We start from the raw sequence: 56,140 nt of genomic DNA on the forward strand, positions 1-56,140 counted from the left end.
AGCCTGCCGCTTGACCTTCGACGAACCGCAAAACATCATCCCCTCGACCCATGCGAATGACGCCAAGGGTGGCCGGCTTCAAATCGGAAGACCCGGCCGGCTTGAGATTGGAATGCATGGCCGGCTTCGTCGGTATCCGCAAACAGGTCTGGCATTCCTGCATGACGCGCGACGATATCAGTCGGCGGGTAGCCCCGGGTGCGATTGCGAAGGTCATGCCAAACACGGCTGTGGCCGTAGTTCGGAACATAATGGCCAAGGCTTCGGCTTGATCCTGCGTGAGATCGCGATCAGCAGCTTTGAGGGACCGCAAGTTTGGCACGGAATGATGCAAGACGGCGAGCGGAGGCACGTTGTAGAAGACGGCATGGCGTCTGATCAAAGACGACAAAAGCTCATCAAGGGCTGGTGGGAAGCAGACCGGCATCGGCGACGGCGTGGCCGGCATCAGGCAACCGCGGTCTCGCCCTGGAATGCGGGCTCCCAGCGCTGGACGGCCTCGTCGGTGATCCGCTCCTCGCCGCTCTCTATGGCTGCGATGGCGAGGTCGGTGATCAGTCGGAAGATGCCCGCTGTAATGCCATCTGTGATCTGGAGAATGCGGCGCAGTGCGTTTGGCGTCAGCACGGAAGGGTGGCGAAGTGGCATGTTGCGCAGGACCGAGCCGATCAAAGCTTCAAATTGCTCGTTCGCCGCCCACCGGCTCAAGGTCAGCTGCTCGAAACGCCGCGCCAACTGCACGTCGCCGCTGATCGCCTCGCGTGCTTCATTGACCCCGAAGCAGACGAGGGAGATTTGCAGTCGGTTGCTCAGGAAGCGAAGCGTGTTGAGCACGATGCGCTGCTCGCGGTAGCTGCCGGCCAGAAGGTTGTGGACCTCGTCGATGACGAGGACTTGGACGCCGATGGCTTCCATAATCCGCATGGCTGCCTGCTCCATCTGGGCGATGTCAGCACGCGGCCGCGATGGAGCCCCCAACAGCGTCAGCAGTTCCGCGTAAAACCGCCGTTCGCCCGGTCGGCTCGTCATCTCCATTGCAAGAACTGGCGTCGTCAGCACGCCGGTTGCGGTGTTGAAGCTTGGCGGGTGTTCGTCCCGGAATTGCTTCATGATCATGGTCTTGCCCATGCCGCTGTCACCATAGATGGCGATGGATGGCATTCGCGTGCCACGCGGCTGGTCAAGAAGTCCATGCAGGCGATCGAGCGCCTGCTTGGCGCGAGGATAAAGCACCCACCGACGCGACCGGATGGCGCGGATGCGCCGCTCATCATGCTCGGCAAGAAGCGCCGCCGCGCTCGATGTCAGGTGGCGGAATGTGAATGTCATGCTGCGTCAATCCATATCCTCGACCGAGGGCACAGGATTGCTGGAATCGACGCCACGAAGCGAGCCCCAGCCGCTATCATCCACTTTGGAGTTTCTGGCCGCTCGCCCCCGCTTGCGCTGAGAGGAAGTCTTGCGAACGGCGTCATCGATCAACTCTCGCTGTGCTATGACAGTCCGCAAGATTGCCTCGGCGCCCACTTCTCGCCGCCCCTTTGCAAGAAGGGACTTCCGGGCCGCGCTGACCTCGCGCAGCGTTGCGGACGGCAAGGTGATGTCGGCATAGCGGGCCTCGACGAAGCTTCCGGATGGGCGCTGGACGAAGACGCGAGCCAGATCGCGGGGGTCGTACTTGACGAGCAGCTTGCTCTTCACGCGGCCGACATCGGCGGATAGGGCAGGCGACCAATAGCGAAGGCCGAACAGATGGATTCCGGTCGGGCGCAAACTGCGGCGGTCTTCCGGCAGGAAGTTCAGCCAGAAGCGCTGACGATCTTGCGGCATGCGCAGAGGCGTCCGTTCTTCTAGCTCACGCCAGACGGCGAGAGGAGGCCGGCCCAGGCCATTATGAATGGATTGGTGATAGGCTCCGGCGATATCGAGCGCGATGTAGCGCTCTAGTTCGCGCAGCGTGAGCGCGGCATGCCGTCTGCTGTCATAGTCTCCGCGCTCATCCACATCGCCGAAGGTCGTGCCCGGAAGAAGATGCAGGCGGCCCATCTGCGTGCCGATGAGCCGCTCGATATGGCCGCCGAACCGAGGTTGTCCAGGCGGGCGCCAGATGACAGCGACGCCGGCGTCGTCGCAGCCCCGCTTGAAAGCCTTGCTCCTGAAATCCGCGCCGTTGTCGACATGCAGAGCGTCCGGCAAGCCAGCGATCGGCCAGGGCTCGGAAATCTCGCGCTCCTGGAGCCAAGCCGTTTTGTCGAATACGGCGTGCAGCAGACACAGGCTCGTCGAGAGCCGCGAAGGCGCATCCATCGTGAGATGAAAGCCCATGACCATGCGGCTGTGCACGTCGATCGCGAGCGTCAGCCATGGGCGACCGATCGGCAGTCGCGTCTCTTCGTCGACGACGAAGATATCTGCCCTTGTATGGTCGAGTTGGACCACCTCGAGCGGCCGTGTTGTGCGCAGCGCGCCGGGAACCGGAGTCGTCGCCTTCACGGTGGCCTCGTCGCCACGCCGCCTGGCACGGTGCTGCAGGTCGACATCCTTGATACGCGCCTCGATCGTGCGTCGATGCGGCGGCTTGAGACCCGCTTTCATGCAGCGCGCCTGAATCATCCGCACAAGCTCAGAGACGGGCGGGCGATTGGGCGTCAGGAAGATCGCCCGGATGGCGCTCTTGACGAGTTCGTCCCGCCCGGGGTCAAGAATGCGATGGCCAAGTGGTCGGCCACGCTTGCGTTCGACCAGAGCGCGCACGCTGCCGCCTTCGCGGAAGAGACCGATCAGCCGATAGGTGGTTGCCTGACTGAGCCCGAGTTCAGTCGCCAGTGCAGCGACATCAGCCGTCGTGCCCTGGTCGCGGCGATGACTGAGAAATGTGCGGATTGCGTCGGCTCGCCGTCGAGCTTCTTCCCAATGAGCATCATCAATCTGATCGGGAAGCGGATCTTGCATGAGCGGCCCCAGCGCCGAAAGTGAACCGCATTCCCATTCTCACATAAGGTGCCAGAAATAAAGCGTCATTCTCAAATTAACTGCCGATTATCAAATTACCTGCCGGCGTAACATGTTGAAAATGGTGAACTGCGGTTCCGGGATTTAAATGGAAAGTGACATCCGTCGCTGACCACGACGCGATCGCGAGGGGAGGTTTCCTTTTCGCTGCCGGGGGCGAAAGCATAAAGGGCGCAAACCGCTCCGCCAATCACCAGAAAATGGACCAAAGGTTCGCGGATGACGCGACTGACTAATGACGTGGTGGGCCTCGCTATCCCGCGACCTTAGGCCCGACCCATACGAGCGTGAGCACGATACCGGCGGTTGCGGCGGTCCACGATCCGGCGGCGCGGATTCCAATGCGTTGCCACGGGCGCGTGAAGCAGCACGTCAGGCCCCCAACACAGCTCAACAGCAGCACGCCGCCGACCGCAGTTCCAGCAAGGGCCAACGACATCTCGCGATGCGGTGCGCCGTCCGGTGTGGAGTCCAGGCCGATGCCAACGCCAACAACTGTCGCCAGCGCGACGATGAAGACGAGCCCGAAGGCCCACTCAAATGCGACCATCAATCCCGCGATCAGAGCCAAGGCGAGAAAAATCGCCTGGGGAACGCCCTGACCGACCCAATATCCCGCAACGAGGCCGAACCAAAATGCTGCGACGAAAGCAAACCAGCCGCAGCGACTGAGCTGCGGCGCATGTTGCCCAAGCAAGAGGCCAAGCGCTGTGACCGACAACAGCTGCGACGGGACGAACAAGATATGCAGCATGCCGTTATAGAACACGCCGATGCCCTCGATCGGCGCGTGAGCCAGCGCCGGCTCGACGGCCGCGATGAGCGATGCAAGTGCCAAGACGAAGTGGATCATGCCACTCCCTTCAAGAGGAAGCCCACACCAACTAGTGCGATGATGCCTCCCGCGGTTCGCACTGCCGGTGCCCCCCAACTCCAACGCGTCGTGAAGCCGAACGAAACCCCGATGAGATGGAGCAGACCGGTGGCGATTACGAAACCTGCGGCATAAGCAAGCGCGTTGGCGGCGGCGGGCAGTTCGGTGCCGTGGGCGTGGCCATGGAATATTGCAAAGAGTCCGACGATCGCGGCAGCGCCGACCAGCGGCGGCCGCGCGGCCAGGGCCACCATGACTCCGAGCAGGACGGCCGAAAACGCAATGCCGATCTCGACCGCCGGCAACGGGACCCCGATGATGCCCAGCGCTGCGCCAAAGGCCATGACCAGCGGAAACACGATCGGCAGGAGCCAGATCGCCGGCGCTCCGAGGAATGCCCCCCATAGACCGACGGCGACCATGGCCGCTACATGATCCCATCCGAACAACGGATGTGCGAAGCCGCTCATGAAGCCGCCGGCAACGCCGGCCGCTTCATGAGCGTCGGCAACAGGCGATCCGACCGACAAGGCCATGGCTGCCAACGCCGCCATTCCTGCCACCCGTCGGGTGTAAGCGCGGTTCCGCATTATTGCCCGTCCTCCTTCAATAGCGTTGCGTTGCGCAAGGCGTTCGTTGGGCTCGCAGCCTTCACTCAATCTGATCGAGCGTCTGTTCAACAAGCTCAAGAACTGGCGGTGCGCGCCAGACGTTGCAACAAGCGCAAGGAATATTACCTTGGATTCGTCGCTATCGGCGCAGTAAAACTCTGGTTACCCTTTGTCAACGAAGCCTGGAGCTAAACATCGGCGAGAATACACAGTTTTATTCGGATCGAGAAAGCGAGGTTTTCGGACGTTTTTACAACAATTCCAGAATCAGTAATCAAACGCGACATCAAGCCAAGCTGTTGATATAATTTGAACTAAATTTCAAATCAGTTCTAAGATGCAATAATCTCGTAAGCCAGGCGTCCAAATTTTGCCCAGTCTTCGCTGAAACGCAGATGATCTCGGCCACCGGATTCACGGCACGAATGTTGTTGCAACAAGCAGCCTCGTCGAAGCCGACATGCGGCGCAAGGTCCATCTTGTTGACGATCACGATCTTTACCGCGCGGAACATGTGAGGATACTTCAGGGGCTTATCCTCTCCCTCGGTGGTTGAGATCACGGCGATCTTCATCGCCTCGCCCAAATCGAACATCGCCGGGCAGACAAGGTTGCCGACATTCTCGATCAGCAGGAGGCTGCCCGGAGGGGGATTGAGCGCGCGAGCTGCTTCGGCCACCATGTCCGCCTCGAGGTGGCATCCCGCGCCGGTGTTGATCTGGATCGCGGCAGCACCGGCGGCGCGGATGCGCTCGGCGTCGTTGCTGGTCATCTGGTCGCCTTCGATTACCGTGATCGTAACCTGCCCCGCCAGCGCCCGGATCGTTGCCTCAAGGAGCGCCGTCTTGCCCGCGCCCGGCGAGGACACGAAGTTCAAGGCCAACACGCCGCGACCTTCGAACCAGCCCCGGTTGCGCTGCGCGATGGCGTCGTTCTTGGCCAGGATCGCGGTTTCCAGAGCGACGGAGCCGCCATGCAGCGCAGTCGCCTCGGCTTGGCTCTGATTCCCGTGGTCATGGCCATGGTCATGGGCGTGTGCGTGTGCGTGCCCGTGGTCATGATCATGCGGCAGGCCATGTGCATGGGCAAACGCATGCGCCTCAGCCACCGAAAGCCCTACCGGGACCTCTGTCGCCGGGCCGGTGCGCAGCAGGCTGGTCTTGCCGCTGGCCATATCGGTCATTGTCACTTGGTTCGTCGGATCGGCACAGCCGCATATTCCGCACATCACGCGTCCTCCCTGATTTCGTAGTCCTTGACTGTGAAAGTCTCACCCTCGGCCTCGACGAAGCCGAGGGTGGCGCCCGCAAGGGCGGTGCCTTCGGTCACTATGTCCCAGCAGAAGGCCAATGCCTGCCGCTCGATGCAGGCGTGCGGGCCAATAGCAACGCGCACGCCGCGCACCCGGCGGCCCCGTGCGTGTTCGCAGACGATCGCGGCGATGCTGCGGGCCATGCCAAGTTCATGCATTCTGAACTGCTTTCCGTCCTGTATGCGGACCGCGAACGCCCGGCCAGCCGCCTATTGCCGTCGGATCCGCCGCAGAACTGTCACCGAGGCTAGCGCCAGCGCCGCCATGGCGGCGAGTTCCCAATGGCTATGGGACGCCGGAGCGCCATGGCCGGGATGCGCCAGCGCCACCGCAGGCAAAAGGACAAACACGGCAGCCAGTCCGCCCGTCGAATATTTGGTCATGGTCGTTTCCTCTCTCGTTGGATTGGTCAGCAGATGCGCGGCAATTGTTCGCCGACAAGCATGTCGACGATCCGTCCGCCGCCAAAGACGGTCTTCATAACCACGGTTCCCGGATGGGCGGCCGTGGCCTGTCCGATGATGCAGGCCTCGACACCGGCCGCCATGCCTTGCATGGCGGCCAAAGCCGCCTCGGCCTGGTCAGGCGGCACGAACAGCACCAGCGTTCCCTCGTTGGCCAGATAGAGCGGATCGAGCCCGAGGATTTCGCAGACCCCCTTGACCTCGGGGCGCAGCGGCAGGTCGGTCTCGGCGATCACGACCCCCACCCCGGCAGCATCGGCGATCTCGTTCAGGGCCGAGGCAAGCCCGCCACGGGTGGCATCGCGAGCGCAGCGCAGATCGGGTGCGGCGGCCAGGACCGCGTCCATCAACAGGTTCAGAGGCCGGCAATCCGATATGACATCGGTGGTCAGCGCCATGTCGCCGCGTGCGGCCAGGATGGCAGCGCCATGATCGCCGAGTACGCCGTTGACGATTGCCACGTCGCCGGGCCGGACATTGCCCGCCATCAAATCGCGGCCGGGCGGGATCACGCCCACACCGGCGGTGGTGACAAAGACGCCGTCGCCCGACCCCCGGCCCACCACCTTGGTGTCGCCGGTGACGATGCGCACCCCGGCGGCCTCGGCGGCGGTCTGCATCGAGCGGGCGATGCGGCGGAGGGTGGCGATCTCGACGCCCTCCTCGATGATGAAGGCGGCTGACAGCCACAGCGGCCGCGCGCCGCCCACGGCCAAGTCGTTGACCGTGCCGCAGACCGCGATGGTGCCGATGTCGCCGCCGGGAAATTCCATCGGCGAGACGACGAAGCTGTCGGTGGTGAAGGCAAGTCGCGCGCCCGGGTCCAGCAGCGACGGATGCATCAGCCGTGCCTGATCCTCCATCCCCGGCGGCGCGAAGACCGAGGTGAACACATCCTCGATCAGATCACGCATCGCCTTGCCGCCGCCGCCATGGGCTAGCGTCACCCGGTCGGCGACGACGCGCCGAGGGGGACGCAGTCGCTCGTTCACAGCGCCTCCTCCAGCCGCAGCCCGCCATACTGGTAATAGGCAGCGCAGGCCCCCTCGGAACTGACCATCAGCGCGCCCAGCGGCATTTCGGGCGTGCAGCGCTTGCCGAACTGCGGGCAGGAATGCGGCTTGATCCGGCCGGTCATCACATCGCCGCAGCGGCAGCCATCGGGCTCGGCCACCAGGCGCGGCCCCTTGCCGTAGCCGACCCCGAACTTGACCTCGGCATCCCAGGCTGCATAGGCGGGGCGAATGCGCATGCCGCTGGCGTCGATCTCGCCCAGGCCGCGCCATTCGAAACTGGGCCGTGGCTCATAGACCTCTGCGCAGGCGGCGATCGAGACCGGGTTGCCGTCATCCGGCACGACGCGGGAATACTGGTTTTCCACCTCCGCGCGGCCGTCGCGGATCTGTTCCAGCACCATCAGCACCGATTGCAGCAGGTCCAGCGGCTCGAACCCCGCCACCACGATCGGCTTGCCATAGTCGCGGGCGATGAAGTCATAGGGCCGCACCCCGATCACCATCGAGACATGCCCCGGCCCGACAAAGCCGTCGAGGATCATGTGCGGATCGTCGAGCAGCGCCTTGATCGGCGGTGGCACGGTGATGTGGTTGCAGAAGACCGAGAAATTGGTCTGCCCGTCCGCTGCCGCCTGCAGGATGGTCAGCGCCGTCGAGGGCGTGGTGGTCTCGAACCCCAGGCCGAAGAACACCACCTCGCGGTCGGGGTGGCGCCGGGCCAGTTCCAACGCGTCGAGCGGAGAATAGACCATGCGGATGTCGGCTCCGTCGGCGTTGGCCTGGATCAGCGACTTGCGATGCCCCGGCACCCGCATCGCATCGCCGAAGGTGGTCATGATGACGCCCGGCCGTTCGGCGATCTCGACGCATTCGTCGATCCGGCTCATTGGCAGGACGCAGACCGGGCAGCCCGGCCCGTGGATGAACTCGAGCCCCGGCGGCGTCAGCTTGTCGAGACCGTAGCGAAAGATCGCATGGGTATGCCCGCCGCAGATCTCCATGATGTGGACGGGTTTTTCGCGGGTAGCACCGATCTCGTCGGTGACGCGGGCAATGGCGGCCAGCACGCCGCGCGCGGCGATAGGGTCGCGGAATTCGTCAGCGTAGTTCATGATGCCAGCATCCTTTCCGAGGCCTTCATCGCCTCGATCTCGGCCTGCGCCTCGCCAAGCTGGCGCAGGACGTCAAGCGTCAGCGCCGCCTCTTCTTCATTGATCCGGCTCATGGCAAAGCCGACATGGATCAGGGACCAGGTGCCGATCAGCGCTTCGATCGGCTCGTCTTTCAAGATGCAAGCGACGTTGACCTGACGGCGGACGCCCATCACCTCGACTGTGGCTAGCTTTCGGCGGGCATCCGTGATTTCTACGATCCGGCCCGGGATTCCAAGGCACATGGGGTGTCCTCCGTTTGGCTGACGGCCAGGGCCACAACGGCCTGGCCAACTGCTAGTCCCCCGTCGTTCGCGGGGGTTCGGGCGTGGCTGAGAACCGTCAGCCCGCGGGCTTCGAGTCCGTGATGGACCAGCGCGAACAATGTCGCGTTCTGGAACACGCCGCCCGACAGGGCGACGGTGTCGATGGCGGTATCTTCGGTGATGCGCTCGGCCATCCGCACGACGGCCTGCGCCAGCCCGCGGTGAAAGCGGGCCGCTATGACACCGATCGGGGTGGCTAGGATCAGATCGCCGAGCATTGCCCGCCAGACCGCCAGCGGCTCAATATAGGGAATGCCCTTGCCCCCCGTCAGCGGAATGCTGAACGGATAGGCCATGTCGTCAGGCTCTGCCATCGCGGCGGCGTCGATCGCGGCCTCGAAGCGCATGGCGGCCTCGCCCTCGTAATCCTGCGCCTCCCAGGCCAGGCCCGCGATGGCGGCGGCCGCATCGAAGAGTCGCCCGCAGGAGGTCGACACCGGCGCATTCGTGCCACGCGCGATCATCGCATCCAGAGTCGCGCGCGGCGCCGCGGAAAGCCTGCGGAAGATCTCGAGCCCGTCGAAATTCATCGCGAATTCGGCCCAGCCCATTTCCGCCATCAGATGCGCATAGGCGTTGCGCCAGGGCTCACGGATCGCTGCTGCCCCGCCGGGCAGTGCCACCGGCTTGCACGATCCGACCCGCGCATAGCGCCGATAATCGCAGACCAGAAACTCGCCGCCCCAGAGCGTGCCGTTATCGCCAAGGCCGCTGCCGTCAAGAGCGATGCCAAGGACCGGGCGCGCATCCAACGGGCGGCCGTTCTCGGCGAGACAGGCGGCGACATGGGCGTGATGGTGCTGCACCGCGATCACCGGACGACCGCCGGCCAGCGCCCGCCCGGCCTGGGTGGACAGGTATTGCGGATGCAGGTCGACCGCGATCACGCTCGGCGCATGGTCGAACAGCCGGGTGTAGAGTGCCAGGTTCCGCGCGGCGTCGGCATGGGTGGCGGCATCCTCGAGATCACCCATGTGCTGCGATAGGATCGCTTGGCCGTCCTTGACGAGGCAGAAGGTGTTCTTCAGCTCTCCGCCCATCGCCAGCACCTGCGCCGCGCGCGAAAAGCCGGGCGGCAGTGGCAGGCCAGTCGGAGCAAAGCCGCGTGCCCGGCGCAGCACGCGCATCCGGCCAAGGTCCACCCGCACCACAGAATCGTCGATGCGGTTGGCGATCTCGCGGTCGTGCAGGCAGGCAAAGTCGGCAATGGCGGACAGCCGGTCGCGGGTTTCCTGATTGCCAATACATTGAGGCTGGCCTGAAGGATTGCCGCTGGTCATCACCACGGGGCGGCCGATGCGGCGCAGGATCAGGTGATAGAACGGCGTGTAAGGCAGCATCACCCCAAGCCGGTCCAGCCCCGGCGCGATGGCCCCGGGCAGGGCGTTCGGCAACGATTTGAGGAGCACGATCGGCGCTTCGGGGCCGGACAGGGCTGCGGCCTCGGCCTCGGAAACCTGGCAGAATTCGCGAACCACGCCCAGGTCGCGGGCCATCAGCGCAAAGGCCTTGCCATTGCGCCCCTTGCGGCGGCGCAGTTCGGCGACGGCGGCGGCATTGGTTGCATCGCAAGCCAGGTGTACGCCGCCCAGGCCGCGGATCGCGACGATATGGCCGTTCAGGATCATGCCGCCAGTGGCGTCGATGTCATCGAGCATCGAAAAGGCTTCGTGGTTGACCGCGCCGGGGCCCAGCTTCTCGATCCAGATCTGCGGGCCGCAGCGGCCGCAGGCGACCGGCTGGGCATGAAAACGCCGGTCGGTGGGGTCGGCATATTCTCCCGCGCAGATCTCGCACAGGTCAAACGGGGCCATCGTCGTCCGGGCTCGGTCATAGGGCGCCCCGGTCACGATGGAAAAGCGAGGGCCGCAATTGGTGCAATTGGTGAAGGGATAGCGGTAGCGGTGCTGGAACGGATCGCGGATCTCCGCCAGACAATCGGGGCAGGTCGCGGCATCGGGCGTCACCGAGCCGCGCATCGTACCGAGCGCCTCCGAAGCGACGATGGCAAAACCCAAAGGCGGCGCATCGTCCAGGGGCTCGACGCGCAGCTCCTCGATCCGGGCCAGCGCCGGTAGGGCGGCGTGCAGCCGGCCCGGAAAGCTGTCCAGCCCCTCGCCCCAGAGCCGGATCACCACGCCCTCGGCGGTGTTCTTCACGTCACCCGCCAGCCCCATCTCGCGCGCCAGCCGCCAGACCGTGGGCCGGAAGCCCACGCCCTGGACCTGCCCGCGCACGGTCAGGCGCGCGCCGGTCATGGCGCGGATTCCCATATCAGCACGCGGTTGTTGCCGCTGTCGGCCACGGCGACCGTGCTGCCACGCACCGACAGGCCGTAGGGCCAGCACAGGCTGTCGCGCATGGCCAATCCCCAGCGGTTGTCGCCCTTCGAGGCGAAATCAGGCTGGCCGGTCAACCAATCGGCCTCGGCCGCAAAGCCGACCCCGGCAAAGCCCAGCAGCCGCGAATTGGCTGTATCCCCGACAATCAGCCGGTCGCCCAGCACCCCGAGCGCATAGGGCATGTTGACCGCTAGCGACGACGGGTAATAGGCGCCCCGGTTCAGGTCGCAATCAGTCATCCTGGCCTGGCCTACGAGGGAATCGGCAGGCTGACCATTGGCTTGGGGAAAGCTGGACCAGACCATGACGCGATTATTGCCCGCATCCGCGACCGCCAGGCCGCCGCGCCAGCCGGTGGCCATATGGGGCCAACGCATGGAACGCGCCGAGACTGGCCCGCCCGCATTCTCGTCGCGGCAGGTGAAACAGTCCTGACCCAGCGCCAGATCGGCGGGCTGTCCGGTTTCGACCGGATCGTTCCAGACCAGCAGGCGGCGGTTGCCGGTGTCGCAGACGACTAGCCTGCCGTCGATCTCGGACAGGCCATAGGGCCAGTGAAGCGTCTGAGGCCCCGGCGCATCCGCGCCGCGATTGGCCAGCGCCGACCCCGCATCGGCCTGACCAAGCACGATGTCGGCCGGGCTTTCCGGGCCCTCGGGCAGGCGGTGCCAGATCAGCACCCGGTGGTTCCAGGCATCCGCCACCGCCAGGCCGCCGCGAAAGGCGGTGATGCCGGTCGGCACGTTCAGCGTGGCGGCGGTCACCGGCCCCTTGGCATTGCGCCCCTCGCGGCCAAAGGCGGGCTGGCCGAACAGGATATCGGCCGGCTGGTCGTCGCGGTCCGGCAGCTTGCGCCAGCCCAGCAGCCGATGGTGCCCGGTATCGGCGACCCAGAACGAGCCGTCGGGATGCAGGCAGACGCCACGCGGCCCGAACAGGCGATGCGCAGCCGGGGTAATCGGGTCGGCCAGCAGCCCGCCATCCGATCCCAAGATCACCTGCGCGCCCGACGGGTCGAGAAGCGGAGGGCCTTTTGTCACCGTGCCCTCGGCCTTGATCGGCGCAAACGAGGGCGCGAGCGAAACCTTCATGGCACGATCCTGACCTGGATGTGCGAGCCGATGACCCGCACCGCATGGGCGTGCAACTGCACCTCGGGCGCGGTCAGGCACTCGCCACTTTCCAGCGCATAGCGGAAACCATGCCAAGGGCAGGTCAGGATGCCCGCCTCGACGGCACCCTCGGTCATCTCGAGCCCCATGTGCGCGCAGGCGTTGCGAAAACAGGTCACCAGATCGCCCTGCCGCGCAAAGATCACCGATTCGCCGCCGACGGTCTCGAACAGCGTTGTACCATCCGGCAGCTTCGCCAGATTGAGCGCGTTGATCCAGCTGCCCCCCAGCGTCTCGGCAAAGGGCGAGGTGAAATGCACCGTGTCGGCACCACCGCCGCCCAACCCCTTGACCTGGCGCACTTCGGTGATCTCGGGCACATGATCCTCGATCGCCTTCTTGACGCCGGCATAGAACGTGAGTTGCGAGGCCGGGCAGCCGTCGCAGGCACCCAGAAAGCGGATCTCGGCGCGGTTGCCCTCGACCGAGGCGACCTCGGCATTGCCGCCGTGGCTGGCCAGCATCGGGCGCACCGTTTCCAGCGCGGCCTCGACCCGTTCATGCAGCGACGGCTTTAGGATACCGTGCCGGCGCAGGACGGCATAGACGACTTCGTCGCGCGCCGCATCGACCAGCGCCTTGCCAAAGCCGTCGTGGGACTTCAGCGTGCTGATCATTCGCCGGAACGCTTCGGCGTTCAGCGCGTCGATTGCTGCAGCCTGCGCCGTGGCCCCAATCCGCGCCGCATCGTCCCAGCCCTCGGCCAGCGCCTTGAGCGCATTGAGATCGCCCAAGAGCCGGTCGAGGCCGGGTCGATCACTGTGCTCGGGGGCGCCGCTGTCAGGCATCAGATCACGCGTACTTCACGTTCTTGAGGAGGAAAGGCTGGATCAGTCCGGTCACGCCTCCCGCAGCAAGTGCCGCCGCCCAGATGGGGGCGATTTGACCGACCCCGACGCCGACAACGATTCCCGCAAGGGAACCGAGAGTAAACTGGAGGATCACCTGTCCATTGTTCTTGAACAATTTCCCGGTGAAGAAGAGCTTCGCAGAATTCATAGCCATGGCGAACATGTGCGGTCCTCCCTCAGGTCAGCGACAAAACGACGACGGTCGCGACGACGGCCGCCCCACCGGCGATTGCACCGTAAAGGCCGCCCATATAGGCGGCGAGTTCGGTTCCAAGTGCTGACTTTCCGACCGCGACACCGCCCACGGCTCCAGTAAGCAGCGCAGCGAGGCATCCTGTGGCCAATGCAGCAAATATGATCAAGCGATGGTCTCCTTCTTCGAGTTTGTTCGGTGTGGTCAGTGCATGGCGTTGGGCGCAAACGCACCGTGGGGAGCGAGGTGCGACGAAAGTTCGGCAATCGCCTCGGCGACCGCCTGCGCCTTGTCCTCGACCCCGCGGGCGGCAAATATGCCCTTGGCCTCGCGCAGCAGGGCCACCGCCGCCGCAACGTTGCGCGGGTTTCCCGCCTCGGGGTTCGCCGGATCGTCGGGCAGGTTCGCCATGCAGTTCGCCTTGTTGGCGATGGTGTTGGCATAGGCCTCGGGCATGTCGCGAAAAGTGCGAACCTTCAGCGCCTCGTCATAGGCATCGAGCGCGCGAAAGCCGTTCTCGACCCGGTGCGCCGAAGACACATATTGCAGCGCATTGCCGAGGTTGTTCTGGAGCATCGCATACTCGACCGGCTGGTCGATCAATGTAACGACACGCAGCGCTTCCTCGAATGCCTGAACAGCCAACGCCTCGCGCAATTTGCCCGACTCGTCGGTAAACGGCATCGACAGGAAGGCCGTGGCCAGATTGTTCTGCAGGATAGCGAATTCCTTGGGAAAGGCGGTCCGGTCAAAGGTACGCAGGGCACGCTGATAGGCGCTAATCGCAGGCTGGATCGGGGCAAGTCCCATCCCCGCCATCGTCTGGCAGATCAGCCCGAGGTTCATTTCGGCCTCGGCGATCTCGGCATCCGAGCCCTCTGCCGTCAGAGTTGCAATGGCGGTCGTCATCTCCAACCGCGCCGCCTTGATCGCCTCTGCGTCGCTGCCAGGCACTGCCATCAGCGCGGTCGAAAGCCGCGCACGAATGCGCGCGGCACCCAGAGCTTCGTTTGGCGGCACCAGAGCGATCGCCCGGCGATAAAGATCGACGGCCGCGCGCAGATCCTCAGGGTCGCGCGGGGCCTGTTGCAGGCCCATCGCAATTTCCATCAGCATCTGTGCCTTGTCGGAGTCAGATGCGTCTGCGTCCTCGACCGCCGCAAGCGCCGCGTCGACCTGTTGCTTCGTGCGGCTTGATGCGCCCAACGAGTCCTCCCTGCGCGACTCTGACGGTCGCGTTATCCCTGATCACCCTAGAGCATCAACGCTCGACCGTCTACTTTCTTTCTTACTTGTAAACTAACTTTGCTAAGTCGCCGGGGATCGGAGCGCAGAGGGCGCACATCTCAGAATTCCAATGTACCGGTAAGTCGGACACCGCCATGGCGAGCAGCCCATGGGCCTGAAATACGTCGCGCGCCTGCGCGACGCGGTCGCCGGCGGCGTTGCGCTGTTTAAGCAAGCAGCCTCCGGCCGTCGCATGATGCACCGGCAGAACCATCAGCGTCTGGTCCCGGATCAGGACCACAACCGCCGCGACACCCTGCAGATAGGTCTCGACAACCGGCGCCGGCAGATAGACAGACCCGTCACGGACGGCGATGCCACTGCTCATGTCGAAGCCCAGTGTCGCAACAGGGTGGTCACCTTGTTTGCGACAAGCTCGACTGCCGTGGAGACTGTAGGGCTGAGAGACAAGCCAAGCGCGAGTGTCTCTGCCTCGATCAGGAAGACCGTTACGTGCGCGGGAAACGCATCGCCATAGATGCGCTGCCCGGCATAGATCGCGTTGTCCCAGCGAAATTCGTGCAGGCCTGCTCCGCGCGCCGATGGTGCTGCAAGAACTTCGCCCGGTACTTCGTAGACCGAACCTGGTGTTCCCATGGGAACCCGAGCGTCCACAATCAGCAGATGGGTGGCGCCCCGCGCTTTGTAAATTACGGCCATACCGTCGGTGCCAACGTCAAACAGGCGAACAGACGCTGGCAACTGGCGGTTGCGAAGCAACTCGATCACCGCGGGGCCCGCCCCATCATCGCTGCGGTTCGGATTTCCGCAGCCCAGGACGACGATTTGCTGTCCGATCAAATCCGCCATAACCTGCAGGACCATGCGGGCTCGACCGGAAGCATCAGTTCGGGAAGATCGCAGCATCTGGCGTGGACTTTGTAATACATGCAGGTCTCGCAGGGTTGCGGCATGCCCTCAGCTTCAATCGTGTGGTCGGTAAAGCCTGCAATGATCAGCTTCTTGTCGAGGTCGTCGCCGGCTTCGAGCTGAAGCCGGTTGACGATGGCATTGACCTCTTCGCTTGTTTCGGCCCGTGGCCAGACTTCGGTCTGCAGCCCCGCCGAGAGGCGGTCGGCGATTGAGCGACGCAAGGCATCCATGTCCATCATGCGTGGACCTTCATATGCGCCAGAGCCTGCACCACCAGTCCGGCTTGGCAGGCAAGTTGAGTTCAGGCAGATCGCACCAGCGCCGGTGCACTAGATAGTACATGCACTCCTGACAGCGCATCCGGTCCGGTCCGTAAGGCTCCAGAAGCCAGCCCGAGATCACCAGTTTCTGGCGCAGATCGTCCGCGCTCAGCGGCCGCAGGATGTCCAGTAGTTTCCCGAACTCGCGGTCGGTTTCAGGGAACGGGCTGACCTCGGTCACAAGCCCATCCTCGAATATATCCTCGATCATGCGAAGCAACATATCATGGTCCGCATCAGCCGGAGAAAGGCCGTAGCGGTCCGTGAAGTATTTCGTATCCCGTGCCGTGGCGACGGCATCTTTGTTTTCGCTCATGACGGCCTCCCCACCGGTGTGCGTTTCTCCCGAAGCAATTCCGCTGTAAGGCGAGATTGCTTCGGGGTAGATGGGTCAGGCGGTCCGGAAGCGGGCCATCTCCTCGCCGGTGTCGCCGTCATGCGCATGCACGGTGCAGACGAGGCAGCTGTCATAGGACCGGCAAACGTGGCCGACCTCGACCGGATCATGCTTGTTCTTGATCGGGGTTCCGAGCAAGGCCTCTTCGATCGGGCCGCGCTGGCCGTCGGCGGAACGCGGGCCAACGTTCCAGGTCGTCGGTGCGATGATCTGGTAGTTCGCGATCTTGCCGTTCTTGACTTCGATCCAGTGGCACAGAGCGCCACGGATCGCTTCGGTGGCACCCCACCCCTTGCCGTCCCGTTCAGTCGGCTTGATGTACCACTCGTCGTTCAGGCGGAACTCGCGCAGGATACGCTCCGCCTCGCGATAGAGGATGCACAGTTCGTGCATCCGCGCGAAGTGTCGCAGCATGATCGAGGCACCGCCCATCTTGCGGTACATGTCGAGCACGAGACCATCTGAATGCTGGAATGCCTGCCCGGTCGTGTTTCCAGCGATCAGACGCCGTGCCAGCGGACCGGCCTCCAGCGCGCCGCTCTCGGCGTGCCGCACGGCGGTACCCCAGGAGTATTTTCCATTCGTATCGACGGTATTTTTGGCGATCGGCTTGGTGGTACGGTCGAAAGGATGAACGGCGCTCTTGCCTTCGTCATACCAGGCATGGGTCGTATCTTCGCGGGTGAAGATGTGCTCCATCGGGCCGAAGCTGTCGGTGGCACCGTCATAGGTACCGGCCTTCATGATCACCGCACCTGAGCGGCTGTCTATTGTCGGCTTGTTGTACTTGTCTTCATGCGGCAGGTAGCCCCAAGTCACGAACCTGCCGTGGCCCTTGCCATAGTGTTGCAGTCCGATCTCCTTCGACATGCGCCAGAACAGGCCCAAGTCCGAATTGGCATGTTTCGGGCTTTCGTCCAGCCAGGCCTCGAACTGCTCGAGGGTCTGGATCTGTTCGTAGCGCTCCATCGAACAGCCGAGCCAGAGCGGTTCGATCCAGTTCTGGCGGAAATGCTCGAGAATCGCCCAGGCGCGCGTCACGTCGGTCAGGGTGGGGGCACACATCACGCCGCCCGGCACCATGAAGGAGGAATGCGGCCACTGACCGCCCAAGAGCGCGTAGATCTCAACCGGACGGCCCGAGATCGTCACGCCAGCCTCATAGGAGGTGCCGGTGAAGGGCGAATAGCGCTTGACCGCTTCTTCGTAGAACGGGCTCGCCGCATAGTTGGCGTTGGTGTAGTCGATCATGAAGAGTCCGTAGTGGTGGCGCGGCAGCGATTGCAGCGACTCCACGATCTGGCCGAGGTTGCGTGCAAGGATCGCGTTACGCGGCACGGTCGTGCCCCAGGCGGTGTCAAGCGCCCAGGCGGCGCAGGTCAGGTGCGAGGCGCCGCAGATGCCGCAAGCGCGCGGTGTCACCACGAGCCCGGCCTGCGGGTCCTTGTCCTTCAGGATCACCTCGAAGCCGCGGAACAGTTCCGCATGCGTCCAAGCATTGGTCACCACACCGTCCTGGATATCAACGCGCACGTCGAGATCGCCTTCGACGCGGCCGACCGGAGAGATGTCGAGAGTCTCGACGCTGGATAGTGCTGTCATTTTCTTGGTTCCTCCCTGAACGGATTTAAACGACGAAGATGTCTTCTTCCGCCCAAGCGGGGGCCATGCCCTTGGCGGCGGCGGTCAGCTTGATGTATCCGACCTTGTCGACGCCCGTAGGCATGTCCTTGGGCACACCCATGACCGTCTGGGTCTTGAAGACGGTGCCAGGGCTCAGATCGAAGAAGGGGAACTCAGGTTCCGTGCAGCCGAGGCAAGGCATGCCGGCCCGTGTCTTCGACGAGTGGCGGTTCCAGAGGATGCGATTGCAGGGGCTGTGCGTCATCGGGCCGCGGCAGCCCAGATCGTAGAACAGGCAGCCCTTGCGCTGCCCGAAGGCTGTGGTCGAGACCTTGTAGGCGAAATGCATGTTGCGGGTGCAACCGGTCTGCGTGAAGGACGAGAAGAACGTCTTCGGCCGGTGGAACTCGTCAAGGGTCAGATCGCCCGCACGCCCCGTTGCGACCGCAACCAGAATCTGCGTGACCCAGTCGGGATGCGCCGGGCAACCCGGGATGTTGATGACCGGAAGGCCCGACTTCGCCTTGAAGTTGGTGCCGAGCGAGCCGCCTTTGGCACGCTTGAGGAATTGCAGGCCGACGCTTTCGGACGGGTTCGGCGCCATCGCTGGGATGCCGCCATAGGTGGCGCAGTCGCCGATCGCGACGACGAAATCCGCCGCTGCCGACAGTTCCTTGACCCACTCCTTCATCGGGCGGCCGCAGAAGCGGTTCCACTCGCCGGTGCCATTGGGCGCGTTCACGACGGTGCCCTCGAACACGAAGATGTCGAGCTTGATCTCGCCCGAGATGCATTTCTTCAGGATGGTCTTGACGTCTTCGCCAAGCTCCAGCCCAAGCGAGGGCTGCCACAAGATGTTGATGCCGAAATCGGTCACAAGGTCACACGCGCTCGGTTCCTCGGCATTGAGGAACGACATCGTGTTCCCCGAGCACGCACCACCTTGCAGCCAAAGTAGATTGGCCATTTTCTTCCTCCCTCTCGTTGAGCTGCCTTGGCCCCCCAGCCAAGGGTAGCGACCCGATCGACTCTTGTGAGGGTCGATCCTGAGACGGGCAGGATATCGGCCATAGCGCGCAACTCGAAATCAACTTGCGCCCTGAAAAGGTGGAATCTATGAAACAAATTGCATACTGCAAACTTAGTTTGCTGTTTTGACAGCCGGTTTCAGCGGCGGCCGCCGAAAGATGGGCAGCGCGATTCTCCCAAGTGACGGTACCAGACCCCGACGCAATGGTTGCACCAGCGTCCCTTCGGGTTCATCGCGACGGCTCCAAGTGTCTCGGACAGTGGGGCCAAGCCTAAGTTTTTGAATGGAGCCTGCGATTTTGGCCAACGCTTGCTCGGATCCGGAAAGGCAACGACATTAAACCGAGAGGGGTCATCAGAACCGCTTTCCTCTGTCATGCCCGTCGCTTGCGCTGGATATCGTAACGCTTGATCTTGTTGGCGAGTCCTACGCGCGACAGCCCCAGGTCGGCGGCAACCTTGCTCTGGTTCCATTGGTGGCGGTCCAGAGCGCGCTCTACCACTGACCGCTCCACTCGTTCGACAATATCTTTGAGGCTACCTTCTGAAATCAGTGCAGACAATTTGTCGCGATCATACACTGGAGTTTTGGAAATTTTGTCGGAGAGGTGCCGGAAGGCGATGTAGCCGCCCTGCTCGGCTACCGCGACCATGCGCTGAACTTCGGTCTCGAGTTCGCGGACGTTGCCGGGAAAGGGATAGGCCTCCAGCCGCTGCAAGGCGTCCGCCGTGATCCCAAGTACATTCCGGCCGACGACACCCGCATATTTCTCGACGAAGAAGCGCGTCAGTACGGGGATATCTTCGGGGCGCTCGGCCAGCGATGGAACATTCAATTGGAAGCCTCGCAGACGGTAGTAAAGGTCGCGCCGGAAGCTGCCCTTCTCGACCAACCGTTCCAACCGCTTGTTCGACGCTGCGATGATGCGGACATCGCTGTGCAGCATGGTATCCGAACCTAGGGGCTTCACCTCACCCTCCTGCAGAAAGCGCAGTAGCGCGATCTGGAACTGGGGCGATATGTCGGACACCTCGTCGAGCAGGATAGTGCCGCCATCGGCCGCACGAAACAGCCCCAGTCGGTCCGAGATTGCGCCGGGAAAGGCCCCGCGGACATGCCCGAAAAGTTCGGAGTGCAGCACGTTCTCCGCGATGCCGCCGCAGTTCTGCACCAGCATCGCCGACTTGCGCCGCGGCGAATTGAAATGGATCGCGCGGGCTAACAGCTCCTTGCCCGTGCCGGTCTCGCCCTGGATCAGCACCGGCATGTTGGTCTTAGCGGCCATCTGCGCTTCGGAGACCAGTTCGGCCATCTTCGGGCTGAGGAAGACCAGCCGCTCGAACTGCGAATAGCCACCCTGGACAAAGCTTTCCTTCACTCCGTGGAAGATGTCGTCGTCGAGTGACAGCTTTAGCTCGCGACTCAGGATACGGTGACGCCGCGACAGTTCGACATGTTCAAGCGCCCGCTTCGCAACAAGGCTAAGCTGCATCGCCTCTACCGGCTTGAACAGAAACAGGTACGAAGCCGTCCGGTTAGCCAGTTCGTGGCCGGATCTGACCTTTTCGTGGTCAAGAAGGAGGATGCGCGTACAGGAGGTATGCGCCAAGCGTGACCGCAACAGCGCGCTTTCGTCCTGGGAAACTTCGTCGCAGCAGTCGTAAAGAAAGAGATTCACGTTCACTTCTTCAAGCCTGCGGATCGCTGACCTGTCGTCCTCGCTGAAAATGAGACGGTATCCGTCGGCCTCGCTGAGCGCGCGCGAGACCCCTTCAAGAACGGCGGCGTCGGTAGACTTCACCAGAACCGTCTGAAATGTGGCCAAATCAGTTCTCCGTCGCAAAACTGCAAAGCAACTTTACGTTCTGTCCGCAGACTTCTCAAGCCCAGCTGCAGACAACCCCTGAAGAAGCCCCGATTGGTCGGACATGTCCTCCTTGGTTGTGCGGTCTGCGATGAACTCTAGCGGTGAACGGTATCCCAGCCCCTTATGCGGGTGAAGCCGGGTGTAGTGATCGAACCATGCTCGCAGCTGACGCATGACGATTTTGGCGTTGGGCAGCGGATTGACCCCTGGCTCAGTGCCTGATGGTTTGAACGAAATCCTCGACCATGCCGTTGGATTGCGGGCTCTGGACCAGTGTCGTCGGCAGTTCGAAGCCAATCTCACGCGCGAAGCGTCGGGTTTTCCCTCGGCAAGCCTCGTTCGGGGCGGCCTGGGCAAATTCACAAGCTGATCTACCGGGTCATGCAGGCCCGCAGCCTGCTCTCCTGCGATGTCGCAGCGACCGCCTGATGCTGGATCGAGTGAAGTCGACCGTCTTCGTCGATGCCCAGCGAAACCACGTTGATCGTATCGGGCCGGCGGACTTGGGAGAACATATGCTGTCGCGTCAGCCCCAGCCGGACAGAGCACTCTAACGCGAGCGAGCCATCACAGGCAGGGAGAGCTGATGCTGCGGGCGTAAGCCGGAGCCGAACCCGCGGCCGACATAAGGCGAAACGACCCGGACATTCTCGCTCGACAGCCCGAAGACACGGGGTGCCGCCAGCTCTACGCACATGTCGGAGGGGTGCGTCGCGATGCAGTACTCGCTTGCGCCCAGAATGGTGTGGATGCGGTTCAGCCCGCCGATCGCCGAACAGCCCGAGCCGGGCTCGCGCTTGTTGCAGGGCGTGGCGGCATCGTTGAAATAATAGCAGCAGCGCGTGCGCTGGTTCAGATTGCCGCCGGTCGTGGCCGCATTGCGCAGCTGCGGCGTCGCGCCGGCCAGGATCGCACTGGCGAGCAACGGAAAGCGCGCGGCGACGCGCTCGTCTTAGGCGACCATGGTGTTGGAGACGAGCGCGCCTATCCGCAGAGACCGGTTCTGCCTCTCCGCGATGCCCTGAGCCCCACGATGCGCGTCACGTCGATGGCTGCTCGACGTCGTATTTCATCGGGTCGACGAGTTTGGTGCCGCCGGCGATGAGGCGCGCGCTGGACTCCGCGGAAAGCGCCCTGATCGCATCGTCGACGGTGTCGGCGCGGTGATAGGAAAAGCGGTTCATTCCGCGGCCTCCTTCATTAGCTGGCCGCGCTGGACGAGCACGTCTTCGATGGCGTCGACGATGTTGGGGTAAGCGCCGCAGTGGCAGATGTTGCCGGTCATATGCTCGCGGATCTCCTCGCGAGTGGTGGCGCGCCCCTCCTCGATCAGCGCCACGCCGGAGCAGATCTGTCCTGGCGTGCAATAGCTGCACTGGAGGGCGTTGCGCTCGACAAAGGCCGCCTGCAGCGGATGCAGCGCACTGTCCTGCGACAGCCCCTTGATCGTGGTGATCGCTTTGCCGTCCTGCATCACCGCGAGCTGGAGGCAACTGTTGATCCTCTGCCCGTCGATCAGGACGGTGCAGGCGTCGCACTGGTCATGGTCGCAGCCCTTCTTCGTGCCTGTCAGCGCGAGGTCGTGCCGGAGTAGATCGAGCAGCGTCGTGGCGGGCGCGACCTTCACCGATGCCGAACATCTCGAAGCCGCCATCCACGAGAGCGTCATCGACATCAACCGCAAGCGCATGAAAACCCATTCGTGTGACAATCTGCGAATTGCTGCTTAGGGCAATTCCGGCAGGTGTCGGCGTCCTTGCTCGGACAGGAACGCATACATGCGCGCCGCAGCCGGCAACAGCGCGCGCTCGGGGCGGCGGATCACGAACCATTCACGCAGGAGAGGCAGCCCCTTGACCTTGACGATGGCGATGCGCCGGTCGGCGACTTCGGCGGCGATGACGTGGCTAGAGATGAATGCCATGCCCAGGCCGGCCATGACGGCTTGCTTGATCGTCTCGTTGCTGGCGATCTCCATGCCGATCCGTGGCGCCATTGCGTGCTCAGCGAAGTAGCGCCCCATCAGAATGCGGGTGCCCGAGCCCGGCTCGCGGACGAGAAAGGTTTCCGCCTCGAGCCCGGCGACTTCGACGCTGGTCCTGCCGGCAAGGCGATGTCCGGGCGCGCAAATGATGACATGCGGATGATCGCCCAACTTTTGGCTTTCAACGAGGAGATCATCCGGCGGCCGGCCCATGATTGCGAGGTCGAGCTGGTTGCTCCGCATCAGGCTGAGCATCTCGCCGCGGTTGCCGATGACCAGCCGGACCTCGATGTTAGGATGCGCCTGCTGGAAGGCCGAAATGATGAAAGGCACGAAGTATTTCGCGGTGCTGACTGCACCGATCGAAACCTCGCCGCCTTGGCCAGCGCGCATGGCAGCGAGTTGACGCTCGGTTTCGAGGACGAGCGTCTCGATGTGCTGTGAGAGCGCGACCAAAAGAACTCCCGCCTGCGTCGGGACGAGGCGCCCGTTGGCGCGCTCGAACAGGGGCAGGCCCATCCGCTCCTGCAGGGTCTGGATCTGGAGCGAAACGGCCGGCTGCGTCACGCCGATGGATGTCGCGGCGGCGGTGTAGCTCCCGCTCCGGGCCACGATGGCCAGCGCCCGCAACTGGCGCAACGTGGCGTCGCGGAGATGGCGACTGGCATTAGACATTCTTTGGCCTATCAACAGAAGAATAAATTTCCCTTTTAATCTAGAAGCCCGAATGTGAAGTCAATGGACGGTTCGGCCCAGCGAGGCAGCGCCGCATTCGAAGGCTCCTGGGGAGGAAGCTCGTGTTGGACCAACCGTCGCTGGCGCAATGTCTTGCGCCCTATCGAACTGGTGGCGAGCTGCAGACGCAGGTCGCCGACACGACCCTCGCTTTGGCGCAGGCAGCGGTTTCGATCTCCGAACTGGTCTCGAAAGGCGGCCTGGCCGGCGATCTGGCGGGCGCAACGGGCGCGACTTCCGACGGCGACGCCCAGAAGGCGCTCGATCTCATCGCCAACGACCTGATCCTCGCGGCGCTGTCGCGCTGCCCGGTCGCACAGATCGCCTCGGAAGAGAACGACGAGATTCAGCACCTTCCCGGCAACGGCCCTCTCGCGGTGGCGGTCGATCCCGTCGACGGCTCCGCCAACATCGCGACGAACGGGGCGATCGGCACGATCTTCTCGATAAGGGCGGCGGATGCGGGGGATGCGTCGGAACTCGGAGCTTTCGCCTCGACCGGTGAGGCCCAGCTTGCCGCAGGGTATGTGCTCTACGGACCCCAGACGACGCTGGTTCTGACGACGGGGTCCGGCGTCGATGTCTTCGTGCTGGAACGGAAGACGGCTGCCTTCCTGCGCACGAAGACAGGGATCCGCATACCGCGCGGCACGCGGGACTATGCGATCAACGCCTCGAACGCCCGGCACTGGGACCCGCCAGTGCGTCAGTTCGTCGAGGATTGTCTCGCAGGCTCATCAGGACCGCTGGGCGTCGACTACAACACCCGCTGGTATGCCGCGATGATCGGCGAGGCGCACCGCATCCTGTTAGGCGGGGGCGTGTTTCTCTATCCCGGCGATGCCAGGCCCGGCTATCATGAGGGCCGCCTGCGGCTGGTCTACGAGGCGCAGGCCGTCGCCTTCCTGATCGAACAGGCGGGTGGAGCCGCTAGCGACGGCTATCGGCCGATCCGAACGATTCTGCCGCAGCGCCTGCACCAGCGCGTGCCGCTGATTTTCGGCGCGCCCGAAGAGGTCTCACGCATCGACATGCTGCATGCCGCCCCGGCGGATGACCGGTCCGTCGCGCCGCTGTTCGGGCGGCGCGGCCTGTTCCGGTCCTGAGCGGAGATCGGTTGATGTCGATCAAGCATCCGATCATCTCGATCACCGGCTCTTCCGGGGCAGGCACCACCTCGGTGAAGCGCACCTTCGCGCAGATATTCCGGCGCGAAACCATTGCCGCAGCCTATATCGAGGGCGACGCCTTCCACCGCTACGACCGCCTGGAGATGCGAAAGCTGATGGCCGACGAGGCCGCCAGGGGCAACAAGCATGTCAGCCATTTCAGCCCCGCCACCAACCTGCTCGAAGAGCTGGAGGCGGTCTTCAAGTCCTATAGCGAGACCGGCGCGGGCCAGACCCGCCACTACATCCACGATGCTCAGGAGGCCGAGACCTACGGCGTGCCGCCCGGCAAGATGACCGATTGGGAGCCGCTGCCCGCCGACACCGACCTGCTCTTCTACGAGGGTCTGCACGGGGCGGTCTGCGACGAGAGGCTGAACATCGCCCAGTATGCCGATCTCAAGATCGGAGTCGTGCCGGTGATCAACCTCGAATGGATCCAGAAACTGCACCGGGACCGGTCGGCGCGGGGTTATTCGACCGAGGCCGTGACCGACACGATCCTGCGGCGCATGCCGGACTACATCCACCACATCTGCCCGCAATTCTCGCAGACCGACGTCAACTTCCAGCGCATTCCGACGGTCGACACCTCGAACCCGTTCGTCGCGCGTTGGATCCCTACGCCCGACGAATCCATGGTCGTGATCCGGTTCAAGAACCCGCGCGGGATCGACTTCTCCTACCTGCGCTCGATGATCGCCGGCAGCTTCATGTCACGCGCCAATTCGATCGTCATTCATGGCGGGAAGCTCGACCTCGCCATGCAGCTGATCCTGACCCCGATGATCCTGCAACTCGTGGAACGGCGGAGGCGGGCATGAACAAGATGGCACCCATGGCTCTCGGGCACGAGGCGTCGATGCATCGCGACATGGCGAACGCGATCCGCTTCCTCGCCATCGACGCGGTTGAGAAGGCCAAGTCGGGGCATCCCGGCATGCCGATGGGAATGGCCGACGTCGCGACCGTGCTGTTTGCGCAGTTCCTGAAATTCGATCCTGCCGACCCCGCCTGGCCCGACCGCGACCGCTTCGTGCTATCGGCCGGACATGGTTCGATGCTGCTCTATGCGCTCCTGCATCTGACCGGATATCGAGGCATGGACATCGCGCAGCTCAAGGCCTTCCGGCAATGGGGCTCGCTGACGCCCGGCCATCCGGAGCATGCCCATACACCCGGTGTCGAGACGACGACCGGGCCTCTCGGACAGGGGCTTGCGACAGCGGTAGGCATGGCGCTGGCTGAGCGGCTGTCGAACGCCCGCTTCGGCGACGACCTCGTCGATCATCACACCTATGTCATCGCCGGCGATGGCTGCCTGATGGAAGGGCTGAGCCATGAGGCGATCTCGCTGGCGGGGCATCTCCGGCTGGGCCGGCTGATCGTCCTCTTCGACGACAATTCGATTTCGATCGACGGCGCGACGGCGCTGTCCTGTTCGGACGACCAGCTCGCACGCTTCGCCGCCAGCGGCTGGCACGCCGCTCGGATCGACGGACACAACCCGGAGACGGTGGCCGAGGCGATCGCGGCGGCCAAGGCCGATCCGCGTCCATCGCTGATCGCCTGCAGAACCATCATCGGTTTCGGCTCACCCAATCGTCAGGGAACGGAAAAGGTCCATGGCGCACCGCTGGGCGCCGACGAGGTCGCGGCGACGCGGGCCGCGCTGGCTTGGCCGCATGCGCCCTTCGAAGTGCCTGCGGAAGTCGGGGACGCCTGGATACGAGCCGGGCAAAAGAACGCCAAGGCGCGCAGGGACTGGCAGGCTCGCCTGAAGGATGCGCCGTCTGACGTTCGGGCTCGGTTTGCTGCTGCACTCGCGGGAGATATCGGGGACGTTGGCCGGTCAGCTTTGGCGACGATCCGCACGCGCTTTCTCGCCGATGCGCCAAAGATTGCGACGAGACAAGCTTCGCAGCAGGTGCTGGACGCGATCGCGCCCGCCATTCCCGATCTGTTCGGCGGCTCGGCCGACCTGACGCACTCCAATCTGACGCACGCCAAGAGCCAGAAGCCGGTGACGCCCGGCGATTTCGCCGGCTCTTACGTCCATTACGGCATCCGCGAGTTCGGCATGGCCGCCGCGATGAACGGCATCGCCCTCCATGGCGGCTTCATCCCCTATGGCGGAACGTTCCTCGTCTTCGCCGATTACTGTCGCCCGGCGATCCGCCTCTCGGCGCTGATGAAGCAGCGCGTTGTCTACGTCATGACGCATGATTCGATCGGGCTGGGCGAGGACGGGCCTACGCATCAGCCGGTCGAGCATCTGGCTTCTCTGCGAGCCATTCCGGGCCTGCTCGTGTTCCGGCCGGCCGACGCGGTCGAGACGGCCGAGGCCTGGGCCTGCGCGCTGGCTCACGATGGCCCGTCGGTGCTGTGTCTGACTCGGCAGGCTCTGCCGATGCTTCCGAGACCACATGAAGCCGGCGAAACCGTTAGCGGTGGCGCGTGGGTTGTCCGCGAACCAAACGGCAAGCGGGATATCACGTTGATTGCCACGGGTTCCGAGGTCGCGCTGGCATTGGCAGCCGCCGACGCGCTGCACGAACAGATGGTCGAAGCCGCGGTGGTGTCCATTCCCTGCTTTGAACGCTTCTCGGCCCAACCACCCTCCGTGCGACAGGCGATTCTGGGGCGCGCGCCCCGTATCGGTATCGAGGCCGCGGTGAGCCTGGGCTGGGATCGCTGGATCGGCAGCGAGGGCACCTTCGTGGGCATGCACGGCTTTGGCGCCTCCGCGCCTGCTGACGTGCTTTTCGAGAAATTCGGGCTGACGGCAGCGGCCATCGAGACCGCGGCGATGAAGGCCGTGATCGTCTCGCGCAGTGGCAGGGGGCTGAGATGATGGCCCGTTTCCCAACCCTCGACGACGCCGAATTTTCGGGCAGGCGCGCGCTTGTGCGGGTCGACCTCAACGTGCCGATGGAGAACGGCGCGGTCACGGACACGACCCGCATCGACCGCATCCTGCCGACGATCCGCGAGATTGCGGCCAAGGGCGGCAAGGTCGTGCTGCTCGCCCATTTCGGACGGCCCAAAGGTCGCGACGCCAAGGACAGCCTGCGGCAGGTCGTGCCCGCTCTCACCCATGCGCTCGGAAGCCCTGTGATCTTCGTCGAGGACTGCATCGGCGAGGATGTCGCCAGGGCGGTTGCGGCTGCGAAGAACGGTGACGTTCTGCTGCTCGAGAACACCCGCTTCCACGCCGACGACGAAAAGAACGATCCGGAATTCGTCAAGGCGCTTGCCGCCAATGGCGACCTCTTCGTCAACGACGCCTTCTCGGCGGCGCATCGGGCCCACGCCTCGACCGAAGGGCTCGCCCATGTCCTGCCGGCCTATGCCGGACGCACCATGCAGGCGGAACTGGAGGCGCTGTCGGCCGGGCTCGACAATCCAGCGAAGCCTGTGATGGCGATCGTCGGCGGCGCGAAGGTCTCGACCAAGCTCGACCTGCTCGGCAGCCTCGTGAAGAAGGTTGATATGCTGGCCATTGGCGGCGGCATGGCCAACACCTTCCTCGCCGCGCGCGGCGTCTCCGTCGGCAAGTCGCTCTGCGAGCATGACCTCGTCGCCACCGCACGCGAGATCGAGGAGAAGGCCAGGGCCGCTGGCTGCGAGATCGTGCTGCCGGTCGACGCGCTGGTCGCCCGCGAGTTCAAGGCCCATCCCGGCCACCGCGTCGTGCCGGTATCGGATGTCGCCGCCGACGAGATGATCCTGGACGCCGGCCCCTTGAGCGTGGCCGAGGTCGTGCTCAAGCTGGACAGCGTCCAGACCCTGGTCTGGAACGGGCCGTTCGGGGCCTTCGAGCTGCCGCCCTTCGACACCGCGACGGTGACCGTCGCCAAGGCGGCAGCCCGGCGCGTCAAGGCGGGCAAGCTCGTCGCCGTTGCAGGCGGCGGCGACACGGTCGCGGCGATGAACCATGCCGGCGTCGCCAACGACCTGACTTACGTCTCGACGGCGGGCGGCGCCTTCCTTGAATGGATGGAAGGCAAGCCGCTGCCAGGGGTAGAGGCGCTGCATCGTCACCCAGAACTGGAGAGCACCTGACCATGGCCCGCATCACGCTTCGCCAACTGCTCGATCATGCCGCCGAACAGGGCTATGGCGTGCCGGCCTTCAACATCAACAACATGGAGCAGGGGCTCGCCATCATGGCGGCGGCCGAAGCGGTCGACGCGCCCGTGATCATCCAGGCAAGCCGCGGCGCGCGGAGCTACGCGCACGACATCATGCTGGCAAAGATGATCGAGGCTCTGGAAGAAATCTATCCGCAGATCCCGCTCTGTCTGCATCAGGACCACGGCAATGACGAGGCGACCTGCGCCACCGCGATCCGGCACGGGTTCACCTCGGTGATGATGGATGGCTCGCTCAAGGCCGACGCCAAGACCCCTGCCGACTACGCCTACAATGTCGCGATCACCCGCCGGGTCGTCGACATGGCCCATTGGATCGGCGCGTCGGTCGAGGGGGAGCTTGGAGTACTGGGCTCCTTGGAAAGCGGACAAGGCGAGGCCGAGGACGGGCATGGCGCCGAAGGTCAGCTCAGCCACGACCAGTTGCTAACGGATCCCGACGAGGCCGTCCGCTTCGTCGCCGAGACCAAGGTCGATGCGCTTGCCATCGCCATGGGCACCTCGCACGGCGCCTACAAGTTCACCCGCAAACCAGATGGTGACATCCTCGCCATGCAGGTCGTCGAGGAGATCCATCGCAGGCTGCCAAACGTCCACCTCGTGATGCACGGCTCCTCCAGCGTGCCCCAGACGATGCAGGACATCTTCAACGCCCATGGCGGGGAGATGCCGCAGACCTGGGGCGTGCCGGTCGATGAGATCGTGCGCGGCATCCGGCACGGTGTGCGGAAGGTCAATATCGACACCGATTGCCGGCTCGCCATGACGGCGCAGTTCCGCCGCGTCGGCCAGCAGGCGCGAGCCGAGTTTGATCCGCGCAAGTTCCTGAAGCCCGCAATGGACGCAATGGCCGATCTCTGCCGCGAACGCTTCGAGCAGTTCGGCACGGCGGGACAGGCCGGCAAGATCAAGGTGCTGCCGATCGCCGCCATGGCGAAGCGCTACCGCGCCGGCGAGCTCGACCCGCGGATCGACCCTCTCGCGGTCGCCGCCTGAAAACCTCTTGTCCAACCAGCCACCACCGAGGAGCTCCCAGATGAACCAGCAATCCCTGACGGTGACCGGCAAGGAGCGCTACCGCTCCGGCGTCATGGAATACCGCAAGATGGGCTATTGGGAACCCGACTATGTCCCCAAGGACACCGACATCATCGCGCTGTTCCGGATCACCCCGCAAGACGGCGTCGACGAGATCGAGGCGGCGGCCGCCGTGGCGGGAGAGAGCTCCACTGCGACCTGGACCGTGGTCTGGACCGACCGGCTGACGGCCGCCGAGAAATACCGGGCGAAAGCCTATCGCGTCGATCCGGTGCCCAACGCGCCGGGCTCCTTCTTCGCCTACATCGCCTATGATCTCGATTTGTTCGAGCCGGGCTCGATCGCCAACCTGACGGCCTCGATCATCGGCAACGTCTTCGGCTTCAAGCCGCTGAAGGCGCTGCGGCTCGAGGACATGCGGCTGCCCACCGCCTATGTGAAGACCTTCCAGGGGCCGGCGACCGGCATCGTCGTCGAGCGCGAGCGGCTGAACTGTTTCGGCCGGCCGCTATTGGGGGCGACCGTGAAGCCCAAGCTCGGGCTGTCTGGCCGCAACTACGGCCGCGTCGTCTACGAGGCGCTGAAGGGCGGGCTCGACTTCACCAAGGACGACGAGAACATCAACTCGCAGCCTTTCATGCATTGGCGCGACCGCTTCCTCTACTGCATGGAGGCGGTCAACAAGGCGCAGGCCGCGACCGGCGAGGTCAAGGGCACCTATCTCAACGTCACCGCCGGCACGATGGAAGACATGTACGAGCGGGCAGAGTTCGCGGCCGAGCTCGGCTCCTGCATCGTCATGATCGACCTCGTCATCGGCTACACCGCGATCCAGTCCATGGCGAAATGGGCGCGCCGGAACGACATGATCCTGCACCTGCACCGGGCCGGGCACTCGACCTATACGCGCCAGCGCATCCACGGCGTCTCGTTCCGCGTCATCGCGAAATGGATGCGGCTCGCCGGCATCGACCATATCCATGCCGGCACCGTCGTCGGCAAGCTCGAGGGCGATCCGGCGACGACGCGCGGCTATTACGACATCTGCCGCGAGGATCATAATCCGCAAAAGCTCGAACACGGCATTTTCTTCGACCAGCCCTGGGCGAGCCTGAACAAGATGATGCCGGTGGCGTCGGGCGGCATCCATGCTGGCCAGATGCACCAGCTGCTCGACCATCTCGGCGAGGACGTCGTGCTGCAGTTCGGCGGCGGCACTATCGGCCATCCGATGGGCATCCAGGCCGGCGCCACCGCCAACCGCGTCGCGCTGGAGGCCATGATTATGGCCCGCAACGAGGGCCGCGACTACCTGCACGAGGGCCCGGAGATCTTGGCGAAGGCGGCCCAGAGTTGCAGCCCGCTGAAGGCCGCGCTGGAGACCTGGGGCAACGTCGCCTTCAACTACGAATCCACCGACGCGCCCGATTTCGCGCCCGTCGCCAGCGTCTCGATGTGAGGAGGACGACTATGCGCGTGACCCAAGGCTGCTTCTCCTATTTGCCCGACCTGACCGACGACCAGATCAAGGCGCAGGTTCAGTACTGCCTCGACAAGGGCTGGGCGGTGAACATCGAGTTCACCGATGACCCGCATCCCCGCAACACCTATTGGGAGATGTGGGGCTTGCCGATGTACGACCTCAAGGACCCGGCCGGCGTGATGATGGAGCTCAGCCAGTGCCGTCGGGTCTATGGCGAGCGCTATATCCGGATGTCTGGCTTCGACGCCGGCCATGGCTGGGAGTCGGTGCGGATCTCCTTCATGGTTAACCGGCCCAAGGTCGAGCCCGGCTTCCGGCTGGAGCGGCAGGAGGCCAAAGGCCGCCAGCAGCGCTATGTGACGCATGCCTACGCGACCGACCGGCCGGAAGGGGAGCGTTATGGGTCTTGAGGCGCAGGCTCGGTCTCTCATGAGTTCGCGCTCTCTCTCCCCCCTCGTGGGGGAGAGTTGGAGAGGGGGGGCGAACGGCTGGGTGAGCTTCATATCGATCAAGCACAACCGCCAGCACCCTCTTGCAAACCGCTCGCCCGGTCTTTCGCCCCCCACTCCTATCCCCTCCCCAAAAGAGGGAGGGGAAGAGCTTGGCCGCCCAGCGCTGGCGCGGACCCTGTCATCGGGCGCAGCCCGTGTCTGAGGATACGGACGAGAACCCAGGCGGCGGCCCGCCCGCCAGCATCTCCCTTCGCGAGGAATTCGACGGTGCCGGCATCGCTGAGGTCCTGGCGCAGCTCGACCGGGAGCTGATCGGTCTGAAGCCGGTCAAAACCCGCATCCGCGAGATCGCCTCGCTGTTGCTGATCGAAAAGGTGCGCCAAAAGATGGGCATCAGCGCCGGCCAGCCGACGCTGCACATGTCCTTCACCGGCAATCCGGGGACCGGCAAGACCACGGTCGCCTTGCGCATGGCTGACATCTTGCACCGGCTTGGCTTCGTCCGGCGCGGCCATGTGATTTCGGTGACGCGCGACGATCTCGTCGGGCAATATATCGGCCACACCGCGCCCAAGACCAAGGAGATCCTGAAGAAGGCGATGGGCGGCGTGCTGTTCATCGACGAGGCCTATTACCTCTATCGGCCCGAGAACGAGCGCGACTACGGCCAGGAGTCGATCGAGATTCTGCTGCAGGTGATGGAGAACCAGCGCGACGACCTCGTCGTCATCCTCGCCGGCTATGCCGAGCGCATGGAGACGTTCTTCCGCTCGAACCCGGGCTTTCGCTCGCGCATCGCCCACCACATCGATTTTCCCGATTACGGGGACGAGGAGCTGTTCAGCATCGCCGAGCTGATGCTGGCCGGCCAGAACTACCGCTTCAGCAGCGCGGCGCAGGACGCCTTCCGCAGATACATCGCCGCGCGGAAATCCCAGCCGCTTTTTTCCAACGCACGATCGATCCGCAACGCGCTCGACCGCGCCCGCCTGCGCCAGGCCAACCGGCTCGTAGCCGATCTCGACGCGCCGCTGAACGCCGAGACGATCATGACGCTGGAGCCCGAAGACATCCTCGCCAGCCGCATCTTCGCCCAGGCTGCCGACAGCCGCGTCTCGGCGGCCTAGTAGTGGAGATTCCGACAATGCCAAACCCGCTGTTGATCGCGCCGTCGATCCTATCGGCCGATTTTGCCCGTCTTGGCGAGGAGGTTCGTGCGCTGGACGCCGCCGGCGCCGACTGGATTCATTGCGACGTGATGGACGGGCATTTCGTGCCCAACATCACCTTTGGGCCGGATGTGGTGCAGGCCATACGCCCGCACACCGACAAGGTCCTCGACGTCCATCTGATGATCTCGCCAGCGGATAACTACCTCGAGGCTTTCGCCATGTCAGGAGCGGACGTGATCACGGTTCATGCCGAGAGCGGGCCTCATCTCCATCGCTCGCTGCAGACCATACGAGGTCTCGGCAAGCAGGTCGGCGTCACGCTCAACCCCGCGACGCCGCTCGCGGTGATAGAGCCGGTGATCAGGCTGGTCGATCTCGTCTTGGTCATGAGCGTCAATCCGGGCTTCGGCGGCCAGGCCTTCATTCCCGACGCCGTCGATCGCGTCGCAGCCGTGCGGCGTATGGCGCGCGACCGGGGCTTGAGTCTGCGCATCGAAGTGGATGGCGGCGTCGGACCGGCGAACGCCGGCGCGTTATACGCGGCAGGCGCGGACACGCTTGTCGCCGGGTCGGCCGTATTGAAGGACGGACCCGCTCACTATCGCGCCAGGATGGAGGCGATCCGTGCCGCCGCCGTGAACGTGACGCCATGAAGTATCGCCACAAGCCGCGATCAAAGCTGGGCGCGGTCATCTTCGATCTCGACGGCACGCTTGTCGACAGCGCTGCGGACATCGCGAGTTCTCTCAACCATGCGCTGAGCTGCGAGGGCCTCGCGACCGTTCCATTGGCCAATGTCCGCACCATGATTGGCGATGGCGTCGCGGCCCTTGTGAGGAAGGCGATCGACCATCAGGGCGCCGCTGTCGATCCGGATCGATGCAACAGGGTGACGGAGCGTTTCATGACATTCGCTCATTCCGTGCCAGTCAACGCCTCCACGCTGTATCCCGGCACGGAAAACCTGCTGCGAAGGCTGCGGCGCGACGGAGTCAGGTTGGGCGTCTGCACCAACAAGCCGCATGATCTCGCCGGACGCGTCTTGCAGATGCTTGGGGCGGCTGAGATCATCGATGGGTGGATAGGCGGCGGGCATTTTGCGATGAAGCCCGATCCATCGTCGCTACTGGCCGTGATTGAGGAGCTCGGGGCCACTCCGGACGCGACCGTTTATGTCGGCGACATGCGTGTCGATTATCTCACGGCGTTGAACGCGGACACTGCCTTCATCGGGGTCAATTTCGGTGCTTGGCGCTATGATTTGCCCGACATGGACAAGCCGTGTGTGGTCATGAGCATGGAGGAGTTGCGCAAGGGGCTGGTTGCAGAATGAGTGACCGCGCCGTCATGCATTGGCCGAAGGCGATGATTTTCGATCTCGATGGGACACTGGCCGAGACCGAAGAACTCGATCGGCTAAGTCTCAACGATTCATTCGAGGCACTGAATCTCGGTTGGAATTGGTTGTCACTTGGCAGCTAATTACAAGAATGCGGCCGTTCTCGCCATAGCGTGCACTTAAAATACGAGAATCGAACAGCTCAGATTCCTAAATTATCTGCAATCACATTGTGTCGAAGCTGTTGTAAGTATTGAATACCACGGGGATATTTTACGATTTCCGGACCGAGAAGGCGTTCCAGCTCGTCGGCCAGATGGGGCTGGTTGGGCAGGTGATCTACCTCACCCATCATCCGCACCTTTGCAAGATCGCTCGGCGGGTGTGTCCTGGCGCTAGGATTCATGAACTGACTGCACGCCTGCAACGATAGTAAGATTGCTTGCGCACGCCCGGATCTGGACGCTATTCACATGCACTTCCTCGCAGAGCCCGTCTCTGCTTCGGCGCCGTGTGTTAGCGCCTGCCATTCTCACGCGCCATGGCTAGCTTCCTGCGGCAACAGGTCGGCCGGCACGGTGATCCGATAGGTCGGATGCAGTCGCCCGCCTGCGGCGAGAGCGCGATCGCCACGCCCCATGTCGATCTGCGACATGTCTATATGCTTGCGCCAAGCTTGAGCGTGTTTGTCGGCATAGACGAAGAACAGACGTTTGACCTTCACGCTCTGGCATTGGACGAGCAGCGTCGTCAGCAAGTTCGGGCGCAGATTGACCAGGCTCTCAAACGTCATGTCGAGGGTGTGAAAGCTCTCATTGTTTGGCAGCTCATCAAGCGCCTCGAGGATCGCTCGCTCTGCCGACGACATCCGTATCGGCCAACGCCAGGGGCTGAGGGTGAACTCCGCGTCCGGGCCGTCGGACAGGCTGAATTCGCTATCTTCAACACCTGTCGGCTGCTCACCGAACAGCGCGTCGTTTCGCCGGACGAACCGTGGATCGGGTTGCAGCTCGACCAGCCATGTCGGCATGGCCGAGCCGTAGAGATAGATCGCCGCGTCGCCGCCCAACTGCAGATAGTGCGAATGACCGTGAAGGCCGAGGGCGCTTACCCCTCCGACATGGAAGCTATGTCCCATGATCCATTGAGCGGAGAGCAATGGTATTTTCCATCCCGTGGCGGCTTCTCGACTTGCGCCGGTGGTAAAGGGGCGGCGGTAGAGGCCTTGTCTCACTCGCTCCAGCCAGCCCTGCTTCACATAGGCCGAAACCGATTGTCGCGAGATGGCGTGGCGCGTCATCCAAGCCATATCCACCAGAAAACCCGGCGGGATGGCCTGGAGGAGTAGCTTCAGCTTCGACGCGCCTTGTCCATTCATGTTTGACAATATTCCATGAACTCAAAGTGAGCGCGAGCGCGGATTTTTTGGATTTGACCTGATGTCAAACGAGCGTTGACAACAGCAATCTTTTTCAAAGTAGCCGGGCCGGCTATCCTGCTGAGTTGAAGGGCTGAGATGGCGTCTCCCTGCGGGCCGGGCTGTCGGCGAAGCTGAAGCCCTTGCGGGCCTTCACCCATGCGGGCGTCCATCCCTGACGCGGGGTGTAGAGGCGGCGCTATCCGGCGGACGATGGCAAGCCGATGTCCATGAACTCGGCCAGGTCGACGAATTTGGCGCCTTCTGCGCTGCGCAGAGACGGGCAGCCCGCGCGCGGGCCGATGGTCTGACGGGCGAATTCCTGCACCGGAAAAGGTTGCGGCGGAGGTCGCGCGAATCCCGACGCACGCGAAGATGAATCTCGCGAAGGTCCAGGTAATCGTCATGCGGCGACAGGGTGTTTTTCGGCGAAGAGCGTCGTTGCCATGAAGCCAGGTCCACCGAGAGCAGCGCAATCCCGCTCTTCTGCGATGGCGTCCTGGTCCGGTTCCGGATCTTCCACGATCAACCCGCAAGGGGTCGGCTACGCGAGCGTGCCGCCGCTGCGGCTGACGCCTTCGCGGTGATCGCGACCGGCCCCGGCCCTTCGAGGAGCCATCGAGCGGGAATTCCCCCGCTCCCGGATGGAGCCTCACAATGTCGAACGATCTTGTCCTTGCCCAGAGCCACGCCTTCGCACTCGCTCGCACGCTGATGGTCCCGATTACGGTCTTCCAGATCGATGGCGCCTATGGAGTGCTGCCGAGCGACGAGATCGACGACGCAGACGAGCTCCACGTCATCCATGAGTTCGACCCTCATGATCGCCGGCCGGCTCACTGAGCCGGGAGTGGGCGCCGCAAGCGAGCGGTCGCCCGCAAGGGAGGCTGCGCCGCGAACGATTGATCTCATTTCCCGTCGAAGGTCGATCCGCGCCCTTGCAGGCGCCGCTCTTCGCGGCGGTTGGGCTTGGACCCGCGAGATGTGCGGGAGGGACGACGCAGCAGGAAAGGCCGGACGTAAAGCGCCGGGAGAGATGATGGAGCAACGAGAACTCGAAGAACTGAAGGGGCGCGTGTTGTGTGCGGCGGTGCTGGAGAAAGCCGGCTTCGCCATCGATCTGAAGGAGAGCACGCGCCGCGCCGTCAAGCACCGGCGCGGCAGCGACATCATCATCGTGATCCACGAAGGCCGGGGCTGGTTCGATCCGCTGTCGGACGCCAAGGGCGATGTCTTTTCGCTGATCCAGCATCTGGACGGCGTCGCCTTCGCCGAAGTGCTTGTGCGTGCGGCCGAGCTGGTCGGGTTTGGACCGGCGGAACCTGCGTGGCAGAGATCGCGCACGCAGAGGCCGGATGTCTCTCTTGCCGAACGCTGGCGCGCCCGGCGAGCCCTTCGGCCGGGCTCTGCCACCTGGCGCTACCTGCGTCACGAACGCCATCTCCCCGAAAGGGTGCTGCGCGCCGCGATCCGTCAGGACCGGCTGCGGGAAGGCCCGCATGGCAGCGTGTGGGCCGCCCATGTCGACAACGGCGGCATTGTCACCGGATGGGAAGCGCGCGGCCCGCAATGGCGTGGGTTTTCGACCGGCGGGACCAAGATGCTGTTCCGACTGGGAGCGCCCGACGCCTTGAGGCTTTGCATCACCGAGGCGGCGATCGACGCCATGAGCCTTGCAGCGCTCGAGGGGCTCCGGCCCGGAAGCCTCTATCTCAGCACCGGCGGCGGCTGGTCGCCTGCGACAGATGCAGCGGTGCGAACGCTCGCCGCGCCTCCCGGCGCCCAGCTCGTCGCGGCGACGGATGCCAACAGCCAGGGCGAGGTTTTTGCAGGGCGGCTGCGCGAGATCGCCGAGAGCGCCGGCTGCGACTGGTTTCGGCTGCGGCCGCCAGGCGACGACTGGAACGACGCTTTGAGGGAGAAGGCGGGGGAGGAGCAGGAAAGGAGGAATGGGAGGAGAGACTTGCCGCATGCCCGCCGGCCGCATCAAGGGTGACGCTTTGCCCGGCTGCGCCGGCCCTTGACCCGGCCGGACGGCGAGGCGGCCGCAAGGGAGGGGTCAGGAAGAGCCGAAGATGATGGCGATGTCGCGAGGATGAGCCGCGCTCCGGTCTGACGAGTCCACAGGAGCCAGTTCATGACCCTCTCCCCCATCCGAAAAGTGTTTCAGGGCGTCGCCGACCGGCGCCAAATGTTTGCGATGTTCGACCGCCATGCCCAGCGGCCCGATCGCGGCCAGGGTAACGCCGGCTCGCTCTACGCCGGCGAATGGTTCGAGATCGGCCAGGCGGCGCACGACTATATGTTCGAGGCCCTGCCGCCAGTCATCTTGGCGGTCGATATGTTCGCGCTGCGCGAGTTTCTGACCGGTTCGATCACCAGCGTCTTCTTCACATTGTGGATCGACGGCCGGGCCCGGTACTTCCACGGTTATTGCGATCTCGCCGATATCAATTCCGGCAGGCGCATGCGCGAGGCGATTGTCGAGCGCGAAACCCGACCCGTTCGGGCGATGACGCGGCAAGAGCGTCTGGAGCACATCTGGTCGAGCACCCATGACGACTATCGCGGCTATGCCGACGGGCGCTGGCCCGCGCCCGAGAGAGACAAGCGCACGGTCACGGTCTATAGGGGCCGGCACGGGACGACGTCAAAACTTCTCGACCGTCTGACGGATAGCGAGATCAGCGAAAAGCTCCCCGTGCATCTGCGCTATCTGCCCGACGCGATCGCGGCGTGATGGGCGCCGGTGATGTTCAGCTTTTCCGTCACGGATGTCCGCGCCGTCATCACGCGCGGACGGATCGACGCCGTCCTCAATGGCGGCTTTCGCAATCCCCATTATGGCCTCGCTTCCGGGCAGGACGAACGACCGGGCGTATGGCTGGTCGGCGATGAGGGCGTCTACATCATGTCCAACGGCAAGCTTGCCGAGGATCAGCGTCCGCTCGTCGTCTACGCCCAGGAGTGCGATCCAAAAACCAATCCCGACTACTGGCATTACAAGCGTCAGCACTTTGGCGGCGATGACGGCGTCGAGTTTCTCGATGCAGCCGAGCTCGTGAAGCTGCTCATGGCCGCGCCGTCGGCGACGCATCTCACGATCACGATGACCGACAGCGCCCTGTCGCTCGCCCTGGCCCGGCGCTGATCCGCCGGCTGAACCAGCCACCCACCCACCATCCATCGCCCGCGACCAAACCTCCCGTCGGACCTGATCCGGCGGGAGCGATGGCGCGCGCCCCGATCAGAGGAGAATTCGCCATGGCTCACGATCACCACTTGTCTCTTGATCCCTTCACCATCGACCTCTTCAACGACACCGCGCTCTCATCGGGCCTGAGCCTCGGCGTGACGGCCTTCGCCGGCGACGTCGTAGCCAATGACGACGATGACCCGGAGCCCACGCCGCCGACGCCGGCGCAACGGATCGTTCCGTCGGGGCCGCGGCTTTCAACGCTTGGTCGGGCCAACTTCGTCCTTGAGGACAATCGCGGTTTGGCTGCGAACTGGAAGGATCGTGCCCGCGACAGCATTGCTGCGATCCGGATCGCATCGCAAATCGAAGTTGAGCAGCGGCCGGCGACGCTGGACGAACAGCGCAGGCTGATCCGCTTCACAGGATTCGGCGCCTCCGACCTCGCCAATGGCGTCTTCCTGCGGCCGGGCGAAACGACATTCCGGAAGGGCTGGGAGACGATCGGCGGCGCGCTGCAGGATGCGGTCAGCGACGCCGATTACGCTTCGTTGGCGCGCTGCACGCAGTACGCTCATTTCACGCCGGAGTTCATCGTCCGGGCAATCTGGGCCGGCCTGCGGCGGCTCGGCTGGCGCGGTGGCCGCTTGCTCGAACCTGGCATCGGAACCGGGCTGTTCGCGGCACTCATGCCGGAAGCCTTTCGCGATTGCGCCCACGTCACCGGCGTCGAGCTTGATCCGACGACGGCGCGCATCGCCCGGCTGCTGCAGCCGCGCGCTCGCATCCTCGCCGGCGACTTTGCCCGAACCGAGCTACCTTCGAACTTCGACCTCGCCATCGGCAACCCGCCGTTTTCCGATCGCATGGTCCGCTCCGACCGCGCCTATCGTTCGATGGGCTTGCGGCTGCACGACTACTTCATCGCGCGCTCGATCGATTTGTTGAAGCCTGGCGGGCTGGCGGCCTTCGTCACCTCACATGGCACGATGGACAAGGTGGACGCGTCAGCGCGCGAGAAGATCGCGAAAGTTGCCGATCTGGTCGCTGCGATTCGGCTGCCGCAAGGCAGCTTCCGCGCCGACGCCGGGACGGACGTCGTCGTCGACATCCTGTTCTTCAGGAAGCGGAAGCTGGGCGAGCCGCAAGGCGAGCTCGCATGGGTCGATATCGAGGAGGTGCGGGCCGCCACGGCAGACGAGGGTGCGATCCGCGTCAATCGCTGGTTCGTGCGCAATCCCGGCTTCGTGCTTGGCACGCACGCCCTCACCACAGGGCCGTTCGGCGAGGCCTATACCTGTCTGCCCCAGCCCGACGTCGCGCTCGACGCCGCGTTGAACGCCGCCATCCGTCTCCTCCCGGAGAGCCTCTATGACGGCGAGCCGGAAGCGGTCGATCTCGACGACGGGGAAGCGTCGGACGTTGATCTCGTTCTCCCGCACGAGACGCGCATCCGCGAGGGCAGTTACTTCGTCGACACACGCCGCGGGCTGATGCAGCTCGTAGACGGCCAGCCCGTCGCGGTGAAGGTTCGAAAAGGGCGGAGCGCCGAGGGCGTCCCGGAAAAGCACGTCCGGATCATCCAGAAGCTGATCCCGATCCGTGACGCCATGCGCGAGGTCCTCAGCTGCCAGGAACAGGACCGGCCCTGGAAGGATGAGCAGGTTCGCATGCGCATCGCCTGGTCGAGCTTTTTGCGCGACTTCGGGCCGATCAACCACACGACGGTCTCGATCTCTCAGGACGAGTCAACGGGCGAGGTCCGCGAAACCCATCGCCGTCCGAACCTGCAGCCATTCCTTGACGATCCCGATTGCTGGCTCGTCGCCTCGATCGAGGATTACGACCTCGATACCGACACGGCAAAGCCCGGTCCTCTCTTCAGCGAGCGCGTCATCGCGCCGCTTGCCGCGCCCGTTATTACTTCGGCTGCCGACGCGCTTGCCGTCGTCCTGAACGAGCGCGGCCGCGTCGATCTCGAGCACATTGCCGAGCTTCTCCATCGGGATGTCGCCAACGTCATCGTCAAGCTGGGCGACGCGATCTTCCGGAATCCGGCCGACGGCACCTGGCTGATGGCGGACGCCTATCTGTCGGGGCCGGTGCGCGACAAGCTGAAGGTTGCCGAAGCCGCGGCAGCGCTCGACCCCGCATTCGAGCGCAATGTCCGCGCCCTGGTCGCGGTCCAGCCGGCCGATCTCGGTCCCTCCGACATCACCGCTCGTCTCGGCGCGCCGTGGATTCCGGCAGCCGACGTCGTCGCCTTCGTCAAGGAGGCGATGGGCGCCGAGATCACGATCCGCCACATGCCGGAGCTGGCGTCATGGACAGTGGATGCGCGCCAGCTCGCCTGGCTGGCGGCGGGAACCTCCGATTGGGGCACGGGCCGTCGCCATGCCGGCGAGCTGCTGACCGACGCGCTGAACAGCCGCATCCCGCAAATCTTTGACACGGTGAAGGAGGGCGGCAGCGAGCGGCGCGTGCTCAACGTCGTCGATACCGAAGCCACCAAGGAGAAGCTGCACAAGATCAAGACCGCATTCCAGACATGGGTCTGGTCCGATCCGGCACGCACCGACCGGCTGGCGCGGGTCTACAATGACCGCTTCAACAACATCGCGCCGCGCGCTTTTGATGGCTCGCATCTGAACCTGCCTGGCGCAAGCGGCGCTTTCACCCTCTACCCCCATCAGAAGCGCGGCATCTGGCGGATCATCGCGACTGGGTCGACCTATCTTGCCCACGCGGTCGGCGCCGGAAAGACCATGACCTTTGCTGCCGCCGTGATGGAGCAGCGTCGGCTCGGGCTGATCGCCAAGGCCATGCTGGTCGTGCCGGGCCATTGCCTGGCGCAGGTCGCGCGGGAGTTTTTGGCGCTCTACCCGAACGCCCGCATCCTCGTCGCCGACGAGAGCAATTTTACGAAGGAGAAACGCCACCGCTTTCTGTCGCGCGCTGCGACCGCGACCTGGGACGCGATCATCATCACCCATTCGGCGTTCCGCTTCATCGACGTGCCGTCCGCCTTCGAGCAGCAGATGATTCAGGACGAACTCGAACTCTATGAGAGCCTCTTGACGAAGGTCGAGACCGATGACCGCGTCTCGCGCAAGCGCCTCGAACGCCTGAAGGAGGGATTGAAGGAGCGGCTGGAGGCGCTCTCGACCCGCAAGGACGATCTCCTGACCATCTCCGAGCTCGGCATCGATCAGATCATTGTCGACGAGGCGCAGGAGTTCCGGAAGTTGTCCTTCGCCACCAACATGTCGACACTGAAGGGCGTCGACCCCAACGGCTCGCAGCGCGCCTGGGATTTCTATGTGAAGTCGCGCTTCGTCGAGACGAAGAACCCCGGCCGGGCGCTCGTCCTTGCCTCGGGTACGCCGATCACCAACACGCTCGGCGAGATGTTCTCGGTGCAGCGGCTGATGGACCATGCCGCGCTTCGCCAGCGCGGGCTGCATGAGTTCGACGCCTGGGCTTCGACCTTTGGCGATACCACGACCGAACTCGAGCTGCAGCCATCGGGCAAATACAAGCCGGTCTCGCGCTTCGCCAGCTTCGTCAATGTGCCCGAGCTGATCGCCATGTTCCGCTCCTTCGCGGATGTCGTGCTTCCCGACGATTTGCGGCGTTATGTGAAGGTGCCGGCGATCTCGACCGGCCGCCGTCAGATTCTGACCGCCAAACCGACGTCGGCCTTCAAGTCGTATCAGCGCCTGCTTGACGAACGCATCAAGGCGATCGAGATGCGCGACCGGCCGCCGGAGCCCGGCGACGACATCCTGCTCTCGGTCATCACCGATGGCCGCCATGCCGCGATCGATCTGCGCTTGGTCGATCCCGACAACGACAACGACGCGGAGAACAAGCTCAACCTGCTTATCGGGAACGCGCTACGCATATGGCGGGAAACCACGGACGCAACCTATGTCCGGCCCGATGGCAAGCCCTTCGAGGCGACGGGCGCCGCGCAGATGATTTTCTCCGATCTCGGCACGATCAGCGTCGAGAAGAGCCGGGGGTTCTCTGCCTATCGCTGGATCCGCGACGAGTTGGTCCGACGCGGCGTGCCGGTCTCCGAAATCGCCTTCATGCAGGATTTCAAGAAGTCGGAGGCCAAACAGCGCCTGTTCGGCGATGTCCGGGCCGGCCGGGTGCGCTTTCTGATCGGCTCGTCGGAGACGATGGGCACCGGCGTCAACGCCCAACTCCGCCTGAAAGCGTTGCATCATCTTGACGTGCCGTGGCTGCCCTCGCAGATCGAGCAGCGAGAGGGGAGGATCGTGCGGCAGGGCAACCAGCATGACGAGGTCGACATCTTCGCCTATGCGACGCAAGGCTCGCTCGACGCCACGATGTGGCAAAACAATGAGCGCAAGGCCCGCTTCATCGCGGCGGCACTCTCAGGCGACACCTCGATCCGCCGTTTGGAGGATCTGGGCGAGGGGCAGGCCAACCAGTTCGCGATGGCGAAAGCGATCGCGTCGGGCGATCAGCGGCTGATGCAGAAGGCCGGGTTGGAGGCCGAGATCGCCCGGCTCGAGCGCCTGCGTGCCGCCCATCAGGACGATCAGTTCGCCGTGCGTCGGCAGCTTCGCGATGCCGAACGGGATAGCGCGGTCTCGACCCGCCGGATTGACGAGATTGGGCGCGACATCGAGCGCCTCGTTCCGACCACCGGCGACGCATTCGCCATGACGGTGGCGGGCTCACCCTATCGCGAGCGCAAGGAGGCTGGACGCGCCTTGCTCCGGGAAATCCTGACCCTCGTGCAGATGCGGCATGAGGGGGAGGTGGTGATCGCCATGATCGGCGGGTTTGAACTGGAGTTCAGCGGCGAGCGCGGGGGCCGCGATGGCTATCGCTATGAGACGATGTTGCTTCGTACCGGCGCTGAGCACGAGATCGATCTGCCGGTCACGGTGACGCCGCTTGGCGCGGTGTCGCGGCTCGAACACGCACTCGGGGATCTTGAGGGCGAGCGGGAGCGGTATCGTCAGCGTCTCGCTGAGGCCCAGCGCCGGCTCGCGTCGTATCGGTCGCGCGAGGATGGCACGTTCGCCTTCGGCGAGGAGCTGGCGGAGAAACGCCGACAGTTGGTCGAGATCGAGACAGCGCTGGCGAGCGATACGGACGGACCTGATGCGATGCCGGCGGTCGCAGCTTGATCTGAGCAGAAGGGCGGAAAGCGGGGCGAGAGAAAAAATGAACCTTGCTCGCCGACCGGCCATTCCGGTGACACTGACGCTCAACCGCCGCCGTCGCGATCCCGGTCCGTTGTCCCGCGCAGGGCTTTGCCCCGCTTGGCCATCCGGACCGACATGCTCGGCCGCAGTTGCACCGACCTGTCCGCTCCGCGGCCTGGGAGGGGTCTTCGGGAAGAAGACTGAACCGGACAGGTCGAGGCCGTGTCCCGCACCCTCTGAAGGAGCTTCCCCCATGCATCTCATGAAAGTCGATCCGCGCGCGCTGAAGGAGAATTCCGATCGTTCGCGCCAGACCAAATCCACACCGCAGGCCGACGCGTTGCTGCTGGCGACGATCAAGGCGGTCGGCCTCGTCCAGCCGCCGGTGATCGCGCCGGAGACCGATGGCGGCAATGGATACATCATTGATTCCGGGCATCGCCGCGTGAAGCAGGCGATCGCGGCCGGGCTGGAGGAAATCGACGTCCTGGTCGTCGATGCCGCCAACGATAATGGCGCGATGCGCAGCATCGTCGAGAACATTGCCCGGGAGCCGCTGAACCCGGTCGATCAGTGGCGGGCGATCGAGCGTCTCGTCTCGCTCGGCTGGACAGAAGAAGCGATCGGCATCGCGCTCGCCTTGCCGGTGCGCCAGATCAGGAAACTAAGGCTGCTGGCGAATGTGCTGCCGGCGATGCTGGACCACATGGCGAAGGGCGATATGCCGGGCGAGCAGCAACTGCGCGCGATCGCGGCCGCCAATCTCGACGAACAGCGCGAGGTCTGGAAGGCGCAGAAGCCGAAGAAGGGCGACCCGCAGGTATCATGGTGGAGCGTAGCGAACGCTCTGTCGAAGAAGCGCATGTACGCGCGCGACGCGAGTTTTGGCGATGATCTGGCCCAGGCCTATGGGATCGCATGGGTCGAAGACCTCTTCGCGCCGGCCGACGAGGACAGCCGCTACACCACCAATGTCGAGGGGTTCCTTGGTGCGCAGCAGGAGTGGATGACGATCCATTTGCCCAAGCGCGGCGTCATCACCGACGTCAACAACTGGGGTCAGGTCGTGCTCCCGCCCAAGGCCGAGCGCGTCCACGGCAAGCCGGGCAAGAGCGACCGCACGGCGATGTATCTCGACCGCGAGGGCAAGGTGCAGAGCGTGCATTTTCGGCTGCCGGAGCCGAAGAAGAACAAGGGCGCGGACGAGGCGGCTGGCGACGATGCGATCGTGATGGTGAAGCCCCGGCCGGACGTGACCCGCAAGGGCATCGAGATGATCGGCGACCTGCGCACCGATGCGCTGCACGAGGCACTGGCCCGGGCGCCGATCGAGGACGATACGCTGATGGCGCTGCTGGTGCTCGCGCTCGCCGGTCGAAACATCTCGGTCCAGTCTGGCGCATCCGATGACGTTTATGGGTTCGCCCGGATGGAGCGGCATGCCGTTGGCCTCGTCGGCGAGGACGGCAAGCTCTCCTTTGACATGGACACGCTGCGGGTCGCAGCGCGCTCGGCCCTGATCGACATCATCTCGGCCCGCGAAAACCGGACCAATAGCGGCATCGTTGCGCGCCTTGCCGGCGACGCGGTCGGCGCGGACGGTTTTCTGCCGACCATGGGCACGGACGAGTTCCTGTCGTGCCTGTCTCGCCAGGCGCTGGAGCGCTCTTGCAAGGACACGTCCGTGCTTCCCCGTGCGCGGGTGAAGGACACGCGCGCCGCGCTCGTCGAGCACTTCAGAGAAGCGCGCTTCGTTCATCCCACCGCGCTGTTTGCACCGACCGCAGCCGAGGTCGCCACCTGGCGTTCGAAGAGCGCGGTCGGCGCGGATGACGACGCCGACGTCACGGCGGACGATGCTGATATCGGGTCCGGCGATGCCGCTGCACTCGACGACTTCGATCCCGAGGCGATCGACGAGGCCTACCGTGTCGCGGCGGAATAACCCCGACCTCCTCACTCAAGCCCGATTTACCTCCCGCCGCCGGCCTCATGCCGGCGGCGGTTTCGTTTGCACGCAGCGCCATCACGGAGGACAACATGTCCGCGCACGCAATATTCGATCATGCACCCATCGGCTCGACCATCGCCTGGTCCGACGGCACGCCGCGGCCACTGGCGCGCTTCACCAGGAAACTCGCAGCCTGGCTGACCAACAACGGCAAGGGCCGCCTGATCCGGAAGCAGCCCAGCAGGAGCATGGGCAATCTCAGCCTGTCCGCCAGCTTCACTTTGCACGAAGCGGATTTCGGCACTGGGGGCGTCGTCGCGATCCGGGTCCATCGCAGCTTCTCGCTGGACTCCACCCTACACTTCAGCGCGGTCGAGCGCCCGGCGATCGGGTCGGTGCGCGTGTTGGACCGGGTCGGCGCGGATGCCGAGCTTGTCCATCTCGCGTCAAACCTCGCGGCGGCGGAGGAATGGCTCTCTCGTCATGGCTATCCGCGCGCCGTGCTTCAGGAGGTCACGGCCGACGAGGTCGGGGCCGCTGTCGTCGAGGGGAGGGCGGCATGACAAGCGCATTGGCTTGCGACCCCGCGACCGGCGCGGATTCCGAAGTGCCGGAGGTCGAGTTCGGGCGATCGATTGCAGGTTTCCCAGTCGCCCGCGTCGGCGTCAGTGCCTTCGCCATGCTGCCGGCGCGCGACCGGCGTCATTATCTCGCGACGGGCTGGCGCATTCCGCGCCCACTCACCGAATGGCGTCGATCCGACTTTTACGGCCATTCCGGCGAACTGGCGGATGAGGCGGCTTTCCGCGCAAAGGTCCTGGAGCAGGCGGAGCATCAGCGCGAGAAGAGGGCGCTCGGTCGCCGTGACGTCCACAGATGGGTGCAGACGCCATGGGGGGTCTCACAGGGCGCGACAGTCTACGCCGAGGGCGTCGAATCGCATTTCACCGCCGGACATGGCGGCTTCAAGCTTTCGGCCGAGCGCAATCGTAAGGTTCATGCGCTGTTGCGCGCGGAAGTTGGCTGGTACGAGGAGGACTGCGCCTGGGCGATCGTCGCCATCACCTTCCCCGACCTTTTTACCCGCTTCGAGCGGCGCTGCGCCGAGCGCTCGGTCAGGGATAGCTGGCCCGACGCATGGGAGACGATCTTCGGCGTCGTGCTCGCGCCGGGGGAATCCCATGAGAAGGACCGGCGGGCTTTTCATGAGCTTCATGCCGAGAACTGGATCGTGGTCTCGGCGATCGCGTCCGGACAGCAGAAGGGATTTGTCGAGTGCGTCGCCACGCCAGGCGGCCGGCGCGGCGAGGGAACCGAGGAGCGTCGCTTTCTCGTTCCAGCGGACGAATACGCGGTCGGCCGGTTCGGCTTCGTCATCAATCCGATCCGTCATGCTGTTTATGGAGGTCCTTCCAGCTTCCTCGGCTGGCAGGGCAGGGTATCGTGATGACGATCCTCCCTGAGACGTTGGCGCAGCTTTCCCGCATGGAGGAAGCGCGCCGGCAGATCCAGCGCCAGCTCGAGCTGATCGACCGGCAGATCATCCGCCGCGCGACCGCGTTGGTCCCGCAGCAGCGCAGACGGCAGGGCCTGCAGCGAGGCGAGACATCCGGCGCGCGCATGGTGCTGGAGCGTTATCGCGCAACCCTGGCTGCGCTGACGGCCGAGCGTCAGCCGGAGATCGACGCGCTGTCGCGCAAGCTCGCGCGGCAGGACCAGGCCATCGCCGCCCATCACGAGCGTCAGCAGATCGCGCTTTCGCGCGCGGCGTGACCGGGCGACGCGGGGGGCGGGCGCTGCAGATCCGTCAGCTCCGAGGCAATCGGCGGCGCATGGCTGCTGCGAGGCCCCGACTGTCTATTTCGGTAGCGTCGCTGAGGCGAGGCCGGGCTGGCCCTTGTCCTCTCGGGTTTGCTGCGGTCTAAACCGTCGGCCAGGCGCTTCAAGGCCGCGTGCCGCGCCGCGTGGCGGCCGGCCTTCGCCGATCTCGCAGACGAGGCGCAGCGTCCTTCGCGAGGGCTTACGCCCTGCTTGGCCGCAAGCCTCGTCCGCTCGCCTGGCATAGGCCGGGCCCTGATGCGCCAGGGCATTCGACGGTTCGTATCGACCGCACCCGAGGGGACGACGGCCAAGCGCTGGCCGCGACGCTCGAGGCGAAACCGAAGAAAGGAACATTCCATGGCCAAGACCGCACAATCGCCCCGCGAGAGCGCCCGCGTCGTTCCGCTCCGCAAGGGCACGACCATCGAAATGACCCGGCTCGCCTGCCCCGACCAGCAGCAGGCGCTCCTCATTGCCGAGAGTTTCGGGCTCCCGGTCCTCGACGGCGACGGCATCCGCGACATGCACGAGCGGCTGATCGTAGAGACCGCCGCCAGCCTGCAGGAAGCGCTTGGCGAGCGGGCGATGCAGATCCACCTGCAGCGCATCGTCGGCGCCTATGTCGGTTCGGCCCATGGCGCCGGGCAGTTTTATTCACGCGCAGTCACCGAGGCACGCGACGCCACCGCCAAATCGGCCTGCGATGCTCGCGACGAGGATGTCGATGGCCCGGTCGGCTTCGACGGCCCCGCCCAGCGCAAACGAGAATTCGCGGCCGACATGGGCGTCCAGGCGCATGCACTGCTTATGGCCGCAGAAGGTGCAGTTACGGCTTACGAGCAGGTCATCGGCGAACGATGGAAGCCCTACGAGCGAGCAGCGGAAACCGCCGGGCCATCCGTCGATCGCAAGGCGGCCGCGGCTCAGATGGCCGCCTTCGGCTGAGGCTTGGCGAGCGGGGCGTCAGCCCCGCTCGCTATCTCTACGGTCCGTGCGATCGGACAACCGTTCACCGCAACCGTTTTCCGATAGATCGAACCGGAAACCGTTCCGGATCATCGTTCCAAGGATCGAACACCACCGCGCCGGTGGCGCTCATGTCCTTGGTGTTGCGGGTCACGAGATACAAGTCGTACTCGATCGCCGTTGCCGCCAGCAGCGTGTCGATCACCGGCGGCGGATGACCGCTCGCCCGCCTGATCTCTCCCGACATCCGCCCCCAGGCCAGCACGACCGGGTTGCTGACGCCGAGCATTCGATCCTGGAATCGTTGCGCCAGGGCGTCGCGGGCGGCCTTGTATCTCGGCCGGTCGGGATGATCGGGCGCTAGGTTGAAAATCCCCTTGTCGTATTCGGCCAGCGTCAGGATGCTGATGAAGAAGCTGTCCTCGCGCTGGTCGCGCGCCCATCCCTTGACGGACGGCGCACCATTGGGATTGATCAGCGCGGCGACGACGTTGGTGTCGAGAAGCCAGCCTTTCAAAGTTCGACGTCCCGCCCGAAATCCGCTTCGCGGGCTAAGTCGAGCCCGTCCAGATGCAGGCTCTCCATGAAGTCGACGAAGGGCGCCTGCTGCTCTTGCGGAACCAGACGCTCGAATTCCTCGACGCTCATGACCACGACCGCGTCATGGCCTCGCACGCTCACCCGCTGCGGCCCCACGGTCCGAGCGTGACGCACGACTTCGCTGAAGCGCGCTTTTGCGTCTTCGAGCTTCCATCGTCCTTGAGGTATTGCCTTGGCCATTCACGCAGCTCTTTTCGTCATGATATTCGAGCTAGTCAGCTAGTCAGAAGATAGCGGCTCTCGGCCCCCGGCGCCAGCCCTCGGACACGAGATAGGACTGCCAAGTCCGATCGGCCGATCGCGACCCGTCCCGGCCGACGGTCTTGGCCGGGACGGCATCGGCTGCAACGGCTTTGCCGTCTTCCACTTCGTTCCAGCCCTTCAGGTGCAGCCATCGCCTGGGCTCCCGGCTTTTCGACCTTTCGTGACGGGGTCGCGATCGGCGCGACCTCCACAAGGAGGTTGGATCATGAGCAAGTCAGAAGAGAAACCGCGCGCGGACATTTATGCCCGGATCACCGACAGGATTGTCGCGCAACTGGAACAGGGCGTGCGCCCGTGGATGCAGCCTTGGCGTTCAGATCGTGGCAGCGGAAACGTGACACGGCCACTACGGCATAACGGGCTGCCCTATAGCGGAATGAACGTGCTCCTGCTCTGGTCTGAGGCTGCGGCGCGCGGCTTTTCCTCCCCGGTCTGGATGACATTCAAGCAGGCGCTTGAACTCGGCGGCGCGGTCCGCAAAGGCGAGAGCGGATCGATGGTTGTCTTCGCCAGCCGCTTCAAGAAAACCGAAACCGATGCCTCGGGCGACGTGGTCGATCGCGAAATTCCATTCCTCAAATCATACACGGTCTTCAACGCCGAGCAGATCGACGGCCTGCCCGCCAACGATCGCAACCAGTCCGAACCGGCTTGCGATCCGATCGAGCGGATCGACCATGCCGATCGCTTCTTCGCCCAAACCGGCGCCGTCATCCGACATGGTGGCGACCGCGCCTACTATTCCCCGGCGACGGACCATATTCAGATGCCGCCCTTTGCGACGTTTCGCGATGGCGCGTCTTATGTCGCGACGCTGAGCCATGAGGCGGCCCATTGGACAGCAGCCCCATATCGCGTGAATCGCGACCTTAGCCGCTACGGCAAGGACCGCAGCGAGAGGGCGCGCGAGGAGCTGATCGCGGAACTTGGAAGCTGCTTCCTCTGCGCCGATCTTGGCATTGCGCCGGAGCTGGAGCCGCGTCCAGATCACGCCAGCTATCTCGCTTCCTGGCTCGAGGTTCTGTCCAACGACAAGCGCTTCATCTTTTCGGCCGCGGCGCATGCACAGCGGGCCGTCTCCTATCTCCACGGGCTTCAGCCGCAGGCAGGCTGGATCGCGGAGGCTGCATGAATAGTCGAGCTCGATGATGCCAGAGCCAGTTCGGGATTTGCGGAGAGCGCTATCACCATGCGTTTCCCGGGCGTTTGCTGGGCCTTGCGTCCACTGCGTCCTCGATGGGCATGTCTGACCGGAGGCCGTCGTCGCTGGCGCGCCGTCTCGCTCTCACACCTGCAACGGCCGTCCGCGACTTTCTTCCCCTGGGCCCTTCGGTCCCATTCCTCGCGAAGCAAGAAAGTCGCGCCCGACCGTCCTCCACTGCGTTGCGGTCCTTTCAGGATGCAGGTCGATCGCCTCCGGTCTTTTGACTGCCATCGAGGCCGCGATGGGCGCAAGGTCTCGAACAAGCAGAAGGAACTCCACAATGGCGATCATCGGTAGCTTCACCTCGAACGGCGACGGCTTCAACGGCACGATCAAGACCCTCAACCTCAACGTCAAAGCCAAGATGGTGCGACCCGAGCGGCCATCCGAAAAGGGCCCGGCCTTTCGCATCCTCGCAGGCAATGTCGAATTCGGCGCGGCCTGGCAAAAGACCTCGACCGAGGGGCGCGACTATCTCTCGGTCAAGCTCGACGATCCGAGTTTTCCTGCCGCCATCTATGCCACGCTGATCGAGGTCGAGGGCAGCGACGGCCTGCAGCTCATCTGGTCCCGGCCGACCCGCGACTGAGACCAGTCCAAGATGGCCCCGCCGCGAGGCGGGGCCAATCCTTCGGACCCGGCATCGCCAGCGCAACGGTCCGCCTTTTCCCTACCCGCCAGTTCGGATGTGGTTTGAACCACAACTGACCCGATGAAGCGGTCGGCGGACGCTTTGTGGTTCAAACCACACTTTTGGCAATTGGTGGTTCAAACCACATCTCGATCCTTGCACGCTCTGAGCTTTGTTAGCCGCCCTGGCGCTTCCTGTGCGAGCTGGAGGGGCTCTCTGGTCGGCCTAGTGTACGGCCGGCGGAGCCCGCCTCAAGGACGTGCGGTGCCCCCAAAATGCTTCGCATTTCGGCTCCCCCACGCGCCGCCTCCGGCGGTCGGCTGCGCCGATCCTTGACCCGGTCTCCACCGACGCGTGGCGCGCCTTCGTCCATTCAAGACGAAGGAGGTTCTCATGACCATGCCGATCGATCAGCAGATTGCCGAAATCAAGGCCGAACTGAACAATGCCTGCCTGACGCCGCGCGAGCGGCGCGAAGCGCAGCACGAGCTGGAATTCCTGACCGAGCAGGACCGCAGCGATGCGGAGACGGCCTACTTCACGAAGGTCGAGGTCTGGGCTGCGGGCCAGGCGGTGGATCTCGCAGCGCTGCCGTTCTGAACATCACGAATCGAACTGGCCGGTCTGACGCGACACGCGTCGGGCCGGCTTTTCGCATGTCGCCCGCGCCTGCGCTTGCTTCGCTGCGCGCAGGCGCGAGCTGTCCATGCCGCCTCGCCCGCGGTGTGGTTTGAACCGCACCGTCACGTCATCGCCGCGATCGGCCGTCAGAAGGCGTCCCGCATCGGAGTTGCCGGGACCAGCGTCATGTCGCGTTCGCCATGAAGACCATCGTGATCAACAATCAGAAGGGCGGCGTCGGCAAGACGACGCTCGCCGTCCACCTTGCCTGGCACCTCGCCGAGACCGGCGGTCGCGTGCTGCTGATCGACGCGGATGCCCAGGGCAATGCCACCGACACGATGAAGCGGCATCGTGTCGACGTCACCGCCGCCGAGCTGTTTCGACCAGGCAGGGTGCCTGTGGCTGGCGGGGCCGACGGGATCACGCTCGCGGCTTCGGACAGCTCGCTCACCGACGTTGATCGCGGCGACGCGGCCGGCATCCAGCAGTTTCGCGACAATCTGCGCTCGGTGAGCGATGCATTCGACGTCTGCGTCATCGACACGCCGCCTTCGCTCGGCCTGCGCAGCGTGGCCGCGCTCGTCGCCGCGACGCATGTACTGTCGCCGATCTATCTCGAGGACTATTCGGTGAAGGGCGTGAAGGGTCTTCTCCAGACCGTGATCGGCGTGCAGCAGCGCTATGGCCGCTCCGACATGAAGTTCCTCGGGCTGCTGCCGTCGAACTTCAACACGAAGTCACCGCGCCAACGGACGCATCTCGACCAGCTTCTGCGCGAGGCGGGCAAGCACGTCTTTCCGGGCCACATCGTCGCGCGTGACGGCTATGCCGAGGCGGTGGCGGAGGGCGTTCCGGTCTGGACATTGAAGAAGCGCTCGGCGCAGGAGGCCGGTCGCGAAATCCGCACCGTGCTGTCGCGCATCGTCGAGCAGATGGGGTGATGGCATGGCGCTGGATCTGAGCTTCAAGGACCTCGCTGACGTCGCTGTCGGCAACGCGTCCGACGGTCGGCCGCTCAAGGTCGCACTGGACCTGATCGACGAGGATCCTGATCAGCCGCGGCGCGAGTTTCCCGAGGAGGAACTACAGAACTTGGCGGCCTCGGTTCGGATCGATGGCATTCTTCAGCCGATCGTGGTCCGGCGCGCGCAACAGGCCGGGCGCTTCATCATCGTGATGGGAGCGCGGAGATACCGGGCGGCAAAGCTCGCCGAGCTTAATGAGGCGCCCATCTTCATTCAGGATGCGGATGAAGCGAACCCCTACGCCCAGATGGTCGAGAACATCCAGCGCGATGATCTGAAGCCCAGCGAGATCGCACGCTTCATCACGGCGCGGCTCGAGGCCGGTGAGAAGCAGACCGAGGTTGCGCGACGTCTCGGCAAACCGCGCGACTGGGTTTCGCGCTATGGCGCGGTGCCGAAGATGCCGCCCTTCCTGCAGGAGATGCTGGCAACGAGTTCGATCCGCGCCGTCTACGAACTCTATCAGGCCTGGCGACAGGAGCCGGGAGAGGTTGAGCGCGCGGTCGAGGACGGCACGGCCTTCACCGATGGTCAGGCGCGGGAGTTTGCGGCGACGGTCCGAGCATCCGGCACGCTGCCAGGATCGATCGATGCGACGGCCGACGAGACGGATGGCTCCATGGAGCGCGTCGAGCAGAGTGGTCGACCTGACCGGAGTGCGCGCACTCCCGCAGCGATAGTGCCGCAATCGCGTCCTGCGGCTAAGGGGGTGGCTGTTGTGCGGGTCCGTGTCGGCAAGCGGCGCGGTGCGTTGGTGCTCGATGATGCGTCGGCGAGAAGCCACGGGTTCGCGCGCGTTGCATTCGATGACGGCTCGGTTGAGGATGCGGGCGTGACCGCGCTTCGGATCGAAGCGGTTCTCCTCGGCTGACATTGCGAGACCAGCGCCTCACTCAGAGTGTGGTTTGAACCACACTGCGTCATTCCAAGGGCGGTCTCATTTCCTAAACCGGGACAGCATCGCCGGTTTGCTGTGGGCCGCCGAGAGCGCTCATCAGCTGCCCCTTCACGAATCGTTAACCGAGGAGGATTGTTGAGAGTCTTGGAGTTGCTTGTTAGTGCAGGATAGGCTTGCCGCCAGCGAATTATTACGCCAGTTTGGCGTGGCGACGCGCTTTGGCGCGTAGATGGTTCTCGTGACTGTCGAGAGGACGCCCTGATGCCAACGCTGACGTTGCGGGTTTCGGATGAGTTGGCGCTTCAGTTCGCGGCGCTGGCGGCGACGGAAGGTGGGAAGTCGGCGCTCATCCGGCGGCTGCTCGAGGGCGCAGTCGGCGCGCCGGAATCGAAGCGAGCGCCGGTCGCGGTCGGCTCGCCGCAGAAAGTGACGGTGCGCTTCCGCGAGAGCGAACTGCGTCAGCTTGGCGAGATGGCGACGGCGCGGGGGATGACGCGGACGCAGTGGATCACGTCACTGGTGCGGTCCCGTCTTGGCGCGCCGGCGCAGCAGTCTGATGGCGAGCGCGAGGCGCTGCGAGCGATCGCACGCGAGCTGAATCGGATCGGCGGCAACATCAATCAGATCGCGCGGGCCGCGAACGGTGGCGAGGGTGGCTCGGCCGGAGGCTCCAAGTCCGGGTTGGATGATGCGCGTGTGGCGCTGGAGGCACTCCAGGGCGAATTGAAGGATGTGCTCGAACGGACCAGCACCTATTGGGAGGGCCGCTGATGAGCGGGAAAGGCGCGCAAGAGCTTCTCGATGATATGCCGCCGATCTCCTATGTCTGGCGGACGCCGGTGCGGCGGCCGCGCGTCTCAGAGGCCGACATTCCCGATCCGGTTACGCCCCAGCGCGTCACGCCGGCAATGCGAGCGCGGCTCGAACGGATCGTGGGTCGTGCGCCAGAGGTGATGGTGAAGATCACCGGGCGCACCAAAGACGCTGGTCATCTCAAATCCCATCTCGAATACATCATGCGCAATGGCGAACTGACAGCAGAGACCGAGCAGGGTTCCCTGATGCAGGGCAGGGAGGGCCTCAAGGATCTTCAGTCGCGCTGGACCGAAGACACGGTGCTCGACGACAAGCGGCGTCGCGACGGCAGCGTCTCGGTCAATATCATCCTGTCGATGCCGCCTGGGACCGATCCGATCGCGGTAAAGGATGCCGTGCGGGCCTTCGCGATGGAGACCTTCGAGGCCAACCACGACTACGTCTTCGTCCAGCATCTCGACGACAAGCACCCGCATGTGCATCTGACGGTGCGCTCGCAGGGCTACAACGGAAAGCGGCTGAACCCGCGAAAGGCCGACCTGGCGACCTGGCGCGAGCGGTTCGCACAGGAGCTGCGCGTGCGCGGTGTTGCGGCCGAGGCGACGCCGCGGCGGACGAGAGGGAAGGTGCGCAAGCACGACAAGGGGACGGTGGTGGCGCTGCGTCGACGCGGTGTGGTTCCGGACACCGAGAAGGGCGCGAGGGACGACGTCGTTCGGGCGGCGAAGTCCGGCGTCGGCGGCGCACACCCCTGGGAGGCAAAGGCTCGCGAACGGCAGGCCAAGATTCGAGCTCAGTACTTGGCTCACGCCAAGGAGCTCGAGCGGACCGGGAAGGGGAGCGATCGGGCTCTGGCGATGAAGGTGCGGGAATTTGTGGCGAAAATGCCTGATCCCGAGACGCGGCGGGAGCAGTTGTTGCGGGAATTGGGCTCTGCTGCGCAGAGGGCTCGAACAGATCGGACCGACGTTCCTGATCGCAGCGATTCAAAGCCTCATGGGAAAGAACGATGAACCGGTGAGGTAACGTTGAGCGAGAAGGACAAAGGTCGCCTTAATGTCGATCATGCCCGCATTGGCTGTGGTCCGCCAGCGCCTCGATGATCGCGCAATCGCAGGCTGTGACGCCGCCCGAACAGGTCGCGGCGATGCGCTCGAGTTCCTTCTCCAGCGACCGGAGCCGCGCGATCTTGTGGCGGACGTCATCGAGATGGGCGACCGAAATCGCGTGAGCCTCGTCGCAGGCCATGCCGGGGTTGTCGGACAGCCTGAGGAGGGCCCGGATGCCGTCG

At 64.4% G+C, this 56,140-nt stretch carries 56 protein-coding genes and 3 pseudogenes (1 of these 59 cut by a window edge); 28 read left to right on the forward strand and 31 right to left on the reverse strand.

Going from position 1 to position 56,140, the window contains the following annotated elements:
- From Q8S38_RS15700 to Q8S38_RS15830, 27 genes and pseudogenes are all read right to left on the reverse strand, one after another.
- Window positions 1–448: pseudogene (locus tag Q8S38_RS15700) on the reverse strand (hypothetical protein); the annotation flags it as partial.
- On the reverse strand, window positions 448–1,329 hold the full coding sequence (locus Q8S38_RS15705) for a TniB family NTP-binding protein (protein WP_305681349.1): 882 nt from the start codon (window positions 1,327–1,329) through the stop codon (window positions 448–450). The pseudogene Q8S38_RS15700 and the gene Q8S38_RS15705, both read right to left, overlap by 1 nt.
- A gap of 6 nt (window positions 1,330–1,335) precedes the next feature.
- On the reverse strand, window positions 1,336–2,952 hold the full coding sequence (locus Q8S38_RS15710; protein ID WP_305681350.1) for a Mu transposase C-terminal domain-containing protein: 1,617 nt from the start codon (window positions 2,950–2,952) through the stop codon (window positions 1,336–1,338).
- Window positions 2,953–3,265: 313 nt separating this feature from the next.
- Window positions 3,266–3,865, reverse strand: coding sequence for a HupE/UreJ family protein (locus tag Q8S38_RS15715; protein ID WP_305681351.1), 600 nt, complete (start codon window positions 3,863–3,865; stop codon window positions 3,266–3,268).
- Window positions 3,862–4,422 (reverse strand): HupE/UreJ family protein, encoded by a 561-nt coding sequence (locus tag Q8S38_RS15720; protein ID WP_305681383.1) that lies wholly within the window; start codon window positions 4,420–4,422, stop codon window positions 3,862–3,864. Before Q8S38_RS15720 ends, Q8S38_RS15715 begins: the two co-directional genes overlap by 4 nt.
- A 361-nt stretch (window positions 4,423–4,783) precedes the next feature.
- Window positions 4,784–5,680, reverse strand: a complete 897-nt coding sequence (hypB, locus tag Q8S38_RS15725; RefSeq protein ID WP_305681352.1) for a hydrogenase nickel incorporation protein HypB — start codon at window positions 5,678–5,680, stop codon at window positions 4,784–4,786.
- A 44-nt stretch (window positions 5,681–5,724) separates the two neighbouring features.
- Window positions 5,725–5,967 carry a hydrogenase/urease maturation nickel metallochaperone HypA gene (locus Q8S38_RS15730; RefSeq protein WP_068078311.1) on the reverse strand — a complete coding sequence of 81 codons (243 nt, stop codon included), beginning with the start codon at window positions 5,965–5,967 and terminating at the stop codon, window positions 5,725–5,727.
- A 51-nt stretch (window positions 5,968–6,018) separates the two neighbouring features.
- A complete protein-coding gene (locus Q8S38_RS15735; protein WP_156449851.1) occupies window positions 6,019–6,192 on the reverse strand; it encodes a hypothetical protein in 174 nt (57 codons plus the stop codon).
- Window positions 6,193–6,218: 26 nt separating this feature from the next.
- The gene (gene hypE, locus Q8S38_RS15740) at window positions 6,219–7,265 is read right to left on the reverse strand and encodes a hydrogenase expression/formation protein HypE (RefSeq protein WP_305681353.1); all 1,047 of its coding nucleotides are present in this window, start codon (window positions 7,263–7,265) and stop codon (window positions 6,219–6,221) included.
- On the reverse strand, window positions 7,262–8,401 hold the full coding sequence (gene hypD / locus Q8S38_RS15745; RefSeq protein WP_068078314.1) for a hydrogenase formation protein HypD: 1,140 nt from the start codon (window positions 8,399–8,401) through the stop codon (window positions 7,262–7,264). Before hypD ends, hypE begins: the two co-directional genes overlap by 4 nt.
- Window positions 8,398–8,685, reverse strand: coding sequence for a HypC/HybG/HupF family hydrogenase formation chaperone (locus Q8S38_RS15750; RefSeq protein ID WP_068078317.1), 288 nt, complete (start codon window positions 8,683–8,685; stop codon window positions 8,398–8,400). Before Q8S38_RS15750 ends, hypD begins: the two co-directional genes overlap by 4 nt.
- Window positions 8,655–11,024, reverse strand: coding sequence for a carbamoyltransferase HypF (gene hypF, locus Q8S38_RS15755; protein ID WP_305681354.1), 2,370 nt, complete (start codon window positions 11,022–11,024; stop codon window positions 8,655–8,657). Before hypF ends, Q8S38_RS15750 begins: the two co-directional genes overlap by 31 nt.
- A complete protein-coding gene (locus tag Q8S38_RS15760) occupies window positions 11,021–12,199 on the reverse strand; it encodes an NHL repeat-containing protein (RefSeq protein WP_068078326.1) in 1,179 nt (392 codons plus the stop codon). The genes hypF and Q8S38_RS15760 overlap by 4 nt, the downstream gene beginning before the upstream one ends.
- Window positions 12,196–13,068, reverse strand: a complete 873-nt coding sequence (locus Q8S38_RS15765) for a NifU family protein (RefSeq protein WP_068078329.1) — start codon at window positions 13,066–13,068, stop codon at window positions 12,196–12,198. Before Q8S38_RS15765 ends, Q8S38_RS15760 begins: the two co-directional genes overlap by 4 nt.
- A gap of 4 nt (window positions 13,069–13,072) precedes the next feature.
- The gene (locus Q8S38_RS15770; RefSeq protein WP_068078333.1) at window positions 13,073–13,294 is read right to left on the reverse strand and encodes a hypothetical protein; all 222 of its coding nucleotides are present in this window, start codon (window positions 13,292–13,294) and stop codon (window positions 13,073–13,075) included.
- A 13-nt stretch (window positions 13,295–13,307) separates the two neighbouring features.
- Window positions 13,308–13,493: a hypothetical protein gene (locus tag Q8S38_RS15775; protein WP_068078336.1), complete on the reverse strand. Its 186-nt coding sequence runs from the start codon at window positions 13,491–13,493 to the stop codon at window positions 13,308–13,310.
- A gap of 35 nt (window positions 13,494–13,528) precedes the next feature.
- Window positions 13,529–14,530, reverse strand: coding sequence for a tetratricopeptide repeat protein (locus tag Q8S38_RS15780; protein ID WP_068078341.1), 1,002 nt, complete (start codon window positions 14,528–14,530; stop codon window positions 13,529–13,531).
- A gap of 82 nt (window positions 14,531–14,612) precedes the next feature.
- On the reverse strand, window positions 14,613–14,939 hold the full coding sequence (locus Q8S38_RS15785; protein WP_068078344.1) for a hypothetical protein: 327 nt from the start codon (window positions 14,937–14,939) through the stop codon (window positions 14,613–14,615).
- Window positions 14,936–15,436, reverse strand: a complete 501-nt coding sequence (locus Q8S38_RS15790) for a hydrogenase maturation protease (RefSeq protein WP_305681355.1) — start codon at window positions 15,434–15,436, stop codon at window positions 14,936–14,938. The genes Q8S38_RS15785 and Q8S38_RS15790 overlap by 4 nt, the downstream gene beginning before the upstream one ends.
- Window positions 15,409–15,723 carry a hypothetical protein gene (locus Q8S38_RS15795; protein WP_054207158.1) on the reverse strand — a complete coding sequence of 105 codons (315 nt, stop codon included), beginning with the start codon at window positions 15,721–15,723 and terminating at the stop codon, window positions 15,409–15,411. The genes Q8S38_RS15790 and Q8S38_RS15795 overlap by 28 nt, the downstream gene beginning before the upstream one ends.
- A 10-nt stretch (window positions 15,724–15,733) precedes the next feature.
- On the reverse strand, window positions 15,734–16,120 hold the full coding sequence (locus tag Q8S38_RS15800; protein ID WP_305681356.1) for a hypothetical protein: 387 nt from the start codon (window positions 16,118–16,120) through the stop codon (window positions 15,734–15,736).
- Between the two features lie 75 nt (window positions 16,121–16,195).
- On the reverse strand, window positions 16,196–17,803 hold the full coding sequence (locus Q8S38_RS15805; RefSeq protein ID WP_068078347.1) for a nickel-dependent hydrogenase large subunit: 1,608 nt from the start codon (window positions 17,801–17,803) through the stop codon (window positions 16,196–16,198).
- A gap of 25 nt (window positions 17,804–17,828) precedes the next feature.
- Window positions 17,829–18,791 (reverse strand): NADH-quinone oxidoreductase subunit B family protein, encoded by a 963-nt coding sequence (locus Q8S38_RS15810; protein WP_068078350.1) that lies wholly within the window; start codon window positions 18,789–18,791, stop codon window positions 17,829–17,831.
- Window positions 18,792–19,227: 436 nt separating this feature from the next.
- On the reverse strand, window positions 19,228–20,679 hold the full coding sequence (locus Q8S38_RS15815) for a sigma-54 dependent transcriptional regulator (RefSeq protein WP_305681357.1): 1,452 nt from the start codon (window positions 20,677–20,679) through the stop codon (window positions 19,228–19,230).
- 718 nt (window positions 20,680–21,397) lie between these two features.
- Window positions 21,398–21,905 (reverse strand): annotated as a pseudogene (locus tag Q8S38_RS15820) (FAD binding domain-containing protein); the annotation flags it as partial.
- Window positions 21,902–22,396 (reverse strand): (2Fe-2S)-binding protein, encoded by a 495-nt coding sequence (locus tag Q8S38_RS15825; protein WP_068078406.1) that lies wholly within the window; start codon window positions 22,394–22,396, stop codon window positions 21,902–21,904. The pseudogene Q8S38_RS15820 and the gene Q8S38_RS15825, both read right to left, overlap by 4 nt.
- Window positions 22,397–22,447: 51 nt before the next feature.
- Entirely contained in the window at window positions 22,448–23,344 is an 897-nt protein-coding gene (locus tag Q8S38_RS15830; RefSeq protein WP_305681358.1) for a LysR substrate-binding domain-containing protein, read from the reverse strand.
- Between the two features lie 158 nt (window positions 23,345–23,502).
- Between Q8S38_RS15830 and Q8S38_RS15835 the strand changes: the two genes are divergently transcribed.
- From Q8S38_RS15835 to Q8S38_RS15885, 11 genes and pseudogenes are all read left to right on the forward strand, one after another.
- Window positions 23,503–24,546, forward strand: a complete 1,044-nt coding sequence (locus Q8S38_RS15835) for a class 1 fructose-bisphosphatase (RefSeq protein ID WP_068078364.1) — start codon at window positions 23,503–23,505, stop codon at window positions 24,544–24,546.
- 14 nt (window positions 24,547–24,560) lie between these two features.
- Complete coding sequence (locus tag Q8S38_RS15840) at window positions 24,561–25,433, forward strand: phosphoribulokinase (RefSeq protein ID WP_068078367.1); 873 nt, start codon at window positions 24,561–24,563, stop codon at window positions 25,431–25,433.
- The gene (tkt, locus tag Q8S38_RS15845; RefSeq protein WP_068078373.1) at window positions 25,430–27,463 is read left to right on the forward strand and encodes a transketolase; all 2,034 of its coding nucleotides are present in this window, start codon (window positions 25,430–25,432) and stop codon (window positions 27,461–27,463) included. Before Q8S38_RS15840 ends, tkt begins: the two co-directional genes overlap by 4 nt.
- A complete protein-coding gene (locus Q8S38_RS15850) occupies window positions 27,463–28,674 on the forward strand; it encodes a phosphoglycerate kinase (RefSeq protein ID WP_068078375.1) in 1,212 nt (403 codons plus the stop codon). The genes tkt and Q8S38_RS15850 overlap by 1 nt, the downstream gene beginning before the upstream one ends.
- A 2-nt stretch (window positions 28,675–28,676) precedes the next feature.
- On the forward strand, window positions 28,677–29,759 hold the full coding sequence (gene fba / locus Q8S38_RS15855) for a class II fructose-bisphosphate aldolase (RefSeq protein WP_068078376.1): 1,083 nt from the start codon (window positions 28,677–28,679) through the stop codon (window positions 29,757–29,759).
- Between the two features lie 40 nt (window positions 29,760–29,799).
- Complete coding sequence (locus Q8S38_RS15860; RefSeq protein ID WP_068078378.1) at window positions 29,800–31,260, forward strand: form I ribulose bisphosphate carboxylase large subunit; 1,461 nt, start codon at window positions 29,800–29,802, stop codon at window positions 31,258–31,260.
- A gap of 11 nt (window positions 31,261–31,271) precedes the next feature.
- Window positions 31,272–31,694, forward strand: a complete 423-nt coding sequence (locus tag Q8S38_RS15865) for a ribulose bisphosphate carboxylase small subunit (RefSeq protein ID WP_068078389.1) — start codon at window positions 31,272–31,274, stop codon at window positions 31,692–31,694.
- Window positions 31,695–31,930: 236 nt separating this feature from the next.
- Entirely contained in the window at window positions 31,931–32,863 is a 933-nt protein-coding gene (gene cbbX, locus Q8S38_RS15870; protein ID WP_068078392.1) for a CbbX protein, read from the forward strand.
- Window positions 32,864–32,880: 17 nt separating this feature from the next.
- The gene (gene rpe / locus Q8S38_RS15875) at window positions 32,881–33,561 is read left to right on the forward strand and encodes a ribulose-phosphate 3-epimerase (protein WP_068078395.1); all 681 of its coding nucleotides are present in this window, start codon (window positions 32,881–32,883) and stop codon (window positions 33,559–33,561) included.
- The gene (locus Q8S38_RS15880) at window positions 33,558–34,241 is read left to right on the forward strand and encodes an HAD-IA family hydrolase (RefSeq protein ID WP_068078398.1); all 684 of its coding nucleotides are present in this window, start codon (window positions 33,558–33,560) and stop codon (window positions 34,239–34,241) included. The genes rpe and Q8S38_RS15880 overlap by 4 nt, the downstream gene beginning before the upstream one ends.
- 14 nt (window positions 34,242–34,255) lie before the next feature.
- Window positions 34,256–34,372, forward strand: a pseudogene (locus Q8S38_RS15885) (HAD family hydrolase); the annotation flags it as partial.
- Between the two features lie 407 nt (window positions 34,373–34,779).
- Here Q8S38_RS15885 and Q8S38_RS15890 read toward each other — a convergent pair.
- A complete protein-coding gene (locus Q8S38_RS15890) occupies window positions 34,780–35,625 on the reverse strand; it encodes a type IV toxin-antitoxin system AbiEi family antitoxin domain-containing protein (protein ID WP_305681360.1) in 846 nt (281 codons plus the stop codon).
- Window positions 35,626–36,321: 696 nt separating this feature from the next.
- Here Q8S38_RS15890 and Q8S38_RS15895 point away from each other — a divergent pair.
- From Q8S38_RS15895 to Q8S38_RS15940, 10 genes are all read left to right on the forward strand, one after another.
- On the forward strand, window positions 36,322–36,507 hold the full coding sequence (locus Q8S38_RS15895) for a hypothetical protein (RefSeq protein ID WP_067254014.1): 186 nt from the start codon (window positions 36,322–36,324) through the stop codon (window positions 36,505–36,507).
- A 196-nt stretch (window positions 36,508–36,703) separates the two neighbouring features.
- On the forward strand, window positions 36,704–37,660 hold the full coding sequence (locus Q8S38_RS15900) for a DUF3991 and toprim domain-containing protein (RefSeq protein ID WP_305681361.1): 957 nt from the start codon (window positions 36,704–36,706) through the stop codon (window positions 37,658–37,660).
- Window positions 37,661–37,801: 141 nt separating this feature from the next.
- Window positions 37,802–38,404, forward strand: a complete 603-nt coding sequence (locus Q8S38_RS15905) for a DUF1419 domain-containing protein (protein ID WP_305681362.1) — start codon at window positions 37,802–37,804, stop codon at window positions 38,402–38,404.
- Window positions 38,405–38,416: 12 nt separating this feature from the next.
- Window positions 38,417–38,815, forward strand: a complete 399-nt coding sequence (locus tag Q8S38_RS15910; RefSeq protein ID WP_305681384.1) for a DUF3085 domain-containing protein — start codon at window positions 38,417–38,419, stop codon at window positions 38,813–38,815.
- Between the two features lie 113 nt (window positions 38,816–38,928).
- Window positions 38,929–44,031 (forward strand): N-6 DNA methylase, encoded by a 5,103-nt coding sequence (locus tag Q8S38_RS15915; protein ID WP_305681363.1) that lies wholly within the window; start codon window positions 38,929–38,931, stop codon window positions 44,029–44,031.
- 271 nt (window positions 44,032–44,302) lie between these two features.
- Complete coding sequence (locus Q8S38_RS15920; protein WP_305681364.1) at window positions 44,303–45,994, forward strand: ParB N-terminal domain-containing protein; 1,692 nt, start codon at window positions 44,303–44,305, stop codon at window positions 45,992–45,994.
- 95 nt (window positions 45,995–46,089) lie between these two features.
- A complete protein-coding gene (locus Q8S38_RS15925) occupies window positions 46,090–46,563 on the forward strand; it encodes a hypothetical protein (protein ID WP_305681385.1) in 474 nt (157 codons plus the stop codon).
- On the forward strand, window positions 46,560–47,447 hold the full coding sequence (locus Q8S38_RS15930) for a DUF7007 domain-containing protein (protein ID WP_305681386.1): 888 nt from the start codon (window positions 46,560–46,562) through the stop codon (window positions 47,445–47,447). Before Q8S38_RS15925 ends, Q8S38_RS15930 begins: the two co-directional genes overlap by 4 nt.
- A 38-nt stretch (window positions 47,448–47,485) precedes the next feature.
- A complete protein-coding gene (locus Q8S38_RS15935; RefSeq protein ID WP_371125894.1) occupies window positions 47,486–47,773 on the forward strand; it encodes a hypothetical protein in 288 nt (95 codons plus the stop codon).
- A gap of 405 nt (window positions 47,774–48,178) precedes the next feature.
- Entirely contained in the window at window positions 48,179–48,766 is a 588-nt protein-coding gene (locus tag Q8S38_RS15940) for a hypothetical protein (protein ID WP_305681366.1), read from the forward strand.
- Between the two features lie 64 nt (window positions 48,767–48,830).
- Here the strand turns inward: Q8S38_RS15940 and Q8S38_RS15945 are convergent, their stop codons facing one another.
- Together Q8S38_RS15945 and Q8S38_RS15950 are read right to left on the reverse strand one after the other, a co-directional pair.
- Window positions 48,831–49,304 carry a type II toxin-antitoxin system VapC family toxin gene (locus Q8S38_RS15945; protein WP_305681367.1) on the reverse strand — a complete coding sequence of 158 codons (474 nt, stop codon included), beginning with the start codon at window positions 49,302–49,304 and terminating at the stop codon, window positions 48,831–48,833.
- On the reverse strand, window positions 49,301–49,567 hold the full coding sequence (locus Q8S38_RS15950; RefSeq protein ID WP_305681368.1) for a type II toxin-antitoxin system Phd/YefM family antitoxin: 267 nt from the start codon (window positions 49,565–49,567) through the stop codon (window positions 49,301–49,303). Before Q8S38_RS15950 ends, Q8S38_RS15945 begins: the two co-directional genes overlap by 4 nt.
- 289 nt (window positions 49,568–49,856) lie before the next feature.
- Between Q8S38_RS15950 and Q8S38_RS15955 the strand changes: the two genes are divergently transcribed.
- The 7 genes from Q8S38_RS15955 to Q8S38_RS15985 all read left to right on the forward strand — a co-directional run bounded on the left by Q8S38_RS15955 (window position 49,857) and on the right by Q8S38_RS15985 (window position 55,862).
- Window positions 49,857–50,783, forward strand: coding sequence for an ArdC family protein (locus Q8S38_RS15955; protein ID WP_305681369.1), 927 nt, complete (start codon window positions 49,857–49,859; stop codon window positions 50,781–50,783).
- Window positions 50,784–51,135: 352 nt separating this feature from the next.
- Window positions 51,136–51,444 (forward strand): DUF736 domain-containing protein, encoded by a 309-nt coding sequence (locus Q8S38_RS15960; RefSeq protein WP_054207737.1) that lies wholly within the window; start codon window positions 51,136–51,138, stop codon window positions 51,442–51,444.
- A 435-nt stretch (window positions 51,445–51,879) separates the two neighbouring features.
- Window positions 51,880–52,086 carry a hypothetical protein gene (locus Q8S38_RS15965; protein WP_305681370.1) on the forward strand — a complete coding sequence of 69 codons (207 nt, stop codon included), beginning with the start codon at window positions 51,880–51,882 and terminating at the stop codon, window positions 52,084–52,086.
- A gap of 221 nt (window positions 52,087–52,307) precedes the next feature.
- Window positions 52,308–53,051: a ParA family protein gene (locus Q8S38_RS15970; protein WP_305681371.1), complete on the forward strand. Its 744-nt coding sequence runs from the start codon at window positions 52,308–52,310 to the stop codon at window positions 53,049–53,051.
- A gap of 4 nt (window positions 53,052–53,055) precedes the next feature.
- The gene (locus Q8S38_RS15975; protein ID WP_305681372.1) at window positions 53,056–54,006 is read left to right on the forward strand and encodes a ParB/RepB/Spo0J family partition protein; all 951 of its coding nucleotides are present in this window, start codon (window positions 53,056–53,058) and stop codon (window positions 54,004–54,006) included.
- Between the two features lie 288 nt (window positions 54,007–54,294).
- Complete coding sequence (locus Q8S38_RS15980; protein WP_305681373.1) at window positions 54,295–54,804, forward strand: plasmid mobilization protein; 510 nt, start codon at window positions 54,295–54,297, stop codon at window positions 54,802–54,804.
- A complete protein-coding gene (locus Q8S38_RS15985) occupies window positions 54,804–55,862 on the forward strand; it encodes a relaxase/mobilization nuclease domain-containing protein (protein WP_305681374.1) in 1,059 nt (352 codons plus the stop codon). The genes Q8S38_RS15980 and Q8S38_RS15985 overlap by 1 nt, the downstream gene beginning before the upstream one ends.
- A 40-nt stretch (window positions 55,863–55,902) precedes the next feature.
- On the opposite strand, the gene Q8S38_RS15990 is transcribed toward Q8S38_RS15985, so the two are convergent.
- Window positions 55,903–56,140, reverse strand: the 3' portion of a protein-coding gene (locus tag Q8S38_RS15990) for a MerR family transcriptional regulator (protein ID WP_305681375.1). Its footprint extends 206 nt past the window's final position; the window shows 238 of its 444 coding nt (coding positions 207–444); its start codon lies off the right edge, out of view — the gene reads right to left on this strand; its stop codon occupies window positions 55,903–55,905.

The sequence above is a fragment of the Allobosea sp. genome (assembly GCF_030695125.1).
In the GTDB taxonomy this organism is placed as follows: Bacteria; Pseudomonadota; Alphaproteobacteria; order Rhizobiales; family Beijerinckiaceae; genus Allobosea.

Excerpts from the sequence above, each read along its gene's own strand:
- Q8S38_RS15705 (WP_305681349.1), bottom strand. The coding sequence starts at position 1,329 with ATGACATTCACATTCCGCCACCTGACATCGAGCGCGGCGGCGCTTCTT.
- Q8S38_RS15710 (WP_305681350.1), bottom strand. The coding sequence starts at position 2,952 with ATGCAAGATCCGCTTCCCGATCAGATTGATGATGCTCATTGGGAAGAA.
- Q8S38_RS15715 (WP_305681351.1), bottom strand. The coding sequence starts at position 3,865 with ATGATCCACTTCGTCTTGGCACTTGCATCGCTCATCGCGGCCGTCGAG.
- Q8S38_RS15720 (WP_305681383.1), bottom strand. The coding sequence starts at position 4,422 with ATGGCCTTGTCGGTCGGATCGCCTGTTGCCGACGCTCATGAAGCGGCC.
- hypB (WP_305681352.1), bottom strand. The coding sequence starts at position 5,680 with ATGACCGATATGGCCAGCGGCAAGACCAGCCTGCTGCGCACCGGCCCG.
- Q8S38_RS15730 (WP_068078311.1), bottom strand. The coding sequence starts at position 5,967 with ATGCATGAACTTGGCATGGCCCGCAGCATCGCCGCGATCGTCTGCGAA.
- Q8S38_RS15735 (WP_156449851.1), bottom strand. The coding sequence starts at position 6,192 with ATGACCAAATATTCGACGGGCGGACTGGCTGCCGTGTTTGTCCTTTTG.
- hypD (WP_068078314.1), bottom strand. The coding sequence starts at position 8,401 with ATGAACTACGCTGACGAATTCCGCGACCCTATCGCCGCGCGCGGCGTG.
- Q8S38_RS15750 (WP_068078317.1), bottom strand. The coding sequence starts at position 8,685 with ATGTGCCTTGGAATCCCGGGCCGGATCGTAGAAATCACGGATGCCCGC.
- hypF (WP_305681354.1), bottom strand. The coding sequence starts at position 11,024 with ATGACCGGCGCGCGCCTGACCGTGCGCGGGCAGGTCCAGGGCGTGGGC.
- Q8S38_RS15760 (WP_068078326.1), bottom strand. The coding sequence starts at position 12,199 with ATGAAGGTTTCGCTCGCGCCCTCGTTTGCGCCGATCAAGGCCGAGGGC.
- Q8S38_RS15765 (WP_068078329.1), bottom strand. The coding sequence starts at position 13,068 with ATGCCTGACAGCGGCGCCCCCGAGCACAGTGATCGACCCGGCCTCGAC.
- Q8S38_RS15770 (WP_068078333.1), bottom strand. The coding sequence starts at position 13,294 with ATGTTCGCCATGGCTATGAATTCTGCGAAGCTCTTCTTCACCGGGAAA.
- Q8S38_RS15785 (WP_068078344.1), bottom strand. The coding sequence starts at position 14,939 with ATGAGCAGTGGCATCGCCGTCCGTGACGGGTCTGTCTATCTGCCGGCG.
- Q8S38_RS15790 (WP_305681355.1), bottom strand. The coding sequence starts at position 15,436 with ATGGTCCTGCAGGTTATGGCGGATTTGATCGGACAGCAAATCGTCGTC.
- Q8S38_RS15795 (WP_054207158.1), bottom strand. The coding sequence starts at position 15,723 with ATGATGGACATGGATGCCTTGCGTCGCTCAATCGCCGACCGCCTCTCG.
- Q8S38_RS15800 (WP_305681356.1), bottom strand. The coding sequence starts at position 16,120 with ATGAGCGAAAACAAAGATGCCGTCGCCACGGCACGGGATACGAAATAC.
- Q8S38_RS15805 (WP_068078347.1), bottom strand. The coding sequence starts at position 17,803 with ATGACAGCACTATCCAGCGTCGAGACTCTCGACATCTCTCCGGTCGGC.
- Q8S38_RS15810 (WP_068078350.1), bottom strand. The coding sequence starts at position 18,791 with ATGGCCAATCTACTTTGGCTGCAAGGTGGTGCGTGCTCGGGGAACACG.
- Q8S38_RS15825 (WP_068078406.1), bottom strand. The coding sequence starts at position 22,396 with ATGTCGATGACGCTCTCGTGGATGGCGGCTTCGAGATGTTCGGCATCG.
- Q8S38_RS15840 (WP_068078367.1), top strand. The coding sequence starts at position 24,561 with ATGTCGATCAAGCATCCGATCATCTCGATCACCGGCTCTTCCGGGGCA.
- tkt (WP_068078373.1), top strand. The coding sequence starts at position 25,430 with ATGAACAAGATGGCACCCATGGCTCTCGGGCACGAGGCGTCGATGCAT.
- Q8S38_RS15850 (WP_068078375.1), top strand. The coding sequence starts at position 27,463 with ATGGCCCGTTTCCCAACCCTCGACGACGCCGAATTTTCGGGCAGGCGC.
- fba (WP_068078376.1), top strand. The coding sequence starts at position 28,677 with ATGGCCCGCATCACGCTTCGCCAACTGCTCGATCATGCCGCCGAACAG.
- Q8S38_RS15860 (WP_068078378.1), top strand. The coding sequence starts at position 29,800 with ATGAACCAGCAATCCCTGACGGTGACCGGCAAGGAGCGCTACCGCTCC.
- Q8S38_RS15865 (WP_068078389.1), top strand. The coding sequence starts at position 31,272 with ATGCGCGTGACCCAAGGCTGCTTCTCCTATTTGCCCGACCTGACCGAC.
- rpe (WP_068078395.1), top strand. The coding sequence starts at position 32,881 with ATGCCAAACCCGCTGTTGATCGCGCCGTCGATCCTATCGGCCGATTTT.
- Q8S38_RS15880 (WP_068078398.1), top strand. The coding sequence starts at position 33,558 with ATGAAGTATCGCCACAAGCCGCGATCAAAGCTGGGCGCGGTCATCTTC.
- Q8S38_RS15890 (WP_305681360.1), bottom strand. The coding sequence starts at position 35,625 with ATGAATGGACAAGGCGCGTCGAAGCTGAAGCTACTCCTCCAGGCCATC.
- Q8S38_RS15895 (WP_067254014.1), top strand. The coding sequence starts at position 36,322 with ATGTCGAACGATCTTGTCCTTGCCCAGAGCCACGCCTTCGCACTCGCT.
- Q8S38_RS15900 (WP_305681361.1), top strand. The coding sequence starts at position 36,704 with ATGGAGCAACGAGAACTCGAAGAACTGAAGGGGCGCGTGTTGTGTGCG.
- Q8S38_RS15905 (WP_305681362.1), top strand. The coding sequence starts at position 37,802 with ATGACCCTCTCCCCCATCCGAAAAGTGTTTCAGGGCGTCGCCGACCGG.
- Q8S38_RS15910 (WP_305681384.1), top strand. The coding sequence starts at position 38,417 with ATGTTCAGCTTTTCCGTCACGGATGTCCGCGCCGTCATCACGCGCGGA.
- Q8S38_RS15915 (WP_305681363.1), top strand. The coding sequence starts at position 38,929 with ATGGCTCACGATCACCACTTGTCTCTTGATCCCTTCACCATCGACCTC.
- Q8S38_RS15920 (WP_305681364.1), top strand. The coding sequence starts at position 44,303 with ATGCATCTCATGAAAGTCGATCCGCGCGCGCTGAAGGAGAATTCCGAT.
- Q8S38_RS15925 (WP_305681385.1), top strand. The coding sequence starts at position 46,090 with ATGTCCGCGCACGCAATATTCGATCATGCACCCATCGGCTCGACCATC.
- Q8S38_RS15930 (WP_305681386.1), top strand. The coding sequence starts at position 46,560 with ATGACAAGCGCATTGGCTTGCGACCCCGCGACCGGCGCGGATTCCGAA.
- Q8S38_RS15935 (WP_371125894.1), top strand. The coding sequence starts at position 47,486 with ATGGAGGAAGCGCGCCGGCAGATCCAGCGCCAGCTCGAGCTGATCGAC.
- Q8S38_RS15940 (WP_305681366.1), top strand. The coding sequence starts at position 48,179 with ATGGCCAAGACCGCACAATCGCCCCGCGAGAGCGCCCGCGTCGTTCCG.
- Q8S38_RS15950 (WP_305681368.1), bottom strand. The coding sequence starts at position 49,567 with ATGGCCAAGGCAATACCTCAAGGACGATGGAAGCTCGAAGACGCAAAA.
- Q8S38_RS15955 (WP_305681369.1), top strand. The coding sequence starts at position 49,857 with ATGAGCAAGTCAGAAGAGAAACCGCGCGCGGACATTTATGCCCGGATC.
- Q8S38_RS15960 (WP_054207737.1), top strand. The coding sequence starts at position 51,136 with ATGGCGATCATCGGTAGCTTCACCTCGAACGGCGACGGCTTCAACGGC.
- Q8S38_RS15965 (WP_305681370.1), top strand. The coding sequence starts at position 51,880 with ATGACCATGCCGATCGATCAGCAGATTGCCGAAATCAAGGCCGAACTG.
- Q8S38_RS15970 (WP_305681371.1), top strand. The coding sequence starts at position 52,308 with ATGAAGACCATCGTGATCAACAATCAGAAGGGCGGCGTCGGCAAGACG.
- Q8S38_RS15975 (WP_305681372.1), top strand. The coding sequence starts at position 53,056 with ATGGCGCTGGATCTGAGCTTCAAGGACCTCGCTGACGTCGCTGTCGGC.
- Q8S38_RS15980 (WP_305681373.1), top strand. The coding sequence starts at position 54,295 with ATGCCAACGCTGACGTTGCGGGTTTCGGATGAGTTGGCGCTTCAGTTC.
- Q8S38_RS15985 (WP_305681374.1), top strand. The coding sequence starts at position 54,804 with ATGAGCGGGAAAGGCGCGCAAGAGCTTCTCGATGATATGCCGCCGATC.